General features: G+C 38.1%; 61 protein-coding genes and 1 pseudogene (2 of these 62 only partly in view). 16 read left to right on the plus strand and 46 right to left on the minus strand.

Annotation, left to right across the window (positions count from 1 at the left end; genetic code table 11):
* From deoC to hemW, 10 genes are all read right to left on the minus strand, one after another.
* On the minus strand, positions 1–45 hold the 5' portion of the coding sequence (deoC, locus tag MKY46_RS15375; RefSeq protein WP_340834707.1) for a deoxyribose-phosphate aldolase. The gene continues 627 nt to the left of window position 1, outside the view; the window shows 45 of its 672 coding nt (coding positions 1–45); it begins with the start codon at positions 43–45; the stop codon falls past the left edge of the window.
* A gap of 104 nt (positions 46–149) precedes the next feature.
* On the minus strand, positions 150–290 hold the full coding sequence (locus MKY46_RS15380) for a hypothetical protein (protein ID WP_340834710.1): 141 nt from the start codon (positions 288–290) through the stop codon (positions 150–152).
* Positions 291–395: 105 nt separating this feature from the next.
* A complete protein-coding gene (gene mtaB, locus MKY46_RS15385) occupies positions 396–1,730 on the minus strand; it encodes a tRNA (N(6)-L-threonylcarbamoyladenosine(37)-C(2))-methylthiotransferase MtaB (RefSeq protein WP_036121680.1) in 1,335 nt (444 codons plus the stop codon).
* A gap of 15 nt (positions 1,731–1,745) precedes the next feature.
* Entirely contained in the window at positions 1,746–2,483 is a 738-nt protein-coding gene (locus MKY46_RS15390) for a 16S rRNA (uracil(1498)-N(3))-methyltransferase (RefSeq protein WP_089933520.1), read from the minus strand.
* Between the two features lie 81 nt (positions 2,484–2,564).
* Positions 2,565–3,506: a 50S ribosomal protein L11 methyltransferase gene (gene prmA / locus MKY46_RS15395; RefSeq protein WP_036121686.1), complete on the minus strand. Its 942-nt coding sequence runs from the start codon at positions 3,504–3,506 to the stop codon at positions 2,565–2,567.
* Between the two features lie 22 nt (positions 3,507–3,528).
* Positions 3,529–4,647, minus strand: a complete 1,119-nt coding sequence (dnaJ, locus tag MKY46_RS15400) for a molecular chaperone DnaJ (RefSeq protein WP_036121690.1) — start codon at positions 4,645–4,647, stop codon at positions 3,529–3,531.
* A 228-nt stretch (positions 4,648–4,875) separates the two neighbouring features.
* Entirely contained in the window at positions 4,876–6,717 is a 1,842-nt protein-coding gene (dnaK, locus tag MKY46_RS15405) for a molecular chaperone DnaK (protein ID WP_036121693.1), read from the minus strand.
* Between the two features lie 75 nt (positions 6,718–6,792).
* Positions 6,793–7,365, minus strand: a complete 573-nt coding sequence (gene grpE / locus MKY46_RS15410) for a nucleotide exchange factor GrpE (RefSeq protein ID WP_340811712.1) — start codon at positions 7,363–7,365, stop codon at positions 6,793–6,795.
* A 17-nt stretch (positions 7,366–7,382) separates the two neighbouring features.
* Positions 7,383–8,411: a heat-inducible transcriptional repressor HrcA gene (hrcA, locus tag MKY46_RS15415; RefSeq protein ID WP_058844752.1), complete on the minus strand. Its 1,029-nt coding sequence runs from the start codon at positions 8,409–8,411 to the stop codon at positions 7,383–7,385.
* An 89-nt stretch (positions 8,412–8,500) separates the two neighbouring features.
* Positions 8,501–9,646: a radical SAM family heme chaperone HemW gene (hemW, locus tag MKY46_RS15420; RefSeq protein WP_058844751.1), complete on the minus strand. Its 1,146-nt coding sequence runs from the start codon at positions 9,644–9,646 to the stop codon at positions 8,501–8,503.
* A gap of 213 nt (positions 9,647–9,859) precedes the next feature.
* Between hemW and MKY46_RS15425 the strand changes: the two genes are divergently transcribed.
* Together MKY46_RS15425 and MKY46_RS15430 are read left to right on the plus strand one after the other, a co-directional pair.
* On the plus strand, positions 9,860–10,417 hold the full coding sequence (locus tag MKY46_RS15425) for a helix-turn-helix domain-containing protein (protein WP_089933748.1): 558 nt from the start codon (positions 9,860–9,862) through the stop codon (positions 10,415–10,417).
* The gene (locus MKY46_RS15430) at positions 10,357–11,292 is read left to right on the plus strand and encodes an IS3 family transposase (protein ID WP_340835690.1); all 936 of its coding nucleotides are present in this window, start codon (positions 10,357–10,359) and stop codon (positions 11,290–11,292) included. The genes MKY46_RS15425 and MKY46_RS15430 overlap by 61 nt, the downstream gene beginning before the upstream one ends.
* Positions 11,293–11,324: 32 nt before the next feature.
* On the opposite strand, the gene MKY46_RS15435 is transcribed toward MKY46_RS15430, so the two are convergent.
* The 3 genes from MKY46_RS15435 to MKY46_RS15445 form a co-directional block, all read right to left on the minus strand.
* Entirely contained in the window at positions 11,325–12,785 is a 1,461-nt protein-coding gene (locus tag MKY46_RS15435) for an IS1182 family transposase (RefSeq protein ID WP_340833939.1), read from the minus strand.
* A 238-nt stretch (positions 12,786–13,023) separates the two neighbouring features.
* The gene (locus MKY46_RS15440; protein WP_036121710.1) at positions 13,024–13,872 is read right to left on the minus strand and encodes a DUF4179 domain-containing protein; all 849 of its coding nucleotides are present in this window, start codon (positions 13,870–13,872) and stop codon (positions 13,024–13,026) included.
* 115 nt (positions 13,873–13,987) lie between these two features.
* Entirely contained in the window at positions 13,988–15,187 is a 1,200-nt protein-coding gene (locus MKY46_RS15445) for a DHH family phosphoesterase (protein WP_036121714.1), read from the minus strand.
* 156 nt (positions 15,188–15,343) lie between these two features.
* On the opposite strand from MKY46_RS15445, the gene MKY46_RS15450 reads away from it, so the two are divergent.
* The 3 genes from MKY46_RS15450 to MKY46_RS15460 all read left to right on the plus strand — a co-directional run bounded on the left by MKY46_RS15450 (position 15,344) and on the right by MKY46_RS15460 (position 19,729).
* On the plus strand, positions 15,344–16,048 hold the full coding sequence (locus MKY46_RS15450) for a polysaccharide deacetylase family protein (protein ID WP_036121717.1): 705 nt from the start codon (positions 15,344–15,346) through the stop codon (positions 16,046–16,048).
* Between the two features lie 356 nt (positions 16,049–16,404).
* Positions 16,405–18,048 (plus strand): pyridoxal phosphate-dependent decarboxylase family protein, encoded by a 1,644-nt coding sequence (locus MKY46_RS15455; RefSeq protein ID WP_036121720.1) that lies wholly within the window; start codon positions 16,405–16,407, stop codon positions 18,046–18,048.
* Positions 18,032–19,729 carry a methyl-accepting chemotaxis protein gene (locus tag MKY46_RS15460; protein ID WP_036121723.1) on the plus strand — a complete coding sequence of 566 codons (1,698 nt, stop codon included), beginning with the start codon at positions 18,032–18,034 and terminating at the stop codon, positions 19,727–19,729. The genes MKY46_RS15455 and MKY46_RS15460 overlap by 17 nt, the downstream gene beginning before the upstream one ends.
* A gap of 80 nt (positions 19,730–19,809) precedes the next feature.
* On the opposite strand, the gene MKY46_RS15465 is transcribed toward MKY46_RS15460, so the two are convergent.
* Positions 19,810–20,238, minus strand: a complete 429-nt coding sequence (locus tag MKY46_RS15465; RefSeq protein ID WP_058844226.1) for a GatB/YqeY domain-containing protein — start codon at positions 20,236–20,238, stop codon at positions 19,810–19,812.
* 221 nt (positions 20,239–20,459) lie between these two features.
* Between MKY46_RS15465 and MKY46_RS15470 the strand changes: the two genes are divergently transcribed.
* Together MKY46_RS15470 and MKY46_RS15475 are read left to right on the plus strand one after the other, a co-directional pair.
* Positions 20,460–20,966 (plus strand): helix-turn-helix domain-containing protein, encoded by a 507-nt coding sequence (locus MKY46_RS15470; RefSeq protein WP_340833634.1) that lies wholly within the window; start codon positions 20,460–20,462, stop codon positions 20,964–20,966.
* Complete coding sequence (locus tag MKY46_RS15475; protein ID WP_340833632.1) at positions 20,963–21,805, plus strand: IS3 family transposase; 843 nt, start codon at positions 20,963–20,965, stop codon at positions 21,803–21,805. The genes MKY46_RS15470 and MKY46_RS15475 overlap by 4 nt, the downstream gene beginning before the upstream one ends.
* Before the next feature lie 23 nt (positions 21,806–21,828).
* On the opposite strand, the gene MKY46_RS15480 is transcribed toward MKY46_RS15475, so the two are convergent.
* From MKY46_RS15480 to MKY46_RS15495, 4 genes are all read right to left on the minus strand, one after another.
* Entirely contained in the window at positions 21,829–22,695 is an 867-nt protein-coding gene (locus tag MKY46_RS15480; RefSeq protein ID WP_340834717.1) for a DUF1835 domain-containing protein, read from the minus strand.
* A gap of 295 nt (positions 22,696–22,990) precedes the next feature.
* Positions 22,991–23,980 (minus strand): zinc-dependent alcohol dehydrogenase family protein, encoded by a 990-nt coding sequence (locus MKY46_RS15485; RefSeq protein WP_330493138.1) that lies wholly within the window; start codon positions 23,978–23,980, stop codon positions 22,991–22,993.
* 78 nt (positions 23,981–24,058) lie between these two features.
* On the minus strand, positions 24,059–24,745 hold the full coding sequence (locus MKY46_RS15490; RefSeq protein ID WP_036121737.1) for a VOC family protein: 687 nt from the start codon (positions 24,743–24,745) through the stop codon (positions 24,059–24,061).
* Between the two features lie 136 nt (positions 24,746–24,881).
* On the minus strand, positions 24,882–25,634 hold the full coding sequence (locus MKY46_RS15495; protein ID WP_340834721.1) for an SMI1/KNR4 family protein: 753 nt from the start codon (positions 25,632–25,634) through the stop codon (positions 24,882–24,884).
* Between the two features lie 425 nt (positions 25,635–26,059).
* Between MKY46_RS15495 and MKY46_RS15500 the strand changes: the two genes are divergently transcribed.
* The 5 genes from MKY46_RS15500 (at position 26,060) to MKY46_RS15520 (ending at position 29,756) form a co-directional block, all read left to right on the plus strand.
* A complete protein-coding gene (locus MKY46_RS15500; RefSeq protein WP_340834723.1) occupies positions 26,060–26,611 on the plus strand; it encodes a GNAT family N-acetyltransferase in 552 nt (183 codons plus the stop codon).
* Positions 26,612–26,614: 3 nt separating this feature from the next.
* Positions 26,615–27,049 carry a GNAT family N-acetyltransferase gene (locus MKY46_RS15505; protein ID WP_340834725.1) on the plus strand — a complete coding sequence of 145 codons (435 nt, stop codon included), beginning with the start codon at positions 26,615–26,617 and terminating at the stop codon, positions 27,047–27,049.
* 312 nt (positions 27,050–27,361) lie between these two features.
* On the plus strand, positions 27,362–27,496 hold the full coding sequence (locus MKY46_RS15510; RefSeq protein ID WP_004226973.1) for a hypothetical protein: 135 nt from the start codon (positions 27,362–27,364) through the stop codon (positions 27,494–27,496).
* Positions 27,497–28,108: 612 nt separating this feature from the next.
* Positions 28,109–29,146, plus strand: a complete 1,038-nt coding sequence (locus MKY46_RS15515; RefSeq protein ID WP_340834727.1) for an Ig-like domain-containing protein — start codon at positions 28,109–28,111, stop codon at positions 29,144–29,146.
* Between the two features lie 259 nt (positions 29,147–29,405).
* Entirely contained in the window at positions 29,406–29,756 is a 351-nt protein-coding gene (locus MKY46_RS15520; RefSeq protein WP_340834729.1) for a hypothetical protein, read from the plus strand.
* A gap of 58 nt (positions 29,757–29,814) precedes the next feature.
* Here MKY46_RS15520 and MKY46_RS15525 read toward each other — a convergent pair whose 3' ends face one another.
* The 8 genes and pseudogenes from MKY46_RS15525 to gpr form a co-directional block, all read right to left on the minus strand.
* The gene (locus MKY46_RS15525) at positions 29,815–30,279 is read right to left on the minus strand and encodes a GNAT family N-acetyltransferase (protein ID WP_340834731.1); all 465 of its coding nucleotides are present in this window, start codon (positions 30,277–30,279) and stop codon (positions 29,815–29,817) included.
* Between the two features lie 137 nt (positions 30,280–30,416).
* On the minus strand, positions 30,417–31,028 hold the full coding sequence (locus MKY46_RS15530) for a M15 family metallopeptidase (RefSeq protein ID WP_340834733.1): 612 nt from the start codon (positions 31,026–31,028) through the stop codon (positions 30,417–30,419).
* Positions 31,025–31,135: a phage holin gene (locus MKY46_RS23825; RefSeq protein WP_445299963.1), complete on the minus strand. Its 111-nt coding sequence runs from the start codon at positions 31,133–31,135 to the stop codon at positions 31,025–31,027. The genes MKY46_RS15530 and MKY46_RS23825 overlap by 4 nt, the downstream gene beginning before the upstream one ends.
* A 26-nt stretch (positions 31,136–31,161) precedes the next feature.
* A pseudogene (locus tag MKY46_RS15535) lies at positions 31,162–31,368 on the minus strand (phage holin); the annotation flags it as partial.
* A 1,094-nt stretch (positions 31,369–32,462) separates the two neighbouring features.
* Positions 32,463–34,289, minus strand: a complete 1,827-nt coding sequence (gene lepA, locus MKY46_RS15540; RefSeq protein ID WP_340834735.1) for a translation elongation factor 4 — start codon at positions 34,287–34,289, stop codon at positions 32,463–32,465.
* A 246-nt stretch (positions 34,290–34,535) separates the two neighbouring features.
* Positions 34,536–36,431, minus strand: coding sequence for an acyltransferase family protein (locus tag MKY46_RS15545; RefSeq protein ID WP_340834740.1), 1,896 nt, complete (start codon positions 36,429–36,431; stop codon positions 34,536–34,538).
* 465 nt (positions 36,432–36,896) lie between these two features.
* Positions 36,897–37,751, minus strand: coding sequence for a stage II sporulation protein P (gene spoIIP / locus MKY46_RS15550; protein ID WP_230593800.1), 855 nt, complete (start codon positions 37,749–37,751; stop codon positions 36,897–36,899).
* Between the two features lie 119 nt (positions 37,752–37,870).
* On the minus strand, positions 37,871–38,887 hold the full coding sequence (gene gpr / locus MKY46_RS15555; RefSeq protein WP_036121869.1) for a GPR endopeptidase: 1,017 nt from the start codon (positions 38,885–38,887) through the stop codon (positions 37,871–37,873).
* 163 nt (positions 38,888–39,050) lie between these two features.
* On the opposite strand from gpr, the gene rpsT reads away from it, so the two are divergent.
* Positions 39,051–39,299 carry a 30S ribosomal protein S20 gene (rpsT, locus tag MKY46_RS15560; protein WP_036121871.1) on the plus strand — a complete coding sequence of 83 codons (249 nt, stop codon included), beginning with the start codon at positions 39,051–39,053 and terminating at the stop codon, positions 39,297–39,299.
* A gap of 95 nt (positions 39,300–39,394) precedes the next feature.
* Here rpsT and holA read toward each other — a convergent pair whose 3' ends face one another.
* Positions 39,395–40,405, minus strand: a complete 1,011-nt coding sequence (gene holA / locus MKY46_RS15565) for a DNA polymerase III subunit delta (RefSeq protein WP_036121874.1) — start codon at positions 40,403–40,405, stop codon at positions 39,395–39,397.
* Positions 40,406–40,570: 165 nt separating this feature from the next.
* On the opposite strand from holA, the gene MKY46_RS15570 reads away from it, so the two are divergent.
* Positions 40,571–40,708, plus strand: a complete 138-nt coding sequence (locus MKY46_RS15570; protein ID WP_036121877.1) for a YqzM family protein — start codon at positions 40,571–40,573, stop codon at positions 40,706–40,708.
* A gap of 28 nt (positions 40,709–40,736) precedes the next feature.
* Here MKY46_RS15570 and MKY46_RS15575 read toward each other — a convergent pair whose 3' ends face one another.
* The 12 genes from MKY46_RS15575 to MKY46_RS15630 all read right to left on the minus strand — a co-directional run bounded on the left by MKY46_RS15575 (position 40,737) and on the right by MKY46_RS15630 (position 50,452).
* The gene (locus tag MKY46_RS15575; protein ID WP_230593801.1) at positions 40,737–42,896 is read right to left on the minus strand and encodes a DNA internalization-related competence protein ComEC/Rec2; all 2,160 of its coding nucleotides are present in this window, start codon (positions 42,894–42,896) and stop codon (positions 40,737–40,739) included.
* A gap of 131 nt (positions 42,897–43,027) precedes the next feature.
* Positions 43,028–43,597 carry a ComE operon protein 2 gene (locus MKY46_RS15580; RefSeq protein WP_036121883.1) on the minus strand — a complete coding sequence of 190 codons (570 nt, stop codon included), beginning with the start codon at positions 43,595–43,597 and terminating at the stop codon, positions 43,028–43,030.
* Between the two features lie 105 nt (positions 43,598–43,702).
* Positions 43,703–44,332 carry a helix-hairpin-helix domain-containing protein gene (locus MKY46_RS15585; RefSeq protein ID WP_036121886.1) on the minus strand — a complete coding sequence of 210 codons (630 nt, stop codon included), beginning with the start codon at positions 44,330–44,332 and terminating at the stop codon, positions 43,703–43,705.
* 279 nt (positions 44,333–44,611) lie between these two features.
* A complete protein-coding gene (locus MKY46_RS15590) occupies positions 44,612–45,352 on the minus strand; it encodes a class I SAM-dependent DNA methyltransferase (RefSeq protein WP_036121889.1) in 741 nt (246 codons plus the stop codon).
* A 5-nt stretch (positions 45,353–45,357) separates the two neighbouring features.
* On the minus strand, positions 45,358–45,702 hold the full coding sequence (gene rsfS, locus MKY46_RS15595) for a ribosome silencing factor (protein ID WP_036121893.1): 345 nt from the start codon (positions 45,700–45,702) through the stop codon (positions 45,358–45,360).
* Positions 45,699–46,271 (minus strand): bis(5'-nucleosyl)-tetraphosphatase (symmetrical) YqeK, encoded by a 573-nt coding sequence (gene yqeK / locus MKY46_RS15600; protein WP_036121894.1) that lies wholly within the window; start codon positions 46,269–46,271, stop codon positions 45,699–45,701. Before yqeK ends, rsfS begins: the two co-directional genes overlap by 4 nt.
* Positions 46,240–46,830 carry a nicotinate-nucleotide adenylyltransferase gene (locus tag MKY46_RS15605; RefSeq protein WP_036121897.1) on the minus strand — a complete coding sequence of 197 codons (591 nt, stop codon included), beginning with the start codon at positions 46,828–46,830 and terminating at the stop codon, positions 46,240–46,242. Before MKY46_RS15605 ends, yqeK begins: the two co-directional genes overlap by 32 nt.
* Before the next feature lie 9 nt (positions 46,831–46,839).
* Positions 46,840–47,142, minus strand: coding sequence for a ribosome assembly RNA-binding protein YhbY (yhbY, locus tag MKY46_RS15610; protein ID WP_036121900.1), 303 nt, complete (start codon positions 47,140–47,142; stop codon positions 46,840–46,842).
* A 5-nt stretch (positions 47,143–47,147) separates the two neighbouring features.
* Complete coding sequence (aroE, locus tag MKY46_RS15615; RefSeq protein ID WP_036121902.1) at positions 47,148–47,978, minus strand: shikimate dehydrogenase; 831 nt, start codon at positions 47,976–47,978, stop codon at positions 47,148–47,150.
* A gap of 33 nt (positions 47,979–48,011) precedes the next feature.
* Complete coding sequence (yqeH, locus tag MKY46_RS15620; RefSeq protein WP_036121905.1) at positions 48,012–49,115, minus strand: ribosome biogenesis GTPase YqeH; 1,104 nt, start codon at positions 49,113–49,115, stop codon at positions 48,012–48,014.
* Positions 49,112–49,633: a YqeG family HAD IIIA-type phosphatase gene (locus tag MKY46_RS15625; protein WP_036121908.1), complete on the minus strand. Its 522-nt coding sequence runs from the start codon at positions 49,631–49,633 to the stop codon at positions 49,112–49,114. Before MKY46_RS15625 ends, yqeH begins: the two co-directional genes overlap by 4 nt.
* Positions 49,634–49,669: 36 nt before the next feature.
* Positions 49,670–50,452 (minus strand): phosphatidylserine decarboxylase, encoded by a 783-nt coding sequence (locus MKY46_RS15630; RefSeq protein WP_036121911.1) that lies wholly within the window; start codon positions 50,450–50,452, stop codon positions 49,670–49,672.
* 136 nt (positions 50,453–50,588) lie between these two features.
* On the opposite strand from MKY46_RS15630, the gene pssA reads away from it, so the two are divergent.
* Together pssA and sigK are read left to right on the plus strand one after the other, a co-directional pair.
* Entirely contained in the window at positions 50,589–51,089 is a 501-nt protein-coding gene (gene pssA, locus MKY46_RS15635; RefSeq protein WP_051891644.1) for a CDP-diacylglycerol--serine O-phosphatidyltransferase, read from the plus strand.
* Positions 51,090–51,175: 86 nt separating this feature from the next.
* Positions 51,176–51,883, plus strand: a complete 708-nt coding sequence (gene sigK, locus MKY46_RS15640) for an RNA polymerase sporulation sigma factor SigK (RefSeq protein WP_036121917.1) — start codon at positions 51,176–51,178, stop codon at positions 51,881–51,883.
* 329 nt (positions 51,884–52,212) lie between these two features.
* Here sigK and mtnN read toward each other — a convergent pair whose 3' ends face one another.
* From mtnN to MKY46_RS15675, 7 genes are all read right to left on the minus strand, one after another.
* Positions 52,213–52,905: a 5'-methylthioadenosine/S-adenosylhomocysteine nucleosidase gene (gene mtnN, locus MKY46_RS15645; protein WP_036121923.1), complete on the minus strand. Its 693-nt coding sequence runs from the start codon at positions 52,903–52,905 to the stop codon at positions 52,213–52,215.
* Positions 52,906–52,964: 59 nt separating this feature from the next.
* Positions 52,965–53,624 carry a YrrS family protein gene (locus MKY46_RS15650; protein WP_036121926.1) on the minus strand — a complete coding sequence of 220 codons (660 nt, stop codon included), beginning with the start codon at positions 53,622–53,624 and terminating at the stop codon, positions 52,965–52,967.
* Positions 53,625–53,755: 131 nt separating this feature from the next.
* Positions 53,756–54,244, minus strand: coding sequence for a transcription elongation factor GreA (gene greA / locus MKY46_RS15655; protein WP_036121930.1), 489 nt, complete (start codon positions 54,242–54,244; stop codon positions 53,756–53,758).
* A gap of 175 nt (positions 54,245–54,419) precedes the next feature.
* Positions 54,420–55,058: a uridine kinase gene (gene udk, locus MKY46_RS15660; protein ID WP_036121933.1), complete on the minus strand. Its 639-nt coding sequence runs from the start codon at positions 55,056–55,058 to the stop codon at positions 54,420–54,422.
* The gene (locus MKY46_RS15665) at positions 55,058–56,338 is read right to left on the minus strand and encodes a peptidase U32 family protein (RefSeq protein ID WP_036121936.1); all 1,281 of its coding nucleotides are present in this window, start codon (positions 56,336–56,338) and stop codon (positions 55,058–55,060) included. The genes udk and MKY46_RS15665 overlap by 1 nt, the downstream gene beginning before the upstream one ends.
* 13 nt (positions 56,339–56,351) lie before the next feature.
* Positions 56,352–57,284, minus strand: coding sequence for a peptidase U32 family protein (locus MKY46_RS15670; protein WP_036121940.1), 933 nt, complete (start codon positions 57,282–57,284; stop codon positions 56,352–56,354).
* Positions 57,285–57,289: 5 nt separating this feature from the next.
* Positions 57,290–57,671, minus strand: the 3' portion of a protein-coding gene (locus MKY46_RS15675) for an O-methyltransferase (RefSeq protein WP_036121943.1). It continues 251 nt past the right edge of the window; only the last 382 of its 633 coding nucleotides appear in the window; the start codon falls outside the window, past its right edge — the gene reads right to left on this strand; it ends in the stop codon at positions 57,290–57,292.

Here is a 57,671-nt window from a genome sequence, read left to right on the forward strand (position 1 = left end):
CTTTAATAATGTATGATCAATCATACGCGCAAAATTTTGTTCCATTGTTAAACGCTCCTTCATTAAGCAAGATGTACGTACCTCTTCGAATCATACCATTTTTTCTCGTTGCCGTCTAATTTCTTTCTTAGCCAATTATTCATTAAATGCTATGTCATTGTTTTTTGAAACTCTACTAAATGAAAATCCGCAGTGAATGGCTTTTCTGACCCTTCCTTATGCAGTCGTGATAAACGCTCAGTAAGCTTAGAAATGACTGATATATCCTCTTCTATTTCTTCTCTCGTCACATTCATTTCTACTCTTTCAGTTTGATTTTCTTCATTATAACAAGAAAAGTGGGATATTCATCCAATAAAAAAGGATTGCCTCAAAAGCAGGCAACCCTTTGCATATTAATTAACTGTTTCTAAAACACGTACAAATTGTCCTTGTGAGTGTGGATAGCCTGCTTGTGTAATTTTTACTTTTACAAGCTGTCCAATCAGACTTTCTGGACCTTCAAATACGATTTTCAAGTAATTATCAGTATAACCTGTTAGAAGACCTTGCTCTTCACTGCCATCATGCACAAATTCTTCAGGAATCACTTCTAATACTTGATCTTCAAAACGAGATGCATATTCTTTTGCCAGTTGGTCATTTAAAGAGATCAGACGGTGTACACGCTCATTTTTAATGTCTTCATCAATTTGATCCTCCATGCGGGCAGCTGGTGTGCCTGTACGTGGAGAGAATGGGAAGACGTGTAGTTCAGAGAATTTATGATCACGAATAAAGTTGAACGTTTCCATAAACTCTTCCTCTGTCTCACCTGGGAAACCAACAATAACATCAGATGTTACAGCTAAATCTGGTAAAGCTTCATGTAATTTCGTTAAACGTTCCCCGAAAAATTCCATTGTATATTTACGACGCATACGTTTTAACACCGTATCAGAACCCGATTGGATTGGAATGTGTAAATGATTAACGACAATCTTCGACTCACGAAGGACTTCGATGACTTCATCCGTCAATTGACTAGCTTCAATGGACGAAATACGAAGACGTTTTAAGCCTTTTACATTAGCCTCTAAATCACGTAGTAACTGAGCAAGATTATAATCTTTTAAGTCTTGTCCATAGCCACCCGTATGAATACCCGTTAAAACAATTTCAAGATAGCCAGCCTCAACTAATTGCTGGGCTTGATGTAATACTTCTTGTGGATCACGAGAACGCATTAAGCCACGTGCCCATGGGATAATACAAAATGTACAGAAGTTGTTACAGCCTTCTTGTATTTTTAAGGAAGCACGTGTACGGTCTGTAAATGCTGGTACATCTAATTCCTCATAAACGCGATTTTTCATAATATTACGTACGGCATTAATCGGTTGTCGTTCTGAACGATATTGATCGATATAGCCTAATAATTTCGTACGATCCTGTGTTCCTACAACAATATCTACGCCAGGAATCGCCATAATTTCAGCTGGGGATGTCTGTGCATAGCATCCCGTTACACAAATAACAGCATCAGGATTTTGTCGAACTGCGCGACGAATCACCTGACGAGATTTCTTATCTCCAGTATTGGTAACTGTACATGTATTAATGACATAAACGTCTGCTTGATGATCAAACTCTGTACGATCATAGCCATCTTCTTTGAACAGTTGCCAGATTGCTTCTGTTTCGTAATGATTTACTTTACAGCCAAGTGTGTGAAAAGCCACTTTTGACAAGGCTGAACACCTCTTTCATTCAAATTCATAGGATATGGCAGACAGTGCATATAATGGCGCTGTTTCTGCTCGTAAAATTCTTGGTCCTAATGACATAGTTTGAGCGCCTGCATGTAACAGCGCTTCTGACTCTTGACGAGAAATGCCCCCCTCTGGACCAAAGATTATAAGCATTGATTTCGACTTCTTATCATACACGTTTTTTAGCTTCTCCGCAAACCTTGTGCGCTTTTCAGCCTTTGCATCCTCTTCATCTGCAATAAAAACGGCATCGAATTGATCTATTTGTTGTAGGAGCTGTTTAAAGGTAATTGGTTCAAAAACCTCTGGGATATGTGTGCGATGGGCTTGTTCTGCGGCCTCTTTAGCAATTTTTTGTAATCTTTCTTGCTTTTTTGCCCCTTTTTTCTTGTCCCACTTCACAATGGAACGTTCAGCTTCAAATGGCCGTAACGCAAACATCCCAAGCTCCGTCGCTTTTTGTGTAATTAGCTCTAGCTTATCGCCCTTTGGCAAGCCACAAGCTACTGTTACATAAATAGGTAGCTCTGGTGAAGGTATTGTTTGACCAGTCGCTTCAATCACGACCTCATCCCCTTCAAACCCTTCGATTGTACATATATGAGCGGTGTTTTGTGCAACAACAACGATTTTGTCGCCCTGCTTCATCCGCATTACTCGCTCAATATGGCGTGCATCTTCTCCGCTAATACGTGCATTTTCTATGGCTGTTTCAATAAAATAACGTTGCATGCTACACAGTCCTTTCTAGCAAGACAGGAAAACGCCAAATCACAAGCACACGGCTTACGATTTGGCGCTTCTTCAGTCAGGTTATAGTGGTCGACGAGCAATAATAGCTACCCAATCTTCCATTAATAATACTTCTTCAATCACAAAGCCTGAAGCTTCTAGTGCTGCTTTGACATCATCACGTTTTGCCCCGATAATGCCTGAAGTGACATATAATCCACCTGGTTTCACAATTGTAAATGCGTCGTCAGTGAAAGACATAATGATTTCGGCCAAAATATTAGCCACCACCACGTCTGCTGGTTCTTTGACAGTATCTAATAAGTTACCATGGAATACCTCTACCTTATCTTCTACTTTATTCAACGCCACATTTTCTTGTGCCGAACGTACAGCTACCTCGTCTAAATCGAGAGCATGCACACTTTTAGCACCAAGTAATGCTGCACCAATAGATAATACACCGGATCCTGTACCGATATCGACAACTGTATCCTCTTCTTTAATGACCTTTTCAAGTCCTTGTAAACACATCACCGTCGTTGGATGTGTACCTGTACCAAAAGCCATACCAGGATCTAATTCAATAATCAGTTCATCTGTTGAAACAGGTGTATAATCCTCCCATGTTGGTACGATTGTAAAGCGTTCAGAAATTTTGACAGGATGGTAGTATTGCTTCCAGGCAGTTGCCCAATCTTCCTCATTGACTTCAACAATGGAGACAACATTTTCACCGATATCAATGTTAAAGTTCGTCAAGTTTGTGATGGCTGCTTTAATTTCTTCGACCGTTTCATTTAAAAAACTAGACTCTGATAAATAAGCTTTGACAATGACGCCATCTTTCGGAAAATCATCTTCATTTAGCGCATAAATTTCACCATATTGATCTTCACGTGGCTTCGCAAATTCTGCAGAATCTTCGATGACAACACCACTTGCACCTGCTTCATGCAAAATATTCGAAATTGCTTCTACCGCTTCATTTTTTGTATGAATGGATAATTCAGACCACTTCACGTAGCTCTTCAGCTCCCTCTAATTATTCACCTTGGAATTTTTTCTTAATTTTATCGAATAGTGAACTACCTTGTTCTTCAGGGATATCGCCACTAATTTCAGCAAATTCTCGTAGTAATTGCTTTTGCTTTTCTGTTAATTTCTCAGGTGTCATGACTTTGACCGTTACATACTGATTCCCCATACCGTAGCCATGAACATTTTTAACGCCTTTATCTTTAAGACGGAATTGGGCGCCTGACTGTGTGCCAGCTGGGATACGTAATTTGACTTTACCATGCACTGTAGGCACTTCAATTTCATCTCCAAGTGCGGCTTGAGGGAATGTCAACTTCAACTCGAAGTAAATATCGTCCCCATCACGTTCAAATTCTTTATGCCCTTGAACACGGAACATAATATATAAATCCCCTGCAGGACCACCGTTAATACCTGGTTCACCTTGACCCGATACACGAATTTGTTGTCCATCATCCACACCTGCTGGAATCGTCACTTTAATTTTCTTGCGCTTTTGAACTTTTCCTTCTCCACGACAAGTTGAACATTTTTCTTTAATGATTTTACCTGTACCATGGCAAGTCGTACATGCACGACGATTCATCATGCGACCAAACGGTGTATCCACTGCTTGGTTGATTTGTCCAGCCCCATTACATGTCGAACATGTTTCTGGCTGTGTGCCTGGCTTCGCTCCTGAGCCATGACATGTTTCACACGTTTCATCTTTCGGAATTTCTATTTCTGTTTCTTTCCCAAAAATAGCTTCCTCAAATTTAATATTCATGCGATATTGTAGATCATCGCCTTTACGTGGCGCATTTGGGTCTTGACGGCGACCACTACCACCGAAGAAAGAGCTGAAAATATCCTCGAAGCCGCCAAAGCCGCCGCCTCCAAAGCCACCACCAAAGCCCGCATTCGGGTCTTCATGACCAAATTGGTCGTAGCGTGCTTTTTTCTGGTCGTCGCTTAATACTTCATATGCTTCAGCGATTTCTTTGAATTTTTCATCTGCACCCGGCTCTTTATTAAGATCAGGGTGATATTGTTTTGATAATTTACGGTATGCTTTTTTAATTTCATCTTTAGAAGCTGATTTTGTTAAACCAAGCACCTCGTAATAATCGCGTTTCTCCATGATTCACACTCCGCTCTGTTTGCATAAAATCTATTGTAACATGCAGTTGTTAAAACTGCCTTATTTTTTCGATTAATCATCCCATAAAATTGAGGTTTTCACTTCCTAGCAGCTAACGTATGCAGCTATTCCATAAATGGTGCCATTTACGGTGAAGCGATGACAACATCATGACAAAAGCCAAAGCCGCAAGCGGTCTTTGGCTTTTTCACTTAACTGTGTTACTTCCTATTTATCATCTTTTACTTCTTCGAAATCAGCGTCTACAACACCGTCATCTTTTTTACCAGCGCCAGTGTCTGCACCTGCATCGCCACCTTGAGCCGCTTGAGCTGCCGCTGCCGCTTGCTCATAAACTTTCATCACTAGTGGCTGTAATACGCCTTCTAATTTTTCTTTTGCTGCTTTAATGCCTTCTAATTCACCAGCTTCAAGCGCTTTTTTCAATTCATCACGAGCGTCTTCAACAGATTTTTTCTCATCTTCTGTAATTTGCTCGCCTAAGTCAGCAATTGTTTTATCCACTTGGAATACTAATTGGTCTGCTTCGTTGCGAAGATCTGCTTCTTCTTTACGTTTAGCATCCGCTTCAGCATTAGACTCTGCGTCTTTTACCATGCGTTCAATTTCTTCCTCTGATAAACCAGAATCAGATTGAATCACAATTGTTTGCTCTTTGTTTGTACCAAGGTCTTTCGCTTTGACAGATACGATACCGTTTTTATCAATATCGAATGTTACTTCGATTTGAGGTACACCACGTGGTGCTGGTGGAATATCTGCTAATTGGAAGCGACCTAATGTTTTATTGTCAGCTGCCATTGAACGCTCACCTTGTAGAACATGAATATCTACTGCTGGTTGGTTATCAGCTGCTGTAGAGAATACTTGTGATTTAGAAGTAGGAATTGTTGTGTTACGGTCGATTAATTTTGTGAACACGCCACCCATTGTTTCAATACCAAGTGAAAGTGGTGTTACGTCAAGTAATACTACGTCTTTTACATCACCTGTTAATACGCCACCTTGTACAGCAGCACCCATAGCTACTACTTCGTCAGGGTTTACACCACGGTGAGGCTCTTTACCAGTTTCTTTACGTACCGCTTCTTGTACTGCTGGAATACGCGTAGAACCACCAACTAAAATAACTTGGTCGATTTCAGAAGTTGAAAGACCTGCATCAGATAATGCTTGACGTACTGGTCCAACTGTACGATTTACTAATGGTAATGTAATTTCGTCAAATTTTGCACGAGTTAAAGAAATTTCTAAGTGTAAAGGACCTGCTTCACCAGCTGTAATGAATGGTAAAGAGATTTGTGTTGATGTTACACCAGATAAATCTTTTTTCGCTTTTTCAGCGGCATCTTTTAAACGTTGCATCGCCATTTTATCTTTTGATAAATCAATACCGTTTTCTTTTTTGAATTCAGCTACTAGATATTCAATAACCGCGTCATCGAAATCATCCCCACCTAGTTTGTTATCACCAGCTGTAGCTAATACTTCAAAGACACCGTCACCTAACTCAAGGATAGATACGTCAAACGTACCGCCACCAAGGTCAAATACTAATACTTTTTGGTCTTGGTCTTGTTTGTCTAAACCATAAGCAAGTGCAGCAGCAGTTGGTTCGTTGATGATACGCTCTACTTCTAGACCTGCGATTTTACCAGCATCTTTTGTAGCTTGGCGTTGTGCATCATTAAAGTAAGCAGGAACTGTAATAACTGCTTTTGTTACTTTTTCCCCTAAGTAATCTTCTGCATAACCTTTTAAGTATTGAAGAATCATAGCCGATACTTCTTGTGGTGTGTAATCTTTATCTTCTACTGTTACTTTATCAGCTGTACCCATTTTTGATTTAATAGACATAATTGTATTAGGGTTTGTTACAGATTGACGTTTCGCTACTTCACCAACTTGACGTTCACCATTTTTAAATGCAACAACAGATGGTGTCGTACGGTTACCTTCTGGATTTGGAATTACTTTTGGTTCTCCACCTTCAAGTACAGAAACGCAAGAGTTTGTTGTTCCTAAGTCAATACCAATAATTTTGCTCATTAAAATTTCCTCCTATTATGTCAACGCAAGGGATGCGTTTTCTAACTAATTTTAATTGACTAAATAGTACAAGGACTATTCGTTCACAGATACCATTGTTGGGCGTAAAACACGATCCTTTAAGATATACCCTTTTTGGAGTTCGCGTAAGACAACACCCGTCTCTTTTTCACTATCTTGTTCTTGCATAACAGCTTGGTGAATAGTTGGATCAAATTGCTCACCTTCAGCTTTAATGACTTGTAGACCTTCTTTTTCTGTCGCTTCAATTAAAGAGCGGTACACCATTTCAATCCCTTTAATGATGGATGCAGTTTCTTCAGAAGTTGTCTCTACTTGTAGAGCACGCTCAAAATTATCAAGAACTGGCAATAAGTCAGATAGTAGGTTTTGCGCACGGTACTTCTCAGCAGCCTCACTGTCTAACTGATGACGACGACGCATATTATCGAAGTCAGCACGTAGACGTAGGTGACGATTTTCCTCGTCATCTAGCTTTGCTTGTAGCTCAGCCAGCTTCGCCTCATACTGTTCTTCAATAGATAATTCTACTGCTTCTTGAACTTCTGATTGTGTTACTTCCTCTGCTGTCGTTTCAGCTTGTACATCTTCTTGTACTAAATCTTTGTTTTCCGTTGTTTCCGTCACTTGAATCCTCCTCATTATCATTCACTACGATTTTTCATAAAGGCTTGTGTTAAATCCAAGCGCATTATGTCTAATAAAGCCACGACACGCTTATAATCCATACGTGTTGGGCCAATGATAGCAATGGCTCCCTGTTGGTCATCACCAATGGAATAGGTAGTGGTAATGACACTGCAATTTTCCATTTCTAATTGTTTATTTTCTGAGCCTATCCGAATATGAATACCTGATTCGTTCGGATGGAAAAGGGACTGCACTTGGCTAGTCGTCTCCATCAAGTCCAAAATCATGCGAACCTTATTTAAATCATGGAATTCTGGTTGGTTGAACATATTCGTTTTCCCACCATAGAAAATTTTACTTTCTGAATTATGCATTGTTGCTGTTACGAGCGCGCGAATAAAATCATCCGCTGATCTAATATGTTGCTGTAACACGGCTAGCACTTCAGCTTCAAGGCTTTTATGGAGATCTTCTAAGGATACACCAATCAGGCGATCATTTAAGATATTGACCATTTTCTCTAAATCAGAAGCGGTAAAATCTGGCGGTAAGTTGAACATGCGATTTTCAACATGCCCATTATTCGTTACGATAATTGCTACTGCTGTATCGCTAGAAAGAGGGACAATTGAAAATCGTTTGACACGATGCCTTTGAACATCAGGTCCTAAAAGTATGGAAGTATACGATGTCAGCTCCGATAGAATGTTGGCTGACTTTCGGATAATATGCTCTACTTCTACTAGTCGATCATTAAAAATTGATTGGATTTGTTGAATGTCCTTCGAATTAATGCCTTGAGGACTCAACAAATGATCTACATAAAATCTGTAACCCTTTTCTGAAGGCACTCGACCAGAGGAAGTATGTGTTTTCTCTAAGAAGCCTAATTCCTCTAAATCCGCCATTTCATTTCGAATAGTGGCTGGACTAAATGTAATCCCTTGTTTTTTGGAGATTTGGCGAGAACCTACCGGCTGTGCAGACACAATAAAGTCGTCTACAATGACTTGCAATATCTGTAACTGCCGATTTGTTAGCATGATTATCACCTCTGTTAGCACTCGACTAAGAGGAGTGCTAATACTATTATTAAGTTATCAAATCCCACATTTTATGTCAACGATATCGCTCAATCTTCTAGCAAAAATTGTTGAAAAACTTCATTGCCCACAAAACGTCCTTTTCTAGTTAGACGAACACCCACCTTATCTTGTTCTAAAAGATCTTTTGAAACTAAATCTTTTATAACAGTCTCATAATGAGCAGCCATTGGTGTTTTAAATTTTTCTTCATATATAGTGTGCATAACCCCCGCTGTTTTTCGCAGCCCTAAAAACATTTGTTCTTCTCTTTTTTCCGCTGGAGATACTTCATGTTCATGAACAATAGGTAGCTCATTTACAAAAACAGCATCCATATATTTTCTTAATGGACCATGATTGGAGTAACGTATGCCCTTTAAATAACCATGGGCACCCGCCCCAAACCCTGCATATTCATCATTATCCCAATAAATCTTGTTATGCTCTGAATGGAAGCCTGGTTTTGCAAAATTACTAATTTCGTATTGTTGAAGTCCATGTAAAGCCATTTGCTGCATCAACACATCATACATATCTGCTTCGAGATCTTCCGTTGGTAAATACAACTTGCCTTTTGTGTATTGATTATAAAAAATCGTTTTTGGCTCTACAATAAGAGAGTAGGCAGAGAAATGGGGTAAATCAAGGGCAAAAGCTTTGTCTAATGAGTCCTTCCATTGAGCCATCGTTTGCCCAGGTAAACCATACATTAAATCAATGCTAATGTTTTGAAAGCCAATTTTTCTAGCCAAAGCGATTGTTTCATAAACATGGTCATTACTATGAGTGCGTCCAATCTTCTGTAACAGCCCTTGGTCAAAAGATTGCACACCCATGCTTAGACGATTGACACCACCATCAAACAACACTCGCAATTTTGCCGCAGACAATTCATCCGGATTAGCCTCTGATGTAAATTCTGTCACACTCTCCATCGGAATATACGTATGAATATACGTTAGTAGTTTGTCCAATTGCTCCGGTGATAAAGCAGTTGGTGTCCCACCTCCAAGAAAAATCGTTTCGATATTACGAAAATTGTCCGGATATTTTTGTGTGGCAAGAGCCATCTCTTTACCAAGTGCTTCTATATATTCATCCACTGGTTGGTTTTTAAAGTAAAATTTATTGAAATCACAATAATTACAAATTTGATGACAGAAAGGAATATGAATGTAAACACCTCGTGCCATAGCAATCCCTTCTTTCTCGTTAAGTCTTTTCCATTTCTACATTATAACGAATCAATAGAAGGAACGCTATGAAACCATCTAGCGAGTTTTCCATACATATCTGCAAGGGTAGCTTCTTTTTCATTTAGTTCTAGAAAAAACTGCACTCCGATTGTTAGCACGTTGGTGCTGCACCCCAAAAGTTAGAGTAAAAAACTTTTGGGGTGTTTTTTTATGGCAAAATATAGCGATGAATTTAAGTTAAAGGTTGTGAAAGAGTATTTAACAGGAAAAATAGGTCTTAAACGATTAGCTAAAAAATATTCCATTCCATCTACTACAGCAATTAGAACATGGGTAGCTGCCTACAAAGCATATGGGAATAATGGTATTAAACGAAAAAGAAGTAAGGAAGTCTATTCTGTTCAATTTAAAGTAGATGTATTACACTTTATGAAACAAACAGGTGCTTCCTATCAAGAGACAGCGATTCAATTTAAGATGAACAATCCACGTTTAATCGCTAAATGGAACCAAAAATTTCTGGAAGAAGGGATAGAGGGCCTGCAAGAAAAAGCAAAGGGGCGCCCATCTATGTCGAAAAAATCAAAACCAACTAAACAAGAAAAAGAAATGTCACGTGAGGAGCAGTTAGAACGTGAAAATGAACTGCTTCGTCTAGAGGTGGCATACTTAAAAAAGTTGAAGGCTTTTCGAGAGAACCCGGAAGCATTCCTCGGAAAGCACAAGCAGTCATTGCCTTTGAACTCAAAGAAGAAGGATTCCGATTAAAAGACATTTTAATGCGTGTAGATATTCCAGAAGCTACGTATCATTATCACATCAAGCAACTGCATCAGGAAGATCCAGATAAGGGATGGCAAACGTTGATTTTAGAGACGTTTAAGAAACATGAAGGACGATATGGCTATCGTCGTATACATACGGAGTTAAAAGCGCAAGGCTACATCATTAATCACAAAAAAGTACAGCGCATTATGCAGGAATTAGATTTGAAATGTGAGAAATTCGTCCGCAAGTCGCGCTATAAATCGTATAAAGGTACGGTTGGAAAAGTGGCGAAAAATCGTTTAAATCGCCGTTTCTATACGCATTACGCCGTACAAAAAGTGGTGACAGACGTAACTGAATTCAAATGTACAGATGATGAAAAACTATATCTGAGCCCAATTATGGACTTATATAACGGAGAGGTTATTGGGTTCAGTATGTCTAAACGGCCTACAATGGATTTTGTGCTGGACTCATTGAAACAAGCCCTTCCAGTCATTCGAGAACGTGCAGAATATCGAACAACAATCCATTCAGATCAAGGCTGGCACTATCAACATAATAAATGGGTGAAAACATTAAAGCAGAACAAGATTTTCCAAAGCATGTCTCGCAAAGCAACGTGTGCAGACAATGCAGCAATGGAAAACTTCTTTGGCTTACTCAAACAAGAAATGTATTACGGGGAAGAATTAGTCTCATATGACGTGTTAAAAAAGAAAATTGAAAAATATATCCACTACTATAACAACGAACGTATTAAACAAAAATTGGCCGGCATGAGTCCGGTAAAATACGAGGCCACTGAAAAACTTGCGTTTTTTATAAATAAATTCGTTTTAGAAAAAGATAGGGCGCTTCTTGTTCAATTTTGAACAGGAAACGCCCTATCTTTTTCACCTATTTATTACCCTTTTCCATTCAGAAGCTTTAAGATTCTTTTTAGATTGACAGCGAATATCGTCGTTGCTCCCTGAATTTGCATGCCAAATGAACCCGCAGCCGATGCTTGATCGTACCCGTGTTTATTTTTTAACTCACTATTTTTTGCTTCGATTTTATAACGTTCTCGAGCTAAGCGTTTAAATTCTTCTGTTTCTTGAAAAGCTTGTTGGTCTAAATGTTCTTCTGATTTAATGGCAACAGAATAGGTCTTAGTTTTTGCACCTTCTTTAAAACACCCTTCTCGGAGTGGACAGACCTTACATTTTTCAATGTCAAAAAAATAAACCATTCTTGCACTTGCTCCTGGGTGTGAATCTGGTTTTTTACTTTTTCTATTTGCTAAATGTCCTGCTGGACATACAAATAAACCTGCATCTTTATTAAAGTCAAATCCTTTTCCGTTTCCTCGCCCATTTTGAGTAATCATTGGATTTAACTTAGAAATCAGTTGAATGCTTTGTTCTTTTGTATAAAGTAAATTGTTTTTCCCTGAATAAGCTGTGTCAGCGATGACTGTTTCAACTTCCATTCCTGTTACTTTACTTTTTTCAATCAGTTCTTGTAGATAATGTCCATCTGATTTTTCACCTGTTGTAACGACTGCTGCTGTAATTATACGTTCATCACTAATTGCTAAATGTGTTTTATAACCAAAGAAAGAACTGTCTGCTGTTTTATGTCCTACTCGTGCATCGGTGTCTGTTGAATAATTTAGATGTTCTTGCGTATCTTCTACAGCTTCTTTTAACACGTTCAATTTTTCCTTTACAGCTGGTAGATGAGCGATTTGTGGTTTATTTTCAATAATGGCAATCAATCTTTCACAGTAAGTTAATTCATCTTTTACTTCGTTAGAAGTATTCTTCTTTGGAAATTTTTCTTTCATGGATTTATCAAATTGATACACTGCTTTGCGGGTATATTTTGATTTTTCTTGTAAAAATTCTTTCGGTGATTTTTGGTTATAACGTGCTTTGGTATGTGTTGCGTCCACAATGATTGTTTTACTTTTGATAATGTTCTTTTCGAGTGCGATTTCAACTGTTTTTCCAATGAGCATATCTAATAAACTTACATTTTGAAGACGCAGTCTTCGGAATTTTGTGAGTGAACTTGAATCAATCACGTCATCTTCTGGCGCCATACCTAAAAAATACTTGAAAGACATGTCATATTTTGAACGTTCGACAAGGTCTACATCAGATACATTAAAAATGGCTTTTAACAATAAGTACTTAAACATTCGAATCGGAGGAATCGCATTTCTTCCATTGTCTAAACAATATTTTGTTTTCAATTCTTCTAAAATGAATGAGAAATCCACTAGTTCGTTAATTTGACGAAGCATATTATCTTTTGGCACGACAATATCGTAAATGGCCATATATGGACTTAAGTTGAAAGTCTCTTGGTTTGAAATCATTGGGAACACCACCTGCATTTAGTCACTCAATTATAAATTAAAAAGGCGAGGTATTCGACGATTCAATCGTCGAATACCTCGCTAAGTGGAACCAGATGAAGTTTTTCAGTGGCCTCGTAAAATACCGAACTCATGCCAGCCAATTAGCTGCATAAATAAAAACTCTAACTTTAAGGGGTCACTACCGTTTCTAACAAATCGGAGTGCAGTTTTTCATATATAACAAATGACTACAACTTTATTCTTTTTTTATTTTGATGCTGTCAGCAACTTTACTGCCATCCTTCTTGACAGGAATTAATGTATAATTTTTTTCTGTTAAATAAAGTGCATCTACGCGACTTCCCCACTTTGTCCCCTCTTTATTTAATGGATAGGGTGTAGCAAAGTTCCATGATTGTCCTGCCTTTGATTGGATTTTAAAGTAAACTGCATCATTGACAATGCTTTGATCGGCATGAAAATAAATCGTTGTTGAGATGGGTGTGGAGACAACTTTATCAATCGTTATTTCCTGTTGATCGACATGATTGACTTTTTTATTAATCACAAAGATTTTTCGATCTTCTTGTAATTGTTCCTGAGAAGCCTCTACCTGAAATTCCCAAGGTTTATCAATCGGTGTTTCTACATTCCAATCTTTATAACGAATAGCTAATGCTAAATCTTCGTCTGACGGAAAATCATCCATTTTGATACTATTGTATATGGTATATACATTTTTAGACTGGACAATGGATTGACCTCCATTACGAACCATATAATCTTTCCCATTGACGAGTATTTGAGGGAAGAAAAATATTTGGTGTTTTGGTGTAAATGCTTTCACAGGCTCAAAGGTAGCATTCAGTAAAATTTGATTGTCATCAATAATCACTTCATTTAACGTTAAACGCCCTAAGCTATTGCTTGCTGTCTTCCCTACCTCTGTTTTATAGGCTTCGAAATCCACATCTCGATTCCACCACAAATACAGCAATGATCCACTAACGACCATCAATAAAAAGATAACAACTATTCCTCGTTTTTTTCTGCGTCCTCGATTTTCCTTATCCAAATCCACTACTCGCAGTATATCATTGGACAACCGTACACCTCATTTTTATAAATATCGTTATAATTCATTGTAGTTTGTAACAAAGCATTATATAACCTTGTTTAAAAGCAAGACAGGACGAATCCATTATGTATAAAAGGAATTTTTACATTCCTTTATGCTGATGACGAACTTTATTGGCTATTTGCATTAAATAGTCCACAAAGAGATCATCTCTTACTAACCACACCTGATAATTTCGCTTTAAAAACCACTCCGCTTCATGAAAGCTAGCAAAGTTTTGCGCTAATGGCGTGTTATTCTTTTCAATCCCCCAGTCAATATCGTCGCTTGAAAAAAGAATAAACACATCCTCTTGCTGATTTTTATAAAATGTTCCAAATGAAGAAGCCTTTAAATTATAACGATTCCTTTTCGCATCCTCTGGAATAGGCTCTATGTGGAAGGTTGCCAATACAAACTGTTTGTAGGCTTCCATCGTTAAAGAGCAGCCCGCAGCCTTTTGATGTCCGCCTCCACCATAAACAGCGGCAATAGCTGACACATCTATATGGTCATGAACCGTTCGAAAGGATATTCTTTTACTGCCCATATTGATCATCGCAATATAATCAAGATGCATGTTTTCCTTACCTAATTCATTACCAAGCTCAGAATGATAGGATTCCGCATAAACAACGCCAGCATAAAAGTCGCCCAAATTGGTTTGCACAAGTTCTCGTTTCTTCCGCCGAATATAACGCTCTATTTTTTCTTCTTCCATGCTTAAAATTTTCTTTTCAAATTCATCAAAATCAAAGCGATCACTTGTTTTTAAACGATCCAGCATTTTCTCTTCAAATTCTTCAATGGATACTAGAAAAAACAGTGCATTTAATCGTTGCGCTTGAAAATTGCCGTTCTTTTCCCATTCCCATGTATCATATTGTCTTACTAACTCTACGAATTCTGAAATGGCGGCTGTTTTTTCTAATAAACCATGGGTCACCAAGTACTGATACAATAAAGAAGTAGCGGACGTTAAATAGCCATGCTCATCTTCAATTAAAACCTTTCCCCATTCATACTGATTGAAATGCAGCGCTGTTTTATGATGGTCCAGCAATTGTACATTCCCAGTTGCCTGATAATAGTCCTGAATCCTTTTTTCATTTTCTTCGTTTGGAGAAAGATCTGTAATAAACAAAAATGTTTTCTGTTGATCATTCTCCAAAAAGAATTCTATTTCACGGTCAAGTGCCGTAATAGAATTGTAGCGTATCCTTACCTTATCGTTAAAAGCAAGCTTTGCTAAAATCCCACACCCTACTCCATCTAAATCATTATGTGATAATAATTTATACATCTCTTCACCTCCCATGTAGTATGGTTATTTTTTTGTGATTCAAACAGAAAGTGGTAGCTAAAAATTGCAGTACGGACAAAGCGTCATTGAAATTGGATTCAAGTTAACATACATTTAAAACATGATATCGATTTGGACAAAGAGAGGAGTCTGTTCATGAAACGGAAACTAATTACTATTGGCATAGTTCTTCTACTAATGTGTGCTTTCGCATTTTCAGCTTATAAACTAATGAACGCTCGTAACTATCAATTGTTTGGCAATATTACTTCTCATGTTGACACACAGGAAAAGGTGGCTGCCCTGACATTCGATGATGGACCAACTGACAAGACAGACGCTATTTTAGCGTTACTAGAAGACTACCAAGTAAAAGCAACGTTTTTTCTAATTGGACAGGATATTGAGAAGCATCCAGAAGAAGCAAAGAAAATTGCAGTAGCAGGCCATCAAATTGGCAACCATACGTATTCGCATAAGCGTATGGTATTGAAAAGCCCTTCCTTTATTAAAAATGAAATAGAAAAAACAGATGCACTCATTGCTAGCATTGGCTATCAACAAACACCTTTCGTCAGACCACCCTATGGTAAAAAACTAATCGGCTTTCCCCATTATTTACATAAACATCAACGTGAGACCATTACATGGAACTTAGAGCCCGATACGTTCTTTACAAAGGCAGAGGAAAAAATAAATTATGTGAAAGAAAATATTCAACCAGGTTCCATTATTTTAATGCACCCTATGTACGACCATACAGACAATGAATTACAGGCAATAGAAGGCATTCTTCAAACGCTTATTGATGAAGGCTATACATTTGTTACGATAGAGGAACTTTTACAATATCAAAAATAATCACCCCTGTTGCCAAGAATCTGCATCACCTTTCATGCAGATTTTTTTAGTTAGAAAGGATTAGATTCCCTCTCTTTTTCTATGACCTAAACATTATCTAATTTATAATTTCTAATCTTCCTCTCAATCTCCATATCCAATAGCATGTTCAGCTTATAAACCCCATGGCATAAAGGAAAACAACTTATTTAGAATTTATAAATTGAAGTTGGATTTTTCAGAAATGTTAATAAATATTTTTTCAGTAAAATATAATCACCATCTCTGCTAAAATATGCTATTATACCTTTAGTATAATGTCCTATTTTTATTATATTAAAAATAGAGGAAATATGAACTATAAAAGGATGATGATTATGCAAAATATCCAACAATTATTCCAGAGCGAAGATGGAAATATCCAACAAAGAGAGAATTTTTTATCCCTATTAGAGAAAATTGTTTCCTCATTAGATGAATTAAAAAATCCACATAAGACAACACTTGGTCCAATGAAAGAGCGTTCTGCTAATTTCTATCAAGAGCTGATGCAAGAACATCAAGTGCCAACTACAGGGGTTGGGCTCGATCAAGTTGTAAAAGAAATGACACAATTAATGCAAGGACATCCTTATCATACACGTAACTTTGTAACCAATGTTTTACCAATGGCAAGCATCCCAGGTGTATTAGGTCAATTTACAAATGCCCTACTAAATGGCAACAATTTATGGGATGTTTATGGTCCTGCTGCCGCTGAGTGTGAGGTCAAAGTAGTGGCTATGATGTCTAAATTAGTTGGCTATGATTATACGAAGAGCTTTGGTTATACAACATGGGGTGGACAAGGTGCCGTTTTCAGTGGACTTCGCCTTGCCATCGCCAAACAATTTCCACATGCCAAAGAAGATGGTGTTCCGAATAACTTATATTGCTTTGCTTCAGAAAACGCACATTATAGCCTTTTAAAATCTGTTGAGGCCGTGGGCATTGGCAGTAAACATTTAGTACGTGTAAAAGCTGGCAAAGACCACTCAATGGATGTGGAAGACCTACGTATTCGTATGACAGAAGTAATCGAAAATGGCGGTATCCCTGTCTATGTAGTGGCTACTACAGGAGCGACTGATCAATTTGGTATTGATGATATACAAGCTATTAAAGAGGTTACTACAACGCTTGAGAAGAAGTACAATTTACAGCCAGTACATATTCATGCTGATTCGGCTTTAGGTGGTTTTTATGCCTTCTTCAATGATTATGATTTTGAAAAAAACCCTCTACAATTTGAAGGCGATGTCGTACAAGGCTTACGACATATCCATGACCGCATGCAACATCTAGCTATGGCAGATAGCCTTTGCTTTGACTTCCAAAAGCTTGGACAAACACCTTATTTAACTAGCTTATTCTTAATTAAAAAAGGTAACAGTTTACAGCTATTAGATATTGAGGACTTCGATACACCTTATGTGGGCAATCGTGGTTATGGTTCATACCATACTGGTTATACATTAGAGTGCTCTCGTATGGGTAGCTCCATTGCTATTTTTGCTGCTCTCCAAGCATTCGGTAAGGAAGGTTATCAGCAACTATTAGCCAACTATGTACGTGTGAATTTAGCGTTCCGCACACAATTAGCTGAGAAAACACCAATGCTACAGGTCGTTAATGACACAAATATTGGTCCAGTTACAGCCTTTCGCTTGTATCCTGATGGCTTCAATTGGCAGGCTGAACAAGCTGGTCATTATACACAGGATCAAATCGAACACATTAATGGCATCAATGCATCATTCTTTGAAATTATAGGTGAAGGTCGTGATGATGTATTCTTTGGTGATACAACACGAGTTTGTACGGTTAGCACGAGTGATACAACACAGCATGTTCCCGTTGCAGCGGCAAAATTCTTCTCTATTTCACCATACACAGAGACAGATCATATCCCAAACATGATTCATTTCTTACAGCAAAAGCTAACAGTATTGGAGGCGTCTCACATTGCGTATCGTCACTAAATTTAAAAGTTCTTTACTCTATAAATATATAGCCAGTTTTACCATTCCAATAGCCATTATTTCATTGCTATTTAGTGTTGTTTTATTCGCGGTTTCTTACCGTATTATCGACAATTTTGTCATTAAACAATTCGAAACTACTTTAGAGATCACATCGAATACGATTTTTGAAGATCTTGAGAAAAATGATGTAAAAGCGGCGGATAACGGTAGCTCTGACAATTATAAAAAACTATTAGATCAATTAAACGCTACGGTTAAAAAGTTTGATATAGAAAACGCCTATGTGCTTTCAAAAGCCAATGGTAAGGAGCATATCGTGGCATTAAGTAATACTGACAATCATCAGCAAGACTATGAATTTAGTGATGAAATGCGAAAAGCCGTCGACACACAAACCATTCAAACAAGTGATATATACAAAGATGAATATGGTATCCATAAATCTATTTTCATCCCATTTAAAGATACTGATATTATTTTTGGTTTAGATATGGATGCTTCCTTCATTTCTAAGCTACAAACAGAAACACTTTGGATTTGTATTATTCTAACCGTTGTTTTTGTGATTTTTGGTATTATCGTTGCTTACTTTATTAGTGTAGGTATTACGAAACCAATTAAAAAAATGACTCGCTATGTCGGTCAGGTTGCACAGGGAGATTTAGCCGTCGAGCCTCTCCAAATAAAAGGTTCCAATGAAATTGCCCAGCTATCATCAGGCATTGAAAATATGACGGAAGATTTACGTACATTAATTCAGCAAATAGCTCAAAATGCTGAACAAGTGGCGGCCATGTCAGAGGAATTAACTGCAAGCTCCGAGCAAACAAGTGCTTCCATACAGCAAATTACATCTTCTATGCAAGAGGTTGCAGTGGGCTCAGAAAAACAAACCTCTTCGATTGAAGAAGTGGAAAGCCATATTACAACCATCTCTAGCAAAATGACAGAGGTTGTCACAAGCGTAACTGGTGTGACAGAAAAGGCATTCCAGGCATCTGCGATCTCAGAAAAAGGCAATACAACGATTCAAGATGCTACAGAAAAAATGGCCGTAACATCCCAAGCCATTCAAGAATCAGCAACTGTCGTTGAACGTTTAAGCACATACACGAATGAAATCGGGGATATTGTAGCATTGATTACCCAAATAACGGATCAAACCAACTTACTTGCGTTAAATGCTTCCATTGAAGCAGCGCGTGCAGGTGAGCATGGCAAAGGCTTTGCAGTAGTAGCTGAGGAAGTACGTAAGCTGGCCGATCAATCTTTAGATGCTACAAACAGTATTCGAACACGTATCGAAACCATTAAGGAAGAATCGGCTCAAGCTGTAAAATCGATGGCTATTAGCAGCAGTAATCTTGCGGAAAGCTCCACAACATTTAATGCATCAGGAGAAGCATTTGCTGACATCTATAGCCACGTCACATCACTTACGCAGGAAATGGACCATGTCAATAACATAATGTCCAATATCAATGAAGGCGTGAGCAGCATCGCGATCTCTGTTGAACAAGTGGGCGTAGTAGCTGTGCAAGCCTCAGGCAATATTCAAAACGTTGCTGCTGCTTCTGAGGAGCAATCTGCAAGTATCGAGGAAATCACAGCTTCTTCGAATAACTTAGCAGAAATGGCTCAACAGCTTCGCAATATCACTCAAAAATTTAAGTTATAAAATTAAGAATCCGCTATGCTCCTTTTCGGCATAGCGGATTTTTCTCTGCATAAAAAATCTCCTACCAAAATGGTAGAAGATTAGGCAATAATATTTTTCACAACTTTTGAGATAACTGCACCTTCCGCTTGGCCTGTAAGCAATGGCTTCGCAATTTTCATGGCTTCTCCCATGTTCATTCCTTTACCAACACCTGCCGCTACTAATTTCTCAGCAATCGCTTCTTCGGATAATTGCTTCGGTAAGAAAGATTTCAAAAGTGTCAATTTGGCTTCCTCTTTTTCAATCAAATCTGCTCGTCCAGCCGTCTGTGCGCCTTCTAACGCTTGATTCGTTTGTTTGACCTCTCGATGAATAATGGCTATCTCTTCTTCAGCGGTTAATGCTGCTCCCTTTTCTTTTTCAGCAGAATCTAAAGCTGATTTCAAAAGAGATAATACACCCTTTGCTAAAGTATCTTTCTCTCTCATTGCCGTTTTTAATTGTTCAAATACTTCTGTTTTTAACAATGATCTCACTCCTTCAAGCCATCTATATTAGAAAACATTATACCATAAAATACCTCAGAGCATGACAGTCAGTGCCTCAGTCAAGCAAATAAGCATCTGCTAATTTTACTTGATAATGCAACATCCCTTTTAACTCACCTCGATAAGAAAAGACCCCTTGCTGAATTATGAACTGCACCCAAAATATTGGACTTAAAAATCTAATTTAGGAGGTGCAGTTAGTGATTACTGATGAACAAAAATTAGCCGCTGTTCTAGCTTACTTTGAAGAAAAGGAAAGTCCGTATCAGATTGCCAATCGATTGCAGATTGATCGACATCACATTCGATTATGGATTGAATTATATCGCTATCATGGCATCGAAGGAATTATTCGTCCTCAAGGGTTCACGAATTACGAAGATTCTTTTAAAATAAAAGTAATTCAACACATGATAGAGACGGGCGATTCGCTCCTTCAGACTGCTGCGAAGTTTAATATTCCTTCTCGTGAAACCATTCGGAGATGGAAAAAACAATGGATGTCAACGGCTGATAAGGTACTCTATCAAATAGAAAAGGAGTGCCAATCGATGCCAAAAAAACAACCACCTTCGTCTGACTTAAACGAAAAAACAATGGAAGAGTTAAAAGCGGAAATTGACTATTTACGTATGGAAAACGCCTATTTAAAAAAGTTGAAAGCCTTAGTTCAAGAAAAGGAAGCATTCAAACCGAAGAAAAAGTGAGAGCTGTGTATGAGCTAAGGCTGGAATTTCCACTTCAAGCTCTATTCAAAGTCGCGAAACTTAAGAAAAGTACGTATTATTATCATCTTCAAAAATGGGTAAAACCAGATAAATATCAGGCGATCAAAGAACGAATCCAGATACTTTTTCATTACCATAAGGGTCGTTATGGCTATCGTCGTATTTGTCTTGCACTCCGAAATGAAGGGATTTTAATCAACCACAAAGCAGTCCAACGATTGATGAAAGAATTGGGCTTAAAAGGGACGGTACGCCCTAAAAAATACCGTTCGTATAAAGGGACAGTCGGCTATGTCGCAGAGAATGTCATCCAACGTGATTTTGAAGCTACTGCACCCAATCAGAAATGGGTAACCGATGTCACAGAGTTTAAAATAAATGGTCAAAAACTCTATATATCGGCTGTATTAGATTTATTCAATCGAGAAATCGTTGGATATGAGGTTTCGAAAGCACCCAATTTTGAGTTAGTTCAACAGTCTTTTAAAATGGCGTTTACGTATACAAAGTTATCGAAAAAGAGTGGCTTAATCATCCATTCTGATCAAGGATGGTTATATCAAATACCACGTTTTAAAGAGCTATTGGCAACGCATGAAATCAAGCAAAGTATGTCACGGAAAGGAAATTGTTTAGATAATGCCGTAATCGAAAGTTTTTTTGGCATTTTGAAATCTGAATTTCTATATACGACAACGTTTCACACCTATGAAGAATTCAAAAAAGCATTAGCAGACTATATCCATTATTACAATCATGAACGGATAAAAATAAAACTCAACGGAAAAAGTCCAGTTGAGTTTCGAAGGGTTTCTTAAAAGTTCTAATTTTTGGGGTCAGATCACACTTCCCCAATGAGTCTAGCCGCCATTAGATATGGAGCTTCTTCTTGGTCTTCGTGTAATCGTTTAGCACAGGCAATGATCCAGTCATCATCTACATTTTCATTGTGATGACTCCAAAGTTCATTGTATTCCCAGGTATGTATACAGTAGTCATCCATTAACATCTTTAATCCTTCTTTAGATAAAGTCTGCTGTACTGATTTTTTTAATGGGCGTCCCTGGTATTGCTCATAAATATGAAGTACATTCTCTACACTGACCTCTCCAGAGGATCTTGGATAATTGTCCTCTGCTAACTGGGGGAATATATGCAACGCATGGAATAACTGAAAAGTATCTAATACATAGATATCATTTGGTTTCTTTTCTAGCATCGCTAAGACAAGTCGAAGCCCTATTTGTTCATGGGCATTTTGACAAGTCCATATGATTATATCTTGATGTGGCGGAATAGATTTTATTTTCTCTACGGCTTCCTTCACCTCGCGCTCAAAAATGGCCAATCCATCGTCTTCTATAAAATAGCGCTCTTGTAGCCATTGAACACGAGCTTCAATCCCTTCACATAGATGTAAATCTTTCAAAGGACCAACAGAAAAATTACCAGGCATAACGATGATTTCTTCCGTTTTCACGTAGTTACTATTGCGAAATGCAGCCTTCAAACTCCCTCCAGGTGAATGACCAAACACAATATGAAACGTTTCGATCGTTGAAACATCCTGCTCCTCATTTTGCTGCAATAAAAACTGTACCATATCGTCCTTCGACTGTTCATTCATTAAAGTCAAAAAGAGCATAGACTTCGCATCAGCCTCACTCATTCGCTTTATCGCCTTTTTTAATTTGTTGACATGTTCCATTATCTAAACTCCTTTGCACAATGGCCTGTATATTAAATTCCCTTTCCATAAAAACAGTTACTTCCATCATACCGCAATTTCCGATTACCTTAAATTACTAATTTAGTTTTTTATGAAGATGAAAGATAAAGAATTGCTCTATTTATGTAAAGGTTCTATTCTTTTAAGCGAGGGAGACTTCTTTGGGTAGATTATTTACTTGTTGGAGCGCATTCACCCTCAATAGAAAGAAAAAAACTACTACCATCAATAAGAGCTTACAATAAGTTCCTTAACACTGAAGGTAGTAGGGTTCTTAATCAAAATTCGTTAAAAAAATCTTTCCTTTATTAGTAGCTTCAACGGCAGCTATTGCCTGGTGTATGTTCACTAGTGGGAAATGGTCCTGTACCTGCATCATTTTTAACGAATCCGTATGTACCATATTGACGAGCTGTTGCATAGTTTGCTGCCATTTTTCGATTGGTGTTTGGCGTTGCCAGTGGCGCAAATGAAACATCATCGCTTGTACCTTTGCTTCCCTTACAATGTTTGTCCAATTTACCTGTATCCCCGATAAAAGACCGATGGCTAAAAATTTCCCACCAGGCTTCACACAGTATGCAAGTTGATTGCCCGCCTCCCCACCAATCGAGTCAATCGCTGCATCAGCACCTCTGCCATTTGTTAAAGCCATTATCGTTTCATGAAGTGGCATCTTAGAAGTATCTATGACAAAGCGGGCCCCAAGCCGCTGTAATTCGTCTGTATGCTGATGACTTCGTGTGACAGCAATAAGCTGAAAACCTAGTAATTTGGCAAATTGAGCATAGATATGTCCAATAGCAGAGCCACATGCATTCACTACTAGTACATCATTTGATTGTAATTTGAGAACTTCTGTACAGGTGACGAAGGCTGTTATCGGATTAATATACATTTGTGCTGCAGTAAAATGATCCATCGTAGAAGGAATAGCTACAGCAAAGTCCGCCTGAGTCTTCACCATTTCCTGCCACGTGCCCTCTCCTCGTAGTGGCAAGACTCGCTGACCAATGCGCTTTGGAGAGATAAGTGGCCCAACATCTTCAACGATTCCAACGCCCTCATAACCCGGAACAGTTGGTAAAGTGATTCGGTGGGCATATTTTCCCCAAATCGGTATTAAATCCGAAGGGTTGATGGGTCTTGCTAGCATACGCACAAGAATTTCTTGACCTTGTGGAGGTGTAATCGTTTTATTTTCAATCCTTAACACCTCATGTGGATTTCCAAATTCATATAGTTTAAGGCATTTTGCTTTCAACGATTCTTGCTCCTTTTTCTGATTAATTCTAGCTCTGTATAATCGTTCTGATACTCGCTCCACTTAGGTATGCCCATCTTATCTTTTTTGACTGATGGTCAATTGACCTTTTTCATCTACAAATAATTGTAACATATCGTTTATTTCGATACAGATTGGACTGATTACTGCTTTCTTATCAGAGAAATACCAAAGTCGTTCACTTGGTCCTAATAGAATATTGGCTCCATCTTCGTAGTTACCTAAAAAATGAAGAGCATCTGGTTGGATTTTCTGATCATTAATAGGTTTAATAGCATATTCATTTAATTTTCTAGCGGCTGCTAGAATGTCGTCGGTCGTTACATTGATTTCACCAATCTGTAGCACTTGCTCCATAGAAAAATAGGCTGTATCCTGTTCTGGATTTACTTCCTGCCTCGCAATAAATTCTAATATATTGCCTTCAGGATCGTAAAAATAACAAGAGTAAGCTTTTAAAAAATCAAAATACACTTCATCTTGCCCCTCTGAAGTAAGCAAGCCAACACGTTCTTTGGCCCAAATTTTTGCCTGATAAAATAAATTTCTTGGAATATTTAATGCAATATGATATTGCTTTTGAATCGTAGTGGGCACTTTTTCAAAAGTCATCTTACTTTCACCAACTGCTATTGTAAAATAGTCACCTGTACTTTCTAATAAGGCAAAGCCTAGCTGGTCGCTATAAAATTTCTGCATCTTTTGTAAATCGTGAACAAATAGTTGAACCTTCGTAATTTTCATCTTCAAGCACCCCTTTACTACTCCCCACTATACAAGCAAATATATGATATGGCGTCATGCAAAAGAATGAAGTTCCCTTCGGTCCATTTAAAGCAGTTTTTTATCCCCCTATTTTTTGCAAAAATCATGTAATGGTTCATTCGATAAATTCAGCTAAGCTAATTTTCTTTTTTTGATAGTTTGCACGAATATGCTGAAGCTCGTCTTCTAACCTTAAAGCACCCGCTTCAACTCCTCTATAAATTAATAGTGGAGGCTCTTCTAACATCGCTCTTGCTCGCGAATAATCACAAGAGAATATTTTCTTAAGTAACAATAATGTCTTTAGCTTATTTTCCCCATCTCCTATTATAGTCAGTTCATAGTAAGTAGTAGAGTTGTCTTCAGGCAACATCTCCTCTAAACCAGGTGGAATTAGCACACTCTCAAGAAACATGATTAGATTGTCATAGGCCATTGTGAAATCCCAACAGCCTGTCCCATGAAGAGCAGAAAAAATTGCCGTATCCCCTCTTGATAAATCCAAACAATATGGATCTCCTTCATCTGTTGCGATGACCAAATAATTGTGCGGCCAATCCAGAATCACCTCTTCTGTCACTGGATTATAATGATAGCCTTCCTGCCCACGCATTAAATCTCTTGCTCCATAGATTTGTAGATTTATATAATCACCCGTATTCCATGTAACTCTTTCAACGACATAACGCCTTAAAAAATAGACATATTCTGTTGGTAATGACCACTGACTGTCTACAAATTGGCTAATATCCTCCTCGATTTGATTGTGAAAAAACATAGGGTAAGCTGAATCCCTCTCTTGAATATCTTGGATAAAACTGCGCATTTGCTCTAATACTGCATCTAGTTTCTCCTGCAACTCTTTCAACTGCATTCCCTCCTTTCGTTACCTAGTGTCTTTCTTTATATTTTAACATATTCCATCATTAACCAATTAAGGTGAACATGTTATAATCATTAAAATAGACTGGTAGTATGCATAACGTGCACAACAATAACGGATGGGGGCTATCTGTCATGTCACAATATGCGAACGAACAGACAGTACAATAAACCAAGGTGGCACAAGGAGAACAATGTCTCAAAAAATTAGCTCATCTGGTGAATATCCAACCCTCTATTTGCTATAGAGAGTTGCTTTGGCATACTGAAAAATATGATGCCTCTTATTATTGGCTACAAGCTTGCACTTGATCGATTAACCGCAGTACAGGCAGATATAGATGTTGACGTGCAAAGAGCTCATACCTTATTAAGCCAAAAATCACCAAATACGAAGGAGCGTAAGAAAATTTGAAATTACTCATAAGACGTCCCGAACAATCGGACATACAAACATTACATCAATTCTTTTTCCACGTCATTCAAGATACTTATGCAAAAGAAGGGATTGCCGAGCTAGTGGACGATCAACAGCGTGAATGGGCAATGAAAAAGCAGTATGTCGCAATAGACTTAGAGAGCCAAGGCAAAAAAAGATTTTTCTGGTTAGCTGTGGACGAAGCAACAAATGACATAATAGGAACGATCGAATATGGGGAAGCCAACGAGATCATTCACCAAACGATTAAAGAAGATCTTTCCCATTGTCCAGAAATCGGTACCGTATTTGTTCATCCGGACTATCAAAATCGTGGTATTGGCACCATGCTATTACAGAAAATGCTAACGACGTTGGAAAAACAAAAGGTGCATAGCTTTTGTTTAGATAGTGGATATAAACAGGCACAAGCCATCTGGCAGAAAAAATTTGGACAGCCTGACTATATACTTGAACACTTTTGGGGAACGAATAGCCATCATATGATTTGGCAACGAGTACTACCATTGCGAGAAAAGGAGTAAAAGATGTCCTATCAAATCACACAAGAACGACATAAGAAGAACAAAGCTTATGTCAATAACATGCTTTATGAATACAATGTAAAACACTTTCCAAAAGATTTACAAGGTCGATATCAGGAAATTAATTTATTTCTAACTGATAGCAATGGTCACGTTTATGGTGGCATACTGGGTGAAATTTGCTGGAATTGGTTAGAAATACACACGCTAATGGTAGACGAAAAGCTTCGTGGGTTAGGCTATGGATCAAAGTTGTTGCAAGCAATTGAACAAATTGCCTTCAATCATGAATGTGATTTCATTAAAGTTGACACGCTTAGCTTTCAAGCGTTAACATTTTATGAAAATCATCATTATGAAATTTACGGGACTCTTGACCATATTGGCAGAGATTTTAAACATTATTATTTAAAAAAGACGCTACGATCTGATCTTTAAAAGGGCTGAAGGTCCATTAACGATTATTATGGATTAGTATCTTTACTACCTGTATTTCTCTATTGTTCGTGACCTATCAACAGGCAACTTTTGGAGGACCGATTCCATGGGTACGTTATATCAAGAAGAAGTCTCAGCCCTTTCCTATTTCAACCCCGCCGTCCTAGTCCAAAGCCATTATCATATGTTTCATTTTTTTATGAATATCTGTATAATCTATCTCACTTTAGCTTTAAGTAAAAACTTTCTGCAATTAGTTAAAGAATGAATCGTTTGTAGTGCCGATACTTATTATGTTTGGAGGGAAATGAAATGTTAAAATTCATTGATGATTTAGCCGGTGCGGTTTTCGATGTTTTTATGTTATTTTGTTATTTCTTTGCAGGCGTAATAATTGTAGGAGTCCCTATTTTTCTTTTGGCTAAGTTCTTCCTATTGTTTCATTAAATTGCATACAAAGAGTATTACAATAAAAGGGATCTCTATTTCAATAGCGATTCCTTTTATTGTTTATGGCGCTTCAACTTTCTCAGCAGACAATAAAATGGTCAGGATTTCCTTTAATGTAAGAGAATCTATTTATCTTTTACTATAATTTTCTCAAAATGAACATGATAGCTACAAATTATATAAAAATCGCCAAGAAGCAAACCGAAGAAGTAGTTAAAATATTTAGGTGCAGTTTAACTAGAGAAAAAACAAGGAATGCTACAAAAAAATAGCATTCCCTGTTTTTGAATAGTTGTGTCTTACTTCGAATCATCCATCTTCAGTACAGCCATGAATGCCTCCTATAGAAATGCTGTATTTAGGCGTATCATTTTATACTTCTATAGAACCGACAATCCTATGATATATAAGTGAACTGAACCCCGAATAGGTCCACTTTTTTAAAGTGTCCACTATTCGGGGTTCAGTTCAGTTTACATTTGAGTGGCTTTTTTTATTATCAAAAATAACAAATTTTTATTATGGTAAATAAGTCCTCTATTGTTTAAAGTTGTTTTTATAGGTTTTTTTAAGTAATTGCCTTATATAATCTTAAAGGAGGATACATAAGTGAGTAAGTTATTGAAAAATGGTTTTATTTATCTAGCATTAACGTTATTTGTACTAGCTAGTATTAGTGTTGAAAGTGCATCGGCAGCAGAAGAAGTAGATTATGAAGAAGGGGTAACTAATTTAAATAATACACCTGAAAACAGTGCGGTAATCGGAGATCAGTTACTTAAACCTGAAAAAGGATGGAAGCGATATGATGACTCAAACCCATTAATAAATTATACAAACATGTATCGATTTTCGCACGCAGATTTGTACAAAAAAAGTCGAGTACAAGGTTATGATAAAGATATGAGTTTAACCTTCTATTTTGTAGGAACTAAATTTATGTTATTAGATTACATTGCTTATAATAGGGCTGATTTCACAATTACTATTGATGGTGTTTCTGAAGCAGCTTCGGCAAAAGGTTATGGTATAAAAAGTCAGTCTATATACTATAAAAAAGTAGATTTACCTTATGGTAAACACAAAGTAGAGATAAACATAAAAAATAATGTAAACAACGATACTTTTGCTCTAGATGCTATTGATGTGGACGGATTTTTAATATCAGAAAATGATGTTCCGAATATGGAATCCATAACTTTAGACAAAAATAATCTAGAATTACTTGAAGGTAGCCAAGATAAGCTAATAGCAACAACTACACCTGATACTGCAAAAGTAATCTGGTCATCAAGTGATGAATCAATTGCTACTGTAGATCAGGATGGTAATGTCACGGCCCTTCACGAAGGTGAAGCAATAATTACTGCCAAAATTAAAGGTACTGATAGTGCAGCCACTAGTACAGTAATTGTTAAGAAACCAAACAATGAATTTTCAAATGCTATTTTAAGCATTACATTAGTAAACGGTATAACAAAAGAATATGATGTAACGAATACAGTTTTAAACAATTATTTAAATTGGTTTAAAAGTGCACAAGGTACATCAACGTTCAAATTTTCTAAAACAATTTCACCTTATAAAAAGGTAACAGAATATGTTGTACATGATAAAATTGCTTCATTTGAAATAAGAGAATATTAAATTTAAAAATGATCAGGTACTCAATTGAGCGCCTGATCTTTATTTTGGTGACTGATTAATAAATTTTCTACCTGAGTTTTTAGTGCCATATTAGCATACCTAAGGACCACATCATTGCCTGCCATTGCTACATGCACAACAATAAAATATTCGTCTACCCTTTCCATTAAATTGATTACTAACTTTTATTTATATATACAAACCATGTCGAAATCCCTAAAATGGTAAATAGTAGATAGATATATTGAGGTGAAAATTAATGAATACTTGCCCTAATTGTTTAGCCAATAATTCTTTTACGAAAGTATACGAAGATGGTTTAGTATTAATAAGGTGTGAATACTGTAATACAGTTATAGAAGATAAAACAATACCAAAAGAGACTGTTAAGTCAGAAATCCAGGATGAATTTGAAAATGAATATGGAGGTAATGCTAATGAGGGAAATACTCATATTCATGGATGCTTATTTTTGGTACTCTTGGCCATAGGTGTATTTTTTTACATTATTTCTATGGATAACTTGGAAATTATACATTGGATTATTATCTTTATGATTGGAATAGTAATTCTTCCTTTCGTTATATTGTTTTTCTTTTTTGACCAATAATTTGTGGAAATAAAAAAAGCCCATTACCGATTAAGGTAGTGGGCAATTACTTACATTATCAAATTGTTTTAGCCATTGTTATATTCGTAATTTCATAACCCATTTTTTCATATAATCCACGTGCTATTTTATTATGACCAAAAACGTTTAAACCAATTTTATTCATACCTAACTCTTTAGCAATAATTTCAGCTTCTTTCATTGCTTTCTTGCCATACCCTTGCCCTTGATATTGTTCAAAAATCACAAAATCATAAATAAAACCTTCATTAGGATTTTTAGGGGCTTTTTGCGAAATCCAAATCATTCCAACTAAAATATCGTCATGAAAGATAGACAATAAATGATTATTTTCGGTCTTCTCACCATTTGGTAGTAGTCGTTCAAATGATTCCCTCGACAAGTTAATCGCTTCATCTTCACTCCAATTTCCGGAAGCGATTTTGTCTTTTGCATAGTCTTCAATTGCATAACTAATATATTGTTTGAACTCTTCTTGGTCCATAGGTTTTAATGAAATCATTTTATTTCCCTCCTAATCTATCTTTTAATCTTAACATTTTTTCAAAATTTCTCACAATTACACTTAAAATTAATTTTTTAATTATTAAATGCTACGCTGTGCAATAATAATTTTCAAACCTTCAAAATCACCATTTGTCATAGTGCCATTATCGAATTTTTCCAGCCATGACCTATCAATCCTTTACCAACTGCTTGTTGAATATAATCACGTACAGCAGCTTTTGCAGTTGTCCTTGTGAATTTCATTGTGTCATCATCCTTTGCAATTGGTTTAGTTGTATTGCCTTCCACAATTAATTGCACTTGGTATTTACTATTTGTCGGAATAATCACTTGTCCTTCAATTTTGTATCCCTTTGGCATAATCCAATTTGGCTTAACCTCAAAATGGGGACGATCAATATTACCTGTCCAATCTCCACCCCATGTAATACCTAGCTGACGTGCAATAGCACCTACTCGACTTAGGGTTGCCACATCATATAAAGACTGTGGAGGACCAACAGCGATATCCCATGCTAAGCGTGACTTATGATTGCTGTCTAGTGTCCAAGTAACAATTTGTCCTGGTCGAGTTCTTCCTTGTTCATAAAGGTACTTCTGTCGTTCTTGTGAGCGATATGTTTCAGTAATAAAGATGTTCTTAATACCTGCTTTAAAGCACTCTTGGAATAACAATCTACATGCTGTTTGTGCAACTGGCAATAGTTCAGAGATCTCCCTGCATGTTGTAGTAATGCTTGTCATTTTACATCACCCTTAGGCTTGTCATAATTCAATGCCTGCTTGCTGTCCGAAGTGCCTTTTGTAGTCGAGGCAATAAAATAATACCAAGCAAGCCTAAAATACTTAATACAGTCTCTGAAATGGCTGTGATTTGTACATTGTAAATCGTAATATTGACATTAAAAATGCCCGCTGTTTGATTAGCGAGCACTAGTAGTAATTCGATTAATGACACCCAAAATTGCTTATATTGCAAATATTCTTTCCAGTTAATTCCCTCCATTTTATCTAAACGTTTATGTGCTTGTTTACTTGATTCCTCTACACGAATCACACGCTCTGATGACTCTATAACACGCATTTCTTGCGCTTTAATATCAATATTTATCCCAGCATTAATATTGTGCGTATTACAGCTGAATCAGATGCATCATTTTTTACATCCTTGTCTCGATTGCAATTGTAAGTAAATACTCCAATAAAAGCCCCTAAGACTGCACATAAAATTCCGATTAAAGCTACTTGTTTGACTGTCCATGTCAACACCTCATAAATAAAAATAGCACTGCTCAGCACAGTGCATTACTTAGGTCTTGTTATATAAAAAGAACCCTCCACAGATGATTGTGGTAGTCAAAGGAAAAAGGACACATCATAATGACATGTCCCCTAACCATTTAATAAAAAAAATAATAAATTTATGGTGCAGCTTGAACTGTTACGCTTAAAACGTTTGTAGGGTCAGAAGGTAAACGCACTTCGACTATTTGTCCTATTTGTGTACCCCACATAATTGTTCCATCAACAAAAGTAGTAACTAATGTCCAATTAGAAATTGGTGTAATACCATCTGATTGTAAATGACGTATTTCAATTTGCGTGGATGACGGTAACCCTACAACTTTACTGTTTGGGTTTGCATAAGCAGCACCTATTGTTATTGTGCCATTCTCGTCTTATTCATGTACATGCTTTATAACGAGCTTTCATCGCATACGGCGATCCGTCAGCAGTAAATCTAGTACTTATTTCCCCGTCAACATTGTAATTTTATTTCTAAATTAATTCAATAGAATTTTGACAAGGTAAAGAAATCTTAACCTTCCATAGACCTTATCATTTTTAGACAATAAAAATAACGCTAGCTAATGCTGCGTTTACTGTTCACCTGATTCTATAATTGCTTGTTTATATTATCATTCCTTACGCCACACACATGCTACAACTTTAATCGAAAACGGTACACCTGTTAAAAAAGTACAAAAAGATAGGACATAGTCGAGCTGCCGTAACAGAAGATCGCTATGTCCACCTCACTGAAAAAATGGCCAGAGATGCTGCTAACATCTTTGACTCATTCGTTCAATATATATAAGAATTACTAACGTATTTTTTATGGTGGGAAACACCACAAAACACTTATTTCAAACCCCTATAAACGCTGTTATATCAACGTTACTTCGAATCATCCATCTTCAGCACAGCCATGAATGCCTCTTGAGGGACTTCGACAGAGCCTACTTGTTTCATACGTTTTTTACCTTCTTTTTGTTTATCAAGAAGTTTGCGCTTACGAGAAATATCCCCACCGTAACATTTCGCTAAAACGTTTTTACGGATGGCTTTAATTGTTGAACGTGCCACAATTTTTTGACCAACTGCTGCTTGAATTGGTACTTCAAATTGTTGGCGTGGAATTAATTCTTTTAATTTTTCTACGATGATTTTGCCTCGATCATAGGCAAAGTCACGGTGTACGATAAAGCTTAGTGCATCGACCTGCTCACCATTTAGTAAAATATCCATTTTCACTAATTTCGATGGCTGGTAACCGATAAGTTCATAGTCGAAGGATGCATAGCCCTTCGTATTTGATTTTAAATAGTCAAAGAAATCATAGACAATTTCGGATAAAGGCATTTCATAAATAATGCTTACACGGGATGTATCAATATAATCCATCGTCATGAAATTACCACGCTTCAATTGACAAAGCTCCATAACCGCTCCCACATAATCATTTGGCACCATAATGGTTGCCTTTACATAAGGTTCCTCAACACGCTCGATTTTTTGTGGGTCTGGCATAAAGGATGGGTTATCTACTTTAATATCAGTGCCATCTGTCATATGAACATTGTAAATTACAGAAGGTGCTGTTGTAATTAAATCAATATTAAATTCACGCTCAATACGCTCCTGAATAATTTCCATATGGAGTAATCCTAAGAAACCGCAGCGGAAACCAAAGCCAAGTGCTTGAGATGTCTCTGGCTCATATTGTAGAGCAGAATCATTTAGCTCTAGTTTTTCTAACGCTTCACGTAAATCATTGTATTTCGCTGTATCAATTGGGTATAAACCACAATAAACCATTGGGTTCAAGCGACGATAACCTGCTAATGGCTCAGCTGCAGGACGATTTGCATAGGTTACAGTATCACCTACGCGTGTGTCACCTACGTTTTTAATAGATGCTGTTAAATAACCTACATCACCAACTGTTAATTCAGCCTGTGACACAACCTTTGGTGTATGTACCCCAACTTCAATAACCTCGAATTCCGCACCTGTTGCCATCATACGGATTTTGTCGCCAGGCTTGACAGTCCCGTTGATTACACGAATTGAAATGATAACACCTTTATAGGCATCGTACACAGAGTCAAAAATTAAAGCTTGTAGTGGAGCATCAGGATCACCCGTTGGTGCTGGTACCTTCTCCACGATTTGCTCTAAAATATCCTCAATACCAATACCTGCTTTCGCAGAAGCTAATACCGCTTCAGATGCATCCAGCCCGATGACATCCTCTACTTCTTGACGCACACGCTCAGGATCAGCTGCAGGTAAGTCAATTTTATTAATAACAGGTAAAATTTCTAAATCATTATCAAGTGCTAAGTAAACATTTGCTAGTGTTTGCGCTTCAATACCTTGTGCGGCGTCCACAACTAAAATGGCACCCTCACAAGCAGCTAAACTACGGGATACTTCATATGTGAAATCGACGTGTCCTGGTGTGTCGATTAAATGGAATGTATACACTTCGCCGTCTTTTGCTTCGTACTTTAATTGAACTGCATTTAATTTAATCGTTATCCCTCGCTCACGCTCTAAATCCATTGAGTCGAGGAGCTGTGCTTTCATTTCACGGGAAGTTAAAGATTTTGTTTGCTCTAAAATACGGTCAGCAAGCGTTGATTTCCCATGGTCAATATGTGCAATAATAGAGAAATTTCGTATATTCTCTTGTCGTTTTAAACGTGCATCTCGGTTCATCTTTTCCACTCCTAATTAAACTATAATGAATTATACTATGAACATAACGCAAAGTACAACAGCAACTAGACTAGAAAGCCTATAATATCAATACTTTCAGTGTTTAATGCTGTTTTTAGATTTTACAGTATTAAGTATATAAATGCAGAGAAATTAAGGGCGCATTTGTCCAAATTCAACTTTAGACCATACATTTGCACAGAAAAAGTCAGTCAACAGACAAAGCTGTGTAGACTGACTTTTTCATTAATTTTTCTTGTTTAAGGATTGTTGAATCAGGTTTGTTAAAACTTCTACCCCTTTTTTCTCTAAATGAACGCCATCTGGGGCGAAGTATTCTGGATGATTGAGTGCTGCAGCATGCCAGTCAATGAGTGTAATATGTTCATGCTCCTGGGCTTTTTGCTGTAATGCTTCATTCACTTTTGCCTCCCATGAACGGGGCACACGTGTATTTACTAAATAAATATCAGCATTTGAAAAAGCGGCAAGGAGTGTGTCCATTTGGTCATTTGTAAAATAACCATTTGTCCCCAATTGAAGAATGACTGCATGATTGGGTTGATTAAAACTTGCATAATTTGGTGCTAGTTTGACAGCTTGTGAAACTTGACGACCTATTTTTCCATCGATTGTAATAGTTGGGTAAATAGTATGTAAGCTCGGGCCAATATCAATCATAAGTGAATCACCAATCGCTACTATTCCACGATAAAACTCATCCCGTTCAGGCACTTTATTTACATCATTTTCTTCTTGCTTTGGTGTTTCTATCTGCTGAACATCCTCCACTTTCTCTTCCTTGGAAGGTTCGTTAGTTGGTAGCTCTGATTGCTGGTCATGCTTGTTTAAATTAGTTGTAGGCTCATCACCATTAATTTTGATGTTTGTTGGATATGAACTCGAAGTGCTTTGCTGACCTTCCCCTACTACTCCTGTCATTCCTGTGAAAAACATAAGAAGGAGAAGTGGAGCCATTACCGTTGAAATTTTTCGTGAGAATGAAAGACTCCCCCATTTATTTTTGTTAAAGACAAAGTATTTCCCATAATAGGCTCGGAATCCTTCTTTACGGATAGGCATTTCAATGAAGCGATAGGATAGCTCTGCAATCATAACAATAAGTACGATTTGAAGTGCAACCCGCCAATAAGAAGGGTTGCCAATTTCATGAATAGGGGTACCTAGTACCATGACAGGATAATGCCATAGATATATGCCGTAGGATCGAGAGCCAATCCAACAAAGCGGCCTCCATGCTAGTAGTTTTCCTAAAATGCTGACGGGGTGACAGATACATGCAATCAAAACTGCTGCATTTAAGCAAAATAAGAACATGCCACCTCTATAAAGGAAGGGTTGATATTCATCTACATAAACAATACTAACTAGAAAAATCATAAGCGTAATGAAACTCAAACTATTTAGCTTCTTCACATGGTTTGTTGATAATTTTTGTGCAGAGAGCCTTTTCATCGGCCAAACAAGAGCTAGCCAACAGCCAATTAATAGTTCAAAACAGCGTGTGTCCGTTCCATAATAGACACGGCTTGGATCTGCACCTGGCTCATAAAGAATCGCCATTACTAGAGCTGAACAAACCGCTCCGATAAAGACAACTTTAGCCAGTTTACTTTGTTTTTGAAAAATATAAAGGCCAATCATTAAGAGCAAGGGCCAAATCAGATAAAATTGTTCTTCAATAGCTAGCGACCATAAGTTTTTTAAAGGTGACGGGGAGCCAAAACTATCAAAATAAGAAAGTTTATGAAAAATGAACCACCAATTACTTGAATAAAAAATAGAGGACAACGCATCTCCACGTAATGTATGAAGAAGTTCTTTATGAAAGAGCGTTGCCCAGACAAATGATATAACAATCATCACGTAGGCCGCTGGTAGTAACCGCCTAAATCGTCCAATCCAAAATTTCTTTAGACTGACTGTTAATTGATTGCCCTTTACAGGCAAAATGGTAGAGGTGATTAAATAGCCTGATAATACAAAAAAGATATCTACTCCTAAAAAGCCGCCTCTAGCCCAATTGAAGTTAAAATGATAAGCAATAACTGCTAATACGGCTAATGCTCGAATCCCGTCTAGTCCAGGAATATAACGATGATTTAATGACTTGCCTGACATACTATTCCTTCCTTCAATAATCTATCAATTTCCTTTTGCATAATGGCCTTATAGCTACTATATCAAGATAAAACCTGTTATCCCTTAATAGCACCTGTGATTTGAACATCATCTCCTCTTTATACTTTTTCATTTGTGCACTTATATGTTTGACGTTTGAAATACGATAAAAGTTTTAGAGAAAAATGAAACGTGATCACTCTTTGTCTTTTTAAAATTCATATGTATGTTTGCTATTGTCTTAAAAGGCATTCCCAAAAATGGTAGATGCTTCAAAAGCACATTTTGCCTTACTTGCATATGCCTTCATTAACGTTTTATCATGAAAATCGAAAGCCAACTTGAAAATTATAAGACAAGAATGAAGCAATGGAAAGACAAATAATTAGATTTTGTTCTGGAAATTTTTATGCTAGAATAGCAAAAAAGTGAGCCTGTAACAGACTCACTTTTTGTCATCCTGTTCTATTGTTTTGAATCATTTACAAATGCTTTTGATATGGCCTTGCCAATTACGGCAATCGTACGATTAACCTCTTCCTCCGTATTACCAATTCCACCAATCTCAACAATCATCATTTGCTTTGCCAAATCCTGATTATATCGCCCATCAACACCATCACCACTTTTGGAAATAACACCTTTTGATATTTTTGGAACGATGGCATTTAATGTGGAGGATAAACTTTCTGCATACGCTGTATTCCAGCGGTAATTTGCATGCTCTGCACCAACCACAATAGCAATTTTTGCATAGTTTTCCCCATTATATGAGATCGTTGTAAGATCATGTTTTAATGAGTCACGATGTAAATCTAGTATTAAATCATAATTATTTGTTTCTAAATGCTTACTTAAATAAGGTCTCATGACATTATAGGATTCATGATATCCCTTACCCTCAGCTTGTAATTTCTTCATAATATCTACATCGAGGATATTTGTCTTCAAGCCATTTACATTAAAATGATTCACAATCTTATCCTTTAGACTCATAATATTGACTGTTTCATGAGAAGTCGCTACCTTACCACTCACAGCTTTCACCATTGGTTCGTATGCTTCATGTGAATGAGTAAATAACACTAACACTTTAAATGGGTCCGGGTCTAGGGCTTGATCTGGTTCAGGCTCTTTCGTTTGTTCCAGTACACTTTGTTCAGCTAAATTGGTAGCGGCAAACACGACTTGCTTATCTTCTGATTGTTTAATCGGAGTCGATGCTTGCTTGTTGAACGGAAGTTGCCCAGCAATGACAGGTAATACGAAAAAGAACAATAATATACCAAATGACCATTGTAGTTTTTTTAGCAAAGTCACACCCTCCTCCCCATATCGTATGGAGAGGGGGTGTCATTTAGAACGAAAATAATTTTCTTGTTTTACGCATAAATCTGAGTGTTTTAGAAGGTCTATCAAGAACATTTTTAGAGCCTTTATTATAAATCACTTGCCCAGTTCATTAGCATGGAAGCCACTAGTTTTGCATAGCGATCAATCCAATAGTCTGCTTCCTTTGGTGTAACCATCAATTGTGTATGTGAGCCAGCGAAGGTTTCTTCAAACAGCTGCTGACGTTCCTCCTTCGTCCATGTCGCCCATTCTCCAAAAATAGGTTGTACTAACGTCATATCAAGCTCTTTATTGATATCGGGTTGCCAAGAGGACAATGAGAGCTTCGATGATGGTTTACTGCGCTCAGCTACACGAGCTGCTATCGAGCGAAGCATCGTTTCTACCGCATCAGCAATTAATACAGGTGCATCTACTACTGTCGGGATACCAATTGCCGTTACAGGAATCCCTAGCATCTCATAGGAAATTTCTTGCCGTTGATTGCCTACACCTGAGCCAGGATGGATGCCCGTATCTGTTAATTGAATTGTTTTACAAAGACGATTACTTGCCCTTGTAGCAAGCGCATCAACCACAATAATTAATTTTGGTTGTAGACGCTCAGCAATCGCAGCCACAAACTCCCCTGTTTCATAGCCTGTTTGCCCTGTAACACCTGGCGCATACATGACAAACTTTTCATCTATCACATCTAAGCTATGCAGATGATCAATTAAATAAGGACCTATGGCATCAGGTGTAATGGTACGATTGCCCAAACCAACAATTAAAATTTTATCATCTTCTTGCCAAGAAAGTGATTCATGCATGTTTTTAAAATTCACAAGTAATTCTTGCTCAAGCTGTGCAAAGCCATCTTGGTCTTCTAATGTCAGTGTTGGGACAGAAAGTGTAATATACTGCCCTTCTTTTTTGCCAATTTGCTTTTCACCCTCAGCATCTACAAGGACATCTGTAATTTTCACTCGACCAGCATTCCGATCTTCTATTTGAACGCCACTCGATTGTTCTAGCTTTTCTTTTTGTTCTTTGGTCTGATGGACAACTACCTCTTCAGATTCATCGATTAAATCTGTTCGTTGCCAATTAAAATTTTGCATACAGTTCACCTCAAGCTGTAGTTTGTTCAAACTGTCAAGTAAATATTCTTTGCATTTATCTATTGCAATTTGGTCAAGCGTTTGTTAAAATGATTTTTGTTGTATTAACACAAGAAATCAATGAGAAGATATCATCTCGTACCTAATTTAGGAGGTGAAATATATGCCAAACATTAAATCTGCGATTAAACGCGTAAAAGTTAACGAAAAAGCAAACATTGCTAATTCTCAAGCTAAATCTGCAATGCGTACTACAGTGAAAAAAGCTGAAAACGCTGTTGTTGCAAACGCTGAAAACAAACAAGAACTTTTACAAGCAGCTTTCAAATCATTAGATAAAGCAGCTTCAAAAGGACTTATCCACAAAAATGCGGCGGCTCGTAAAAAGTCTCGCCTTGCAAAAAAAGCGTAATTGTTTAAAGGATCAGATACTCTATTAGGAGTAGCTGATCTTTTTCATTTTGATAGATAACACAAAAGCTGCCCTTTATTGGACAGCTTTTTATGTTACAGTTGACGTAATAGAAATAATTCTAAATGTCTCTCTCGATTACCACCAGTCGATTTCAGCTGTAAATCAACCTCAGCTAGTTGATATAATGCTCTCAATAAACTTTCTTCTGATGGGCGATGACGCTGCTCAGTCATGAGTTTGACACGATACGGGTGAATTTTTAAATTTTTGGCGATTTGTTGTGGATGATATCCTTTCTTCAACAAATAAAAAACATTGGACATGGTACGAACATTGGATGCAAGCAAGCCAACTAACATAATAGGCTCTTGTTTTTGTCGTAATAAATCATGATAAATGGACAAAGCGCTGACCGAATCATTAGCCAAATAAGCATTGAGCATTTTAAAGGCATCTTGCTCCAATGTTTTTGCTACTAGATCCTCCACTAACGAGGCTGTAATTTCTCCACCCTCACCTAAATAGAGGGTAAGCTTGTCAATTTCCATCTGCAATTGCAGCATGTTGGCGCCCACCATCGTTACAAGCAGCTCAATAGCCTCTTGTGTGATGCTGTTGCCCTGTGCCTTGACAACGCCTTGAATCCATACGGCTAAATCCTGCTCTTTTGGGGTTTCGGCTTGTACAAGTAATACATGCTCTTTGAGCATTTTGGTCACTTTTTTACGTTCATCTAATTTTTCATAAGGGGCAATAAAAACCGTTACGGAGAAATCAGATGGATTCGATAACCACGTTTCCAAACGTTTTACATCATGATCGATTTTTTCTTTCCCTTTCTCAGTTGCTTTTAAAAACGAAGCGTTTTTAGCAATAATAAGCTTACGTTCTGAGAAAAAAGGAATCGTATCTGCTTCATCCATAACCGCATCTACTGGCACCTCTTCTAAATCAAATGCGGTCATTTCCAGCTCTTCTTCTGACCCCATCGCTTCTTTTAAACGTTTAATGGTTTCATCTATAAAATAGCTTTCTTCACCAACAAGTAAATAAACCGGTGCCAGCTCACCTTTTTTTATTGTATTCCAAACCTTTGAAATCATAATTTTCCCTCCATCTAGCAATACTATTAGTATACATGATTTCATGGTCCTTTGTGACTTTGACCGAATTGTGTCTATTCCTTGCCAGACTGGGAATTCTCCTTTTCGATATAGCTTTTATGACCATGTTGTCTTATAATAAATAACAGAATTGGAGGGATAACAATGAATCCATTTGAAGGAAAAAACATACAATGTCGACGTAACGATGCCATCGATTCTGGTGTTGGCTTCGGTGTATCATTTGGCGTTTTCACAATTATGTTTATTATTGCAACTATAGTAGAATTCGTATCACAGTAATTGGACTTATGCAGGAAAAAGGCCTTGGTCATTGGACAAGGCCTTTTTCATTTACTGCAGCAGACCAACCATTAGCACGAATACGTATTTCAATGGTTCCATCCACCCCTGTTGTCAAAGTCGCTAAATTGCGACTGACAAAACGTTGTACTACTTCTTCATGTGGATGACCATAGCGATTATGAAGACCTGCACTGAAAACCGTTAATTCGGGCTGGAGCAGCTCAACAAAGGCTTCTGAACTAGATGTCTTACTGCCATGATGCCCCGCTTTCAGCAATGTTAGATTGGCTAATAGATGTCCATAACGCTTGATTAGCTGTTGTTCACCATATTGCTCCAAGTCACCTGTAAATAACGCTGTAAAGTCGTTCTGTTGCATGTACAATACGAGGGAATCATCGTTTCCTTCATAAAGGGTGTCATCAGGCGATAAATAATAAAAATTTGTCCCACCACTATGCCATGCTGTCCCCATCATCTTTTCTTTAACAGGTACATTGTGCTTATTTGCTTCTAGCAATAATTCTTGCATTAAAGGCTGCTGTAAAGAACTTGGTGTCACGTGTATTTCCTTCATCTTAATCTCTTGTAAAACCTCTTCGGCACCTTCTATATGATCTGCATCCGCATGGGTGGCGATAAAAATATCGATGGTGCGTATTCCTTTAGCTTTTAAAAATGGCACTACAACTTGCTTCCCTACCTCATAAGGACTATCTGCTTTTTTCCACTGCTCCTGTTCAAAGCGTAGTACCCCACCCGCATCAATGACATAGACAGCTTTTCTAAAAGGCAATTCAATAACGATACTGTCTCCCTGTCCTACATTTAAAAATGTGATCTGTGTTTCGTTAGACAGCATGGGTGACAGATGAATCCAAATGGCGGGAATAACAAGTGCGACAATAGCCTTCCTGAACCTTCTCGTTTCTAAGTAATATAAGCTTGCTAAAACACTTAGCAGTGCTACACAGCTAAGCCAGATCGTTGGCTTACCCGGTGACCATAATTGAAATGGTAGCTCCTGCATCTCCATAATCATATGGGTCAGTCCATTACGTAGCGGTTCGTAGCCAGCAAATAGCATATTGGCAAGCGGTAAGGAAATATAGGATAACATAAACACTACAATATTAAATGGTAATATAACAAAGGAAAACAATGGAACAAACAGAATATTGACAAAAAACGAGGACATAGATAATTCATAAAAATGATGAAGTAATAGAGGATAAACGAGCAGCTGGCAGACAAATGTGACGAAAAAAGAACGACTGAGCCAATTCCCCGTCTGTTTGAAAATGATACCTGAATAAACCAAACTAGCGGCAGCTAAATAGGACAGTTGAAAGCCAATTTGAAAAATGACACCTGGTTCAAGCATAACGAAGCCTATAAAGCTAATGGCTAGTGCATCATCTATTGAAAGAGTCCACTTCAAAAAGCGCAGTAACATCATTAGTTCAACTACAGAGACTGCACGCCAAACAGAAGGTGCACCTCCTGCAATGACCCCATAAACGGGTAAAAGGATCAGTAGTGCAGCCGTAGCCATTTCTTTGCGTATGCCTATTCGAAGTAAGCCTTCAAAGAATAGCCAAGACACGAGTGCGACATGTAGGCCAGAAATCGCAAACAAATGGGTGATACCAAGCTTTTGATAGGCACGCTGCAGTTCACCCTCCATTTGATCTTGTGCCCCTATCAGAAGTGCTTGTGCCTCTGCTACAAGGGCTTTTGGAAAGGTTCTTTCTATATGTTTTTTCATACTGTGTCTTATTTCAGCCAAAAAGGTGAAGATGGAAGACTGCTTTTCGACATAACGCCAGCTAGCGATTTCCACAATGCCTGTTGCTCCCTTGCTTGTTAAATAGTCAGTCATTGAAAATGCATAAGCATGCGCAGATGGAGACGGTGCTACAAGCTCACCCCTGGCAAGATATGTTTTGCCTGCTAATGAAGTATTTTCATACAAACTTTTTTCTTGCTCTGATGAAAAGGTATATATCACATAAAGCTTTTGACGATTTGTAGTTGTAGCAAAACCACGGAGTTTTTGGCCGTTTATTTTATAATCGTTTGACCAGGTTATAGGGAAGGTTTTTGGTAAGGGGGAAGGTTCCGTCAGTTGATAGGTAGAAAGAAAAAAATAAGCGAATAAAGCACTTATCATTACAAACGTCACAAAAAAACATGACTCACCTTTTAAGATGAGCCACAGGGCTAAAAGCAATAAAAAAGTGAGTAGCCATGCTGACGAGTGTGCTGCAATAGCCGCTACAAGTACAGCAAGAGCTACAAAGATCCATTTATGCTTTAAAGCTCGATGCCAAATAATGCACTCACCTTCTGTTCATATGGGAGCAACTTTTCGGCTGGCACGCCACTCTCGCGAAGCTCATGAAGCATTTCTGTGTACAAGGCTAGTTTTTCATCTCGTAAAAAATCGATTTTACGGTCATCAAAGGGTACATGGACAACTTCCACTCCCGCTTTTGCAAATAATTCCTGGGCATAGGGATTATTTTTATAATCTGTTGCGTAATAGACACGTTCAATGCCCGCTTGAATAATGGATTTTGTACATGGTAGACATGGGAAATGTGTTACATACAAATCAGCACCTTTTGTCGGTGTTCCATATTTAGCACATTGCAGCAAGGCATTCATTTCAGCATGCACCGTACGCACACAATGGTTGTCAACTACATAGCATCCTTGTTCAATACAATGTTCGTCTCCTATAATGGAACCGTTATAACCGCCTGCAATGATGCGTTTTTCACGCACAACAGTTGCTCCTACTGCTAGTCTTGTACATGTACTACGTAATGCGAGTAAATGGCTCTGTGCCATAAAAAATTGATCCCAAGTAATTCGCTCCATATGATTACCTCCAAAAATTGGCTTACAAATTATATTTCTCTTGCTTTTCTACTATAGTGTATCCCTTATAGAAAAGAGGCGTCAATATTACATCCTGTAAAACGTTTACTTTACAGTAATCGCATCTTTTAGCTTCTCAAATGTTTTATCACCAATACCACTTACATTTTTTAAGTCTTCGATCGCTTGAAAGTGTCCGTGTTCCTCTCGATACGTAAGAATACTTTGCGCTTTCGAGGGGCCGATTCCTGGTAAGGTTGCTAGAATTGCTATATCGGCTTGATTAATATTAATCTTCTGCTCTTTAGGAGCACTTTCAGTAGGTATTGTTAAAAGAGTTGTAGCTCCATCTTCTAGCTGTTCACCCTTTGTGGGAATATAAATCACCATTTCATCCTGCACTTTTTGCGCATGATTCATGCGCTGTGTGTCAGCTTGCTCTGTATAGCCACCTGCAAGCTCGACAGCATCTTTTATGCGTTGGTCTTGCTGAAGCTCATAAACGCCTGGATACATCACAGCACCCTTTATATCAACAAATATCTGCTGAATCACCGCTTCTTCAGCAGTTTCACTATGATTTTTTTCTGCAAACGATTGGATTGTCTCGATGAGCTCTTCTTGGGGAGGTGAAGAGTCAAAACTCGAAAAATAGAAGTAACAAAGTCCACTGACTACCAGTATGCTGGGGAATAACATACTTTTTTTATACTTTTGCCATAAAGATTGGAGCATAGCACCCATCCTTTCCTTGCAAAAGGTCATCATATGGAGTTATCTACATCATACACTATGACTTGTTGATTGAAAATAATAATAAATATCAGGAGATTCTATTGACCTGCTTAAGAGAGCTATTCTTCGCTTTCGCCTTGCTATCCACCGATTTAAGCTTGCTATCCTTCGCTTTCGCTTTTCTATCCACTGATTTAAGCACGCTATCCTTCACTTTAGCCTTTCTATCCACCAAAAGAGCCACACTGCCCATTGGGGGACAGTGTGGCTCCGTTTTCTTTATTTCACCGCACGAATAAAAATGCGTTCGCTTTCATATTCAGGTGCTTCATCCGTAAAATCAGCTGTGATTTCCACATCATGAAAACCAATGGCGCGCAGCCAAGCCATATACTGCTCTATTGAGAAAGTACGTTGTAAATGCTCTTCATCAAAACGTTCATATAACTCACTTGCGATATCTCGCACATAAAAGGTCATTTGATGTGTAACAGAATGCTCGAAATCAGCTGGCGCTGTATGCCATACATAACTAATGTCCCCATCATCATACGTAAACGGTCCGTCTAAAAAAATCTCATTCATCTTAAATAATGAATGAACATCAAAAAACAGCTGTCCTCCATCACGTAAAGCATGATAAATACGTTCTAATGTTGTATAGACGGCTTGCTCCTCTACAACATAATTAAGGGAGTCAATGGTAATCGTCACAACATCTAACGCCTCAAAGCCATCTAATTCGTCCATCGACATACAATATAACGGAGCTTGGTAGCCTGCATCAGCAAAGCGTTTTGCTGCGATGGACAGCATCTCTTCTGATAAGTCGACTCCGCTGACCTTATAACCAGCATGGGCGAATAACAAGCTAAGCACACCTGTACCACAACCAATATCTAAAAGTGTGGGGTATTGGCTGCATGGTGCATGCTGTACAACCCAATCTACATAAAGATTGTAAGGAATATCCGTTTGTAGCTCATCATAGACATGGGCAAAGCGTTCGTAACTACTCACTTAGCTTAGGCCTCTGGCATGTCTAGCTGCGGTGCATCGCCCCATAGACGTTCTAAATTATAATAAGCACGCTCATCCTTATGGAATACGTGCGCCACTACATCTCCAAGGTCAACAAGTACCCAACGAGCTGCATCGAAACCTTCGACACGACGAATTTCATAGCCTTGTTGTTCTGCTATATCCTGTAACTCACGCGCGATTGCTTGCACTTGGCGGTCAGAGTTACCATGGGCGATGATAAAATAATCTGCTAAAAGGGAAATTCCTTGCATATTTAAAACGACAATATCCTCACCATGTTTGTCGTCAATTGCTTTGTACGCTGCTTGTAATAAAGTTGAAGTCATCCTTCACTATCCTCTCTGTTCATCGTATCGTTATAACATTCTATTGATAAAGGATAAATTGGTTGCTTTGTGTCTATTAAAAATGCCAAAGTATGGCGTACACATGCACTCATCGCCTTATCCAAATTTTTTTGCGCCTTCTTTCGCAGACGCTCCACACCATCAAATCGACGGTTTGGCTCAATCATATCTGCGACAAAAATGATTTTTTCTAAACGACTCATCCCAACGCGTCCTGTTGTATGGAAACGAATCGCATTTAACAACTCATCGTCTGTGATGCCAAACTCACTTTGCGCTATATAGGCACCGACTGGGCCGTGGAGTAATTCACTGCCCCAGCCAATTAATTGTGGATCTAAATTTTCATCACGAACGATATTCTCCATCCATTCAATGTCTTCATATTTAGCAATATCATGGAGGATTGCTGCTATTTCAGCTTTTTTAACATCCTCGCCATATTTTTGTGCTAAATCGATGGCTGTTTCCATTACACCGATTGTATGAATATAACGTTTTTCAGGCATTCTTGGCTTAATCGCCGCTAAATACTGTTCGCGTTCCATAAAGACCTTCCTCTCGTATGAACGTCTCTACCGCTTCTGGTAATAAAAATGTTACCGTTCCCCCAGTCGCAAGGCGTTCACGAATCAGTGTGGACGATAAATCGATTTGAGGCACTTCCACCATACTTATAGGGTACTCTGTTGTCGCCGCTGTTCCTGGACGCTTTACTCCGACAAACCGCACGATTTTTACTAAATCATCAATACAATGCCATGTATGTAGCGAATCAATCATATCGCCACCGATGATAAAGTAAAATTTCACATCCGGTTCTCTTCTACACAAGGCAGAAAGTGTCTCATAGGAATAGGATACGCCACCCTTCTCAACCTCATACGACTCTACTGAAAAATAAGGAAATGGACGAATTGCACGCTTCACCATTTCGAGTCGTTCGACATTACTAGCATCAAATCGTGCCTGCTTATGTGGTGGTATAGCATTTGGCATAAAACGGATTTCATCAAGCTCTAGCGCATGAAAAACCTCATTAGCCATCATGAGATGCCCTATATGTGGTGGGTTAAATGTGCCACCTAGTAAACCGACCTTTTTCATCGTCTCACCTTATTTCGTTGCTTTTGGTAATACAATCTTTTTATGATTGCGTGACTCTTTATATAAAACAACTGTCAGACCGATTAATTGGACAAGCTCCGCACGAGCACCTGTTGCCAGTGATTCAGCAACTTCATGTTTGTCCTCTTCACAGTTATCTAAAATACGCACTTTAATCAGTTCACGTACTTCTAGTGCCTCACGAATTTGCTTTGTCATTTCGTCATTAACTCCACCTTTTCCTACTTGGAAAATAGGTGTTAAATGATGTGCCTCTGCACGTAAAAAACGTTTCTGTTTACCTGTTAACATAAAAATTAGTTTCCTCCTAATTGCGCCTTAAGCTGCGCAATCATTGAATTTGTGTTTGGATAGTTTCCTAACCAGTGTTCAAAAGCAATGGCTCCTTGATGGACAAACATCCCTAAGCCTGTGACAATCGTTGCTCCTTTTTCTTCAGCCGCTTGTAAAAAAGGCGTCATTAATGGATTATACACAATATCCGCAACAATTGCTCCTTTCGCAAGTCGATCTAATGAAAATGGCATAGAAAAATTGCCCGTAGCAAGGCCAGCCGATGTCATTTGCACAATAATGCCGAAATCAGCTAATGTTTCTTCTGCTTCTTGTAATGACATCGCACGACCCATATCCATTTCATCAATTATCGCTTGGGCATTTGCCACCGTACGATTGGCGATAGTTAAATGGTGATAGCCTTGTTGCTGCATAGCAAAGGCAATACCACGAGCAGCGCCACCAGCACCAACAAGTAATACAGGCTTGTCCTTTCGAGATACACCAACGGCTTCTTCTAGTGAGCGAACAAAGCCAATCCCATCTGTATTATAGCCCTTCAGCTTTCCCTCTTTTGTTCGTACGACTGTATTCACTGCGCCCATTTTTTGCGCCAGCTCATCTAGCTCATCTAAATATGGAATGATTGCTGTCTTATGAGGAATTGTCACGTTCCAGCCACTCGCCCCTAATGTTTTCAAACCAGCAACTGCTGATTCTAATTGATCAGAAGGTACATGCAAAGGAATATATGTCGCATCTATTGACATGTCCTCAAACCAAGCATTGTGCATGGCTGGTGATTTTGAATGTTCAATTGGATCACCCATAACTGCAAACCATTTCTTCATTTTCTAGTCCCTCTCTCTACTACATCCTTCTGTTTAGATCAGTGAAGGACGAATTGAAACTTGTACACCTTTTGGCGCGTAGGCTGCTACGACTACATTAGCATGCTGTACTGTAATCCAGCCTAGGCCAGAAAATACAACGTCTGTTTTCGCTTCTTTGATGGAAAACTCATGACGTACCAATGGTGGAAGTTGGTCGATAAAATCTGCAGTTGGAGGTGCCAGAAGCTCGCCTTTATGTTCTGCATATAATGTATCGGCCTTCTCAAGCTTTGTACGGTGAATCGGTAGATCGTTTGCCACATGGATTGTAAAGGCTGAACGCTCTCCCTGGATAAAGTCAAATCTCGCCAATGCCCCAATAAATAGGGACTGTCCAGGATTTTGCTGGTAGACTTTCGGTTTAATTTCCTTTTTCGGCATAATATATTTTAATTCACTTGAATCAATATGATGAGCCATTTGATGATGATTAATAATACCAGGCGTATCATATAATGCACTACCATCATCCAGTGGAATGTCAATCATGTCTAAAGTAGTACCAGGGAAGTGTGACGTTGTAATGACTTCCCCTTCTCCTGTAGCCTGTTTAATAATACGGTTAATGAATGTAGATTTCCCAACATTTGTACAACCTACAACATAGACATTTTGTCCGTTACGGTACTCGTCGATGGCCTCCATTGCTTCCGCCATTCCCTTGCCTTTATGGGCACTGACTAATAGAACATCGATAGGCTGAAGTCCTAGTGCCTTTGCCTCGCGTTTAAGCCAATTGATTACTTTTTTCGGTTTCACTGATTTTGGTAATAAATCTGCTTTGTTGGCAATCAAAAGAACAGGATTCTTCCCTACAAAACGGTGAAGCCCAGGTAGCCAGCTCCCATTGAAATCAAATATATCAACAATTTTTACGATTAAGCCCTGCTGTGTTCCAAGGCCGTTTAAAATACGTAAAAAGTCGTCATCTGTTAATGACACGGGTTGAATTTCATTGTAATTTTTCAAACGGAAGCAGCGCTGGCAAATGACCACATCCTTTTCTAATGATGATGGGGGTGCATACCCAACTGCTGTTTTATCTTCTGTTTGAATTGTTGTACCACAGCCAATACAATTTGGCATTTCAATCATTCTTGTTCCTCCCAAGTTATTATTCCTTTACGTTTCAAATCATTAAATACTCGACGCTCAATGAAACGATTCAATTTTGTTACCAGCCCATCTGATTGTGCAACAGGCTTTACTAACACTGTATGCAAGCCTAAACGATTTGCGCCCATCACATCAGTCAGGAGTTGATCTCCAACCATGACTACTTCATTTGGGCGTAAACCTAGTTGAATCAGTGCATTATAAAAAGCATTACGAAGTGGTTTTTTTGCCTTGTGAATATACGGGATATCTAATGGCTCAGCAAAATGCTTCACACGCGCTTCATTGTTATTCGATGCAATAATAACTCGAATACCTGATTCTTTCATAATACGTAACCAAAGAATCAGCTCTTCTGTTGCGTCTGGGCGATCCCATTCAACAAGCGTATTATCTAAATCCGTAATGATGCCTCTAATTCCTAATTCTTGTAACTTTTCCGGCGTAATTTCAAAAATATTCGTCACAAATTCGTTCGGTAATAAAAAATTATACAAAATAGCGACCCCTAATCTTAACGTATTATTCGACCATTATAGCATATTTGCAAAAGCTTCACCCATTCGAATTGGGCTTCCCTGTACAACATTATCCGTAAATTCAACCGTATCCTTTTCAAACAGCATAACCACTGTGGAACCAAATGAAAAATATCCAACTTCCTGACCTTTACGCCATTTCGTTGTCGTATTCGTAAGCACAATGGAATTAACAAAAGTCGCACCAACTTTAATAAAGGCTACATGCTGTTGATTGGCTGCTTTCAGCTCTGTCACTAAACGATAATTATGAGAAATTGGTTTTTTACCGTATGTAAGACCTAGCTGATTCACGGGATAAGATTTCTGACCAAGTGTATATTGTCGTACTACTTCCCCATCTATCGGACTATGGATACGATGATAATCAGCAGGACTTAAATAAAATACGATAAAATGACCATCTGCATATTGTGCGGCTCTCTCTGTATTACCTAGTAAATCTTGTAATGCATAGGGCTTACCCTTAACTAGAAATGTCATATCCCATTCAATGCGACCAAAAGATTCCACCTTGGCATCTACTGGGCTAACATAAATCGTTGGATTTTTTTCAATAGGTCGAGCTTCTTCTAGAAGTTCTCTTGTGAAAAAATCATGTAAACTTGAAAATTGTTGTTGTTTTTTTGAAACTTCTTCAATGTTAATATCGTATAACTTCATGTAGCTTGGAATTATACGTTTACTCCACTTCGCTTTTGCAATTACCTGCAAAAGATGGGAAGATTGCTTACCATTCGTTAGTTCTATCAAGCGTTGATATAGTTTTTCTTTCATACAGTAAAACCCCTATCCATTAATTTAGACTGTCAATTTTTTCGCATTCGAAGTATAATGGTACAATATCTTAAGTGCAAAGGAGTGATCCCCCTTGTTTTTTTATCACAAGTTGGTGGATACCACGGTTAAGAAAATGAAATCGCACGCAGCTAACTTCATCACAATTAGTAATATGTCCTTTGGAGGCGCGGCTATTATGGCCACTTTACATGAATATTATAGCTATAGTGTCTTGTTTATCTTTATTGCAGCCCTTCTTGATCGCTACGATGGTAAGGTAGCGAGAGCACTCGGACAAGTGTCTGAGTTAGGTAAACAATTAGATTCTATGAGTGATATTATATCATTTGGTGTGGCACCTGCATTATTAATGTATGAAGTTGTTCTAGTTGATTTTGGTTTTGCCGGCATGATGATGGCCGTATTATTTATCGTCTGTGGCGCGATGCGTTTAGCTCGCTTCAATATTAGTGAAGCGAATGGTTATTTCACAGGTTTACCAATTACAGCTGCAGGTACGTTCTTAACTTTAACGTATTTCGCAGCCAATGCGTTCCATCCGGCATTTTATCTTTTCCTTTTTCCCATCTTAGCTTTACTCATGATTAGTACATTTACGTTAAAAAAAGTGTAACAGCACATTTGCTGTTGCACTTTTTTCATTTCCCACAGCTTTTAAACATATACTGTCGAAAAATGGGGAAAGGATGAAATCATTCAATGAGCGGAATTTTTACATCAATGTTGCAGTTATGGCTTGAAATCCCTGCGTTGCTTGGCTACTTAAAGGGGCAAACATTCCATAAACCCTTTTCAAAAGAAGAGGAAGCTGCTTGTATTGAACGATTTTTAGGTGGCGATGAGCAAGCACGTCTTGACTTAATCGAACGCAATATGAGGCTTGTCGCGCACGTCGTAAAAAAATTCCATCCAAAACATGAACAACTAGATGATTATATTTCCATCGGAACAATCGGTCTAATGAAAGCTGTCGAGAGCTATACCCCTGACAAAAAAACTAGACTTGCCACATATGCAGCCCGTTGTATTGAAAATGAAATTTTAATGCATCTGCGCACACAAAAAAAAGTGCAGAAAGACGTATCACTGTTTGAGCCTATTGGGACTGATAAAGATGGTAATGCACTGCAAATTCGTGATTTACTTCAGTGTGACGAAGAAAGCGCCACAGAAAAACTAGAGCATAAAGAACATGTGGCACAGTTATATCACTATTTGCATATGCTTGATGAACGTGAGCTCGAAATTGTGACACTACGCTATGGTTTAAACCAACAGGATGCCCTTACACAAAAGGAAATTGCTGCTCGTTTAAATATCTCACGCAGCTATGTATCTCGCATTGAAAAGCGAGCACTTATTAAACTCTATCAACTATACAAACGAGACCAAAAGTCTATTGAATAATATATTGTAAAATGGACAGTAGAAAAATTCAATGCATCATTGGCGGAAGATGTGCCTATTTCATGGCATATAAAAAGCTCCCCTGCGACATGACTATGTCGCAAAGGAGCTTTCCCGTCATACTAATGCGCTGACTCCGATAGTTCTGCTGAAATCAACGTGCCTATTAAAGTTGTAATAATGACTACACCCGCTGTTAAAAATAACATCATGAATGCCTCCCATTCTATTATGAAGAGATTTATTACTGTCAGTGTAGCATTTGTCCATTGCTTTAACTGTGATTTTTCTCACAGAATAACACGCACATTTTGACCATTTTGTGTAGTTTATAGAGAGGCAATTGCTTTTAAAACGACTTGTGTAGAATGCTTTGCAGCAACTGGTAAAAACTCATCGAAACTAATATTCGATTCTTTCCCAGCAATATCTGATAAAGCACGAATGACAACAAAAGGTGTAGCAAATTGATAACATACTTGAGCAACCGCAGCCGCTTCCATTTCTACAGCCTTCATTTGAGGGAAATGACGACGAACCGCTTCTACACGTTCAGGATCATTCATAAAAGCATCTCCAGAGCAAATTAAACCGATGCCATACTGATGCTCTCCAACCGCCTTGACGGCCTCCTCAGCGACTTTCATCAATTTCTCATCTGATTTATAAGCTGCTGGCATCCCAGCCATCTGTCCGATTTCATAGCCAAAAATTGTGACATCTACATCATGGTGGCGAACTTCATCAGAAATGACGATAGCGCCTACCTCAAGTGCCTCGTCATATCCACCTGCAGAGCCTGTATTCATAACAACATCCGGCTTAAACTCATGTAAAAGGATTGTCGTAGACATAGCAGCATTCACCTTGCCAATACCACTTTTTAATAACACAACTTCCTTGCCTTCATAAGTCCCTGTTGTATACTCACTGCCTGCAATCATTGTACTTTGTGCATCGTTTAATGCTGCTCTTAGAAGCTCTACTTCCTCTTCCATTGCGCCAATTACTGCTATTTTCATGTACTGTTACTTCCCTTCTTTATCAACTCTATTAAAAATAATCAAAAGAGTGATTTTCGTCAATAGGCGCCTTCTAATGTGTTAAGTTGCTCTAACTTCACGGGCTTCCATCCTTCATTTTCAACCCATTCCATACTGACACGGTACATCTGAGATTTATCATTCGTTGAAACTGTCGCAACGGATGAATTAGGACCACCATTATTTTGCATACGCCAAATAATCATATTGCTTTGTTCGATGCCTGTCACAGTCGAAACAGTGGCTACCTTCTCAGCCCAGTCTACAGACTTGTCATCATATGAAGAAACATGCTGACCTGTTTGAGTTGTAGGTGTTGGCTGCCAATTTTTATTCGTGATAACCTTGTCAACAATTGGATTATCCGATGTCGACTCTTCTGGCGTACCTTGCTCTTCCTGAGATGTATCAGGCTCCGATTCTTCCTCGGAAGTTTTGTCTTCTTCAACAGCGAGATCTTTATCCTGTTCTTTCGCAGGTTCTTTATCTACTTCTTTTTCGTTATCACCGCTCTTTTCCTCTTGAGCTGGTTCATCTTTCACTGCTTGATCTGCATCATCTTGCCATTTAAACACATAGGTTGCTGTAATAATAATAAGTACAACCACAACACCTATTAAAACATTCAATAGTTTATCTAGCTTTTTATTACGAGATGGCTGCAAATGACGACTACTTCGAGTTTGTCGTTCACTCATAATGTCTCCCCCTCTCTAGCAAATATTCTATCAAGTTCAACAGCTCTTGCAAAATAATTATACTCACTATTTTATTGCCAAAGAATGTTAAAAGCAGTCAGCCTAAGGCTAACTGCTTGTACACTTACACATTATTTAATGGAAATAATTTTCACTTTCATTTCGCCACCAGGTGTTTGTACGGCAACTTCTTCACCTTCAGCACGACCAAGTAGACCCTTTGCAATTGGCGATTCATTTGAAATGCGGAATTCCATTGGATCTGCCTCAGCAGAACCAACAATTGTATACGATTCTTCATCTGATGACGGTTTACCATTAATGATTTCTACAAATGTAACCGTTTTCCCAAGTGATACAACACTGTTATCTGTCTCATCCTCAGAAATAATCACTGCGTTACGAATCATTGATTTTAATGTAGAAATACGACCTTCTAAAAAGGCTTGCTCTTCTTTTGCTGAATCATACTCAGCATTTTCAGATAGATCTCCAAAATCACGTGCTATTTTAATACGTTCAACGATTTCTTTACGTGTTTCTGTTTCTAATTTTACTAATTCTTCTTCTAATTTACGTTTTCCCTCAGCTGTCATAGGGTACTGTTTTTCATTTGCCAAAGTCCTTCACTCCTTGTTTCTTCAATATAAAAACATAAAACTCGACTAAATGCACGGAAGATGCATTTAATCGAATTTTATTATTTTTAAACTTTTTCAAATTACGCTTTGACCTAATAGTATGCATGCTTTTTTTTAATATGCATGAAAATATTGTCAATACCACTCTATCTTATTACAATACGTTGTCGGTTTCAAGAATAGTTTTAATTTTCGTTACCATTAAATCAATTGCTACCTCATTATCCCCGCCTTCTGGAATAATGATATCAGCATAACGTTTCGTTGGTTCAATAAATAAATTATGCATAGGTCGAACCGCTGCTAAATACTGCTCAATAACCGAATCAGTTGTACGACCACGCTCTTTAATATCACGCATGATACGACGAATAATTCGTAAATCTGAGTCTGTGTCTACGAATAATTTAATATCCATTAAATCACGTAAATCAGCATCTTCTAGCACTAGAATACCTTCTAGGATAATAACATCTACTGGTTCAACATGGATCACTTCTTCTGCTCTCGTATGCTGCACATAGTCATAAACAGGTTTTTCAATTGGTTGACGCACTAACAGTTTTTTTATGTGCTCAATTAATAAATCATTATCGAAAGCCAACGGATGATCGTAGTTTGTTCCTAAGCGTTCTTCAAATGTTAAATGACTTTGATCTTTATAATAAAAATCTTGTTCAATCACCACAACGGAATGCTCACGGAAAACTTCATAAATGGCGCGCGTCACACTCGTTTTTCCAGAGCATGAGCCACCAGCGATTCCGATGACAACTGGTCGCTTTGCTGCCATTAGTTATTCTCCTTTCGCATCATATTATGCGGTTTTAAAGGTGTGTCACATTTAAATTTCACAATTTGTAATGGATGACGAGCAGCATCTAGGCTATTGCCATCCTCGTCCCAAATTTCGCCCATTGTTAAACTGAAATTTTCAATTTCAGGACCAAAGAATTCTACTTCATCACCAGGTTTAAAATAATTTCGTTGTTGCATCGTTACTATTTTTGTTTCTGGATCATGATCTAAAATAAGACCTGCAAATTCATACGTTGTTTTACGACCATGTACTCCAAACATTTGCTCCTCGAAGCCAGGTGCATCATGGAAGAATGCTTCAGCCGTATCACGGTTGGCGCATTTATCCAATTCTTCGAGCCACTCGCGTTTAATTTTAAAGTTTTCCGGATCTGCACAGTAAGCATCAATCACTTTACGGTACACTGAAACAACTGTCGCAACATAATGAATGGATTTCATACGACCTTCAACTTTTAACGAATCAATCCCAAGCTCAATCATATGAGGAATTGCTTCGATTAATTTTAAATCTTTTGGACTCATCGCAAAAGATGCGTGATTGTCATCGAACAGTGCTTTTTCTTCACCATCTTCTAATTCATATAAATCATAGTCCCAACGGCATGATTGACAGCAACCACCGCGGTTAGAGTCACGAGCAGTCATATGATTGGACAGAACACAACGACCAGAGTAGGCGATACACATTGCACCATGAACGAAAGCCTCAATTTCAATATCAACCTTTTCCTTCATCAGCTTCATTTCTTCTCCGCCTACTTCACGTGCTAAAACGACACGATGTAAGCCTTCTTCTTTCCAGTACTGAACAGCCTTCCAATTGGACAGTGATTGCTGTGTAGAAAGATGAATTTCAAGCTTAGGTGCTGCTGTACGACATGTTTCAATAATCAGTGGGTCTGCAACGATAATTCCTGTTACGCCTGCTGATTCAATATCCTTTAAGTAACGCTCTAAGCCATCCATATTTTCATTGTGAGCAAAAATATTTGTCGTGACATAAATTTTTGCCCCATATTGTTTGGCAAATTCGACACCTTCACGCATCTCTTCAATCGAGAAGTTGTCTGCATTGGAACGTAGTCCAAATTCTCGTCCACCAATAAATACCGCATCTGCTCCATAATGAACAGCTACTTTTAATTTCTCTAAGCTACCTGCTGGGGCAAGTAGCTCTGGTTTTTTAGTAATGACACGTTTACCGTCGACAATCTCACGGATTTTGTCATTTTGTTCTAACGCTAATGCCATGGTATTGCCCCTCCTAGTAAACTGTTTCCTTGAAGATAAAGCCTGTATCTAATGGTCTAATGGCTGGTTGAATATCTTCAATTCGTGCTAATAAATCATCTTTTATCTCTTCATACGCGTTTTCTGATTCATCAAAATACGTATCGATGGCTTTGCGATAGATTTCTGTAACCGTTACTACATAGTCTGGTGTTTGTAGAACACCCTCGATTTTCAGGGCATCAATGCCACCTTCGAATAATTCACCAAGCTCATCAATTATACACATATCATTTGGACTGAAAATATGTGTCCCATTGACATCTTCATAAATAGGATATTTATTATTTCGCTCATCGTCATGTAGGAACATATTACGATTTTCTTGACGGTTTTCAATGGCCATCACCTTATCTTGATATAAGAAATAATGACCAAGTAATGGGCGTTTCGATTGGAACATACATGTCATGCCATGTACTTGTACCTCAATCTCCATCTCAGTATTTTCTTTAATTTCTAATACTTCATCAAGAGAAAGTTCACGTGCTAATACGGCACGCTTTGCACCACGTTTCCCCCAGTAATTCGCTGTAAACCAGTTTGTAGCAGTCGTTTCTGGATTCCAATGTAATGGAATCGTCACGGCTTGCTCGCGGCGAATAATAAGTACCGCTGGATCACCATAAATTAAACGATCCACTCCGATACGTTGCATTTCTTTTAAATAGTCTGCCAGTGCCTCCAGTTTCTCATTATGAAAAAGTGCATTGACCGCAACATAAACCTTTTTACCTGCTGCGTGAATTAGCTTCGTCGCTTCTTCCACCTCTTCAACAGAGAACTCTCCAGCTAGACGTAGACCAAATTGTTGCTCACCAATAACAAAAGCATCTGCTCCAGCTTCTAAAAGTGCTTTTATATGTTCTACTGATTGTGGTGTCACAAGCAATTCTGGTTTTTTCATAGTAGTCACCTCTTCAAACATAGTAATAAACCGTCACCGACTGGCAAAAAAGCACTTGTATAATCTGGGTGCTGCATAATCCAATCTGTGAAGTTTTTTAAATTGCGAATCATTGTCCGCTTACGACGTGGCACATCCTTCAGCTCTAAATCAGACAGGCCATGCATGTACATATTATCGATATACAAAACCCCACCTGAATTCACTAAAGGGGCGTATTTTTCAAAAAAGCGTTGATACTGTCCCTTTGCGGCATCGATAAAGACCGCATCGAAAGTCGTATCAATAGCCTCGTCGTTCACCTCTAAAGCGTCACCCTCAATGACCGTAATTCGATCTGATACAGTAGAACGTCGAATATAGGCTTTCGCCCTTGTTACACGCTCT

This window comes from Lysinibacillus sp. FSL M8-0355, assembly GCF_038008985.1.
GTDB classification, from domain to species: domain Bacteria; phylum Bacillota; class Bacilli; order Bacillales_A; family Planococcaceae; genus Lysinibacillus; species Lysinibacillus fusiformis_D.

What these genes read in the sequence shown, in the direction of transcription:
- MKY46_RS15390 (WP_089933520.1), bottom strand. Translation starts at nt 2,483, where the DNA reads ATGCAACGTTATTTTATTGAAACAGCCATAGAAAATGCACGTATTAGC.
- dnaJ (WP_036121690.1), bottom strand. Translation starts at nt 4,647, where the DNA reads ATGGAGAAACGCGATTATTACGAGGTGCTTGGTTTAACAAAATCAGCT.
- dnaK (WP_036121693.1), bottom strand. Translation starts at nt 6,717, where the DNA reads ATGAGCAAAATTATTGGTATTGACTTAGGAACAACAAACTCTTGCGTT.
- hrcA (WP_058844752.1), bottom strand. Translation starts at nt 8,411, where the DNA reads ATGCTAACAAATCGGCAGTTACAGATATTGCAAGTCATTGTAGACGAC.
- hemW (WP_058844751.1), bottom strand. Translation starts at nt 9,646, where the DNA reads ATGGCACGAGGTGTTTACATTCATATTCCTTTCTGTCATCAAATTTGT.
- MKY46_RS15425 (WP_089933748.1), top strand. Translation starts at nt 9,860, where the DNA reads ATGGCAAAATATAGCGATGAATTTAAGTTAAAGGTTGTGAAAGAGTAT.
- MKY46_RS15435 (WP_340833939.1), bottom strand. Translation starts at nt 12,785, where the DNA reads ATGATTTCAAACCAAGAGACTTTCAACTTAAGTCCATATATGGCCATT.
- MKY46_RS15445 (WP_036121714.1), bottom strand. Translation starts at nt 15,187, where the DNA reads ATGTATAAATTATTATCACATAATGATTTAGATGGAGTAGGGTGTGGG.
- MKY46_RS15450 (WP_036121717.1), top strand. Translation starts at nt 15,344, where the DNA reads ATGAAACGGAAACTAATTACTATTGGCATAGTTCTTCTACTAATGTGT.
- MKY46_RS15455 (WP_036121720.1), top strand. Translation starts at nt 16,405, where the DNA reads ATGCAAAATATCCAACAATTATTCCAGAGCGAAGATGGAAATATCCAA.
- MKY46_RS15480 (WP_340834717.1), bottom strand. Translation starts at nt 22,695, where the DNA reads ATGGAACATGTCAACAAATTAAAAAAGGCGATAAAGCGAATGAGTGAG.
- MKY46_RS15490 (WP_036121737.1), bottom strand. Translation starts at nt 24,745, where the DNA reads ATGAAAATTACGAAGGTTCAACTATTTGTTCACGATTTACAAAAGATG.
- MKY46_RS15505 (WP_340834725.1), top strand. Translation starts at nt 26,615, where the DNA reads ATGTCCTATCAAATCACACAAGAACGACATAAGAAGAACAAAGCTTAT.
- MKY46_RS15510 (WP_004226973.1), top strand. Translation starts at nt 27,362, where the DNA reads ATGTTAAAATTCATTGATGATTTAGCCGGTGCGGTTTTCGATGTTTTT.
- MKY46_RS15520 (WP_340834729.1), top strand. Translation starts at nt 29,406, where the DNA reads ATGAATACTTGCCCTAATTGTTTAGCCAATAATTCTTTTACGAAAGTA.
- MKY46_RS15525 (WP_340834731.1), bottom strand. Translation starts at nt 30,279, where the DNA reads ATGATTTCATTAAAACCTATGGACCAAGAAGAGTTCAAACAATATATT.
- MKY46_RS15530 (WP_340834733.1), bottom strand. Translation starts at nt 31,028, where the DNA reads ATGACAAGCATTACTACAACATGCAGGGAGATCTCTGAACTATTGCCA.
- lepA (WP_340834735.1), bottom strand. Translation starts at nt 34,289, where the DNA reads ATGAACCGAGATGCACGTTTAAAACGACAAGAGAATATACGAAATTTC.
- MKY46_RS15545 (WP_340834740.1), bottom strand. Translation starts at nt 36,431, where the DNA reads ATGTCAGGCAAGTCATTAAATCATCGTTATATTCCTGGACTAGACGGG.
- gpr (WP_036121869.1), bottom strand. Translation starts at nt 38,887, where the DNA reads ATGCAAAATTTTAATTGGCAACGAACAGATTTAATCGATGAATCTGAA.
- rpsT (WP_036121871.1), top strand. Translation starts at nt 39,051, where the DNA reads ATGCCAAACATTAAATCTGCGATTAAACGCGTAAAAGTTAACGAAAAA.
- holA (WP_036121874.1), bottom strand. Translation starts at nt 40,405, where the DNA reads ATGATTTCAAAGGTTTGGAATACAATAAAAAAAGGTGAGCTGGCACCG.
- MKY46_RS15570 (WP_036121877.1), top strand. Translation starts at nt 40,571, where the DNA reads ATGAATCCATTTGAAGGAAAAAACATACAATGTCGACGTAACGATGCC.
- MKY46_RS15580 (WP_036121883.1), bottom strand. Translation starts at nt 43,597, where the DNA reads ATGGAGCGAATTACTTGGGATCAATTTTTTATGGCACAGAGCCATTTA.
- MKY46_RS15585 (WP_036121886.1), bottom strand. Translation starts at nt 44,332, where the DNA reads ATGCTCCAATCTTTATGGCAAAAGTATAAAAAAAGTATGTTATTCCCC.
- rsfS (WP_036121893.1), bottom strand. Translation starts at nt 45,702, where the DNA reads ATGACTTCAACTTTATTACAAGCAGCGTACAAAGCAATTGACGACAAA.
- yqeK (WP_036121894.1), bottom strand. Translation starts at nt 46,271, where the DNA reads ATGGAACGCGAACAGTATTTAGCGGCGATTAAGCCAAGAATGCCTGAA.
- MKY46_RS15605 (WP_036121897.1), bottom strand. Translation starts at nt 46,830, where the DNA reads ATGAAAAAGGTCGGTTTACTAGGTGGCACATTTAACCCACCACATATA.
- yhbY (WP_036121900.1), bottom strand. Translation starts at nt 47,142, where the DNA reads ATGTTAACAGGTAAACAGAAACGTTTTTTACGTGCAGAGGCACATCAT.
- aroE (WP_036121902.1), bottom strand. Translation starts at nt 47,978, where the DNA reads ATGAAGAAATGGTTTGCAGTTATGGGTGATCCAATTGAACATTCAAAA.
- yqeH (WP_036121905.1), bottom strand. Translation starts at nt 49,115, where the DNA reads ATGATTGAAATGCCAAATTGTATTGGCTGTGGTACAACAATTCAAACA.
- MKY46_RS15630 (WP_036121911.1), bottom strand. Translation starts at nt 50,452, where the DNA reads ATGAAAGAAAAACTATATCAACGCTTGATAGAACTAACGAATGGTAAG.
- pssA (WP_051891644.1), top strand. Translation starts at nt 50,589, where the DNA reads ATGAAATCGCACGCAGCTAACTTCATCACAATTAGTAATATGTCCTTT.
- sigK (WP_036121917.1), top strand. Translation starts at nt 51,176, where the DNA reads ATGAGCGGAATTTTTACATCAATGTTGCAGTTATGGCTTGAAATCCCT.
- mtnN (WP_036121923.1), bottom strand. Translation starts at nt 52,905, where the DNA reads ATGAAAATAGCAGTAATTGGCGCAATGGAAGAGGAAGTAGAGCTTCTA.
- MKY46_RS15650 (WP_036121926.1), bottom strand. Translation starts at nt 53,624, where the DNA reads ATGAGTGAACGACAAACTCGAAGTAGTCGTCATTTGCAGCCATCTCGT.
- udk (WP_036121933.1), bottom strand. Translation starts at nt 55,058, where the DNA reads ATGGCAGCAAAGCGACCAGTTGTCATCGGAATCGCTGGTGGCTCATGC.
- MKY46_RS15665 (WP_036121936.1), bottom strand. Translation starts at nt 56,338, where the DNA reads ATGGCATTAGCGTTAGAACAAAATGACAAAATCCGTGAGATTGTCGAC.
- MKY46_RS15670 (WP_036121940.1), bottom strand. Translation starts at nt 57,284, where the DNA reads ATGAAAAAACCAGAATTGCTTGTGACACCACAATCAGTAGAACATATA.